This window comes from Qingrenia yutianensis (genome assembly GCF_014385105.1).
Lineage (GTDB): Bacteria > Bacillota > Clostridia > UMGS1810 > UMGS1810 > Qingrenia > Qingrenia yutianensis.
Genome location: NZ_JACRTE010000002.1, coordinates 115,343 through 173,013, shown reverse-complemented (window position 1 = coordinate 173,013; position 57,671 = coordinate 115,343). Strand labels below are relative to the sequence as shown.

At 44.1% G+C, this 57,671-nt stretch carries 52 protein-coding genes, 2 tRNA genes and 1 riboswitch (2 of these 55 running past the window's edge); of the genes, 35 read left to right on the top strand and 19 right to left on the bottom strand.

Translation table 11 applies throughout. The features are described from left to right. The 7 genes from H8706_RS02730 to H8706_RS02700 form a co-directional block, all read left to right on the top strand. Positions 1-540, top strand: the 3' portion of a protein-coding gene (locus H8706_RS02730; RefSeq protein WP_262431407.1) for a carbamoyl phosphate synthase small subunit. Its footprint begins 522 nt before the window's first position; 540 of the gene's 1,062 nt are visible here — the last part of the coding sequence; the start codon falls outside the window, past its left edge; its stop codon occupies positions 538-540. After that, positions 540-4,580 (top strand): carbamoyl-phosphate synthase large subunit, encoded by a 4,041-nt coding sequence (carB, locus tag H8706_RS02725; protein ID WP_262431406.1) that lies wholly within the window; start codon positions 540-542, stop codon positions 4,578-4,580. The genes H8706_RS02730 and carB overlap by 1 nt, the downstream gene beginning before the upstream one ends. Positions 4,581-4,595: 15 nt before the next feature. Continuing rightward, positions 4,596-5,777, top strand: coding sequence for an LL-diaminopimelate aminotransferase (locus H8706_RS02720; protein ID WP_262431405.1), 1,182 nt, complete (start codon positions 4,596-4,598; stop codon positions 5,775-5,777). Positions 5,778-5,793: 16 nt separating this feature from the next. Continuing rightward, positions 5,794-6,564 carry an NAD(P)-binding domain-containing protein gene (locus tag H8706_RS02715; protein ID WP_178348577.1) on the top strand — a complete coding sequence of 257 codons (771 nt, stop codon included), beginning with the start codon at positions 5,794-5,796 and terminating at the stop codon, positions 6,562-6,564. Positions 6,565-6,756: 192 nt separating this feature from the next. Further along, positions 6,757-7,275 carry a ribosome hibernation-promoting factor, HPF/YfiA family gene (gene hpf / locus H8706_RS02710; protein WP_262431404.1) on the top strand — a complete coding sequence of 173 codons (519 nt, stop codon included), beginning with the start codon at positions 6,757-6,759 and terminating at the stop codon, positions 7,273-7,275. A gap of 126 nt (positions 7,276-7,401) precedes the next feature. Next, entirely contained in the window at positions 7,402-8,403 is a 1,002-nt protein-coding gene (locus tag H8706_RS02705) for an SGNH/GDSL hydrolase family protein (RefSeq protein ID WP_262431403.1), read from the top strand. Positions 8,404-8,412: 9 nt separating this feature from the next. After that, positions 8,413-8,907: a GNAT family N-acetyltransferase gene (locus H8706_RS02700; protein WP_316636456.1), complete on the top strand. Its 495-nt coding sequence runs from the start codon at positions 8,413-8,415 to the stop codon at positions 8,905-8,907. Positions 8,908-8,952: 45 nt separating this feature from the next. Here the strand turns inward: H8706_RS02700 and rpsR are convergent, their stop codons facing one another. The 3 genes from rpsR to rpsF are packed head-to-tail and all read right to left on the bottom strand — an operon-like array spanning position 8,953 to position 9,967. Continuing rightward, the gene (rpsR, locus tag H8706_RS02695; RefSeq protein WP_178348581.1) at positions 8,953-9,189 is read right to left on the bottom strand and encodes a 30S ribosomal protein S18; all 237 of its coding nucleotides are present in this window, start codon (positions 9,187-9,189) and stop codon (positions 8,953-8,955) included. A gap of 33 nt (positions 9,190-9,222) precedes the next feature. Next, a complete protein-coding gene (locus H8706_RS02690) occupies positions 9,223-9,657 on the bottom strand; it encodes a single-stranded DNA-binding protein (RefSeq protein ID WP_178348582.1) in 435 nt (144 codons plus the stop codon). A 19-nt stretch (positions 9,658-9,676) separates the two neighbouring features. Next, complete coding sequence (gene rpsF, locus H8706_RS02685) at positions 9,677-9,967, bottom strand: 30S ribosomal protein S6 (RefSeq protein WP_178348583.1); 291 nt, start codon at positions 9,965-9,967, stop codon at positions 9,677-9,679. Positions 9,968-10,175: 208 nt separating this feature from the next. On the opposite strand from rpsF, the gene H8706_RS02680 reads away from it, so the two are divergent. Both H8706_RS02680 and H8706_RS02675 read left to right on the top strand, forming a co-directional pair. After that, positions 10,176-10,250: transfer RNA gene (locus tag H8706_RS02680), tRNA-Glu, on the top strand. 14 nt (positions 10,251-10,264) lie between these two features. Next, positions 10,265-10,666: a hypothetical protein gene (locus tag H8706_RS02675; RefSeq protein ID WP_262431402.1), complete on the top strand. Its 402-nt coding sequence runs from the start codon at positions 10,265-10,267 to the stop codon at positions 10,664-10,666. A gap of 58 nt (positions 10,667-10,724) precedes the next feature. Here the strand turns inward: H8706_RS02675 and H8706_RS02670 are convergent, their stop codons facing one another. Continuing rightward, complete coding sequence (locus H8706_RS02670) at positions 10,725-11,498, bottom strand: MerR family transcriptional regulator (protein ID WP_262431401.1); 774 nt, start codon at positions 11,496-11,498, stop codon at positions 10,725-10,727. 130 nt (positions 11,499-11,628) lie between these two features. On the opposite strand from H8706_RS02670, the gene H8706_RS02665 reads away from it, so the two are divergent. The 23 genes from H8706_RS02665 to H8706_RS02555 all read left to right on the top strand — a co-directional run bounded on the left by H8706_RS02665 (position 11,629) and on the right by H8706_RS02555 (position 32,427). Continuing rightward, complete coding sequence (locus tag H8706_RS02665) at positions 11,629-14,244, top strand: stalk domain-containing protein (RefSeq protein ID WP_262431400.1); 2,616 nt, start codon at positions 11,629-11,631, stop codon at positions 14,242-14,244. A 169-nt stretch (positions 14,245-14,413) separates the two neighbouring features. Beyond that, positions 14,414-14,707, top strand: a complete 294-nt coding sequence (locus H8706_RS02660) for a YerC/YecD family TrpR-related protein (protein WP_178348587.1) — start codon at positions 14,414-14,416, stop codon at positions 14,705-14,707. A 1-nt stretch (position 14,708) separates the two neighbouring features. Next, positions 14,709-15,815, top strand: coding sequence for an ATP phosphoribosyltransferase regulatory subunit (locus H8706_RS02655; protein WP_262431399.1), 1,107 nt, complete (start codon positions 14,709-14,711; stop codon positions 15,813-15,815). Then, positions 15,808-16,437 (top strand): ATP phosphoribosyltransferase, encoded by a 630-nt coding sequence (gene hisG, locus H8706_RS02650; protein WP_262431398.1) that lies wholly within the window; start codon positions 15,808-15,810, stop codon positions 16,435-16,437. The genes H8706_RS02655 and hisG overlap by 8 nt, the downstream gene beginning before the upstream one ends. Then, positions 16,430-17,704 (top strand): histidinol dehydrogenase, encoded by a 1,275-nt coding sequence (hisD, locus tag H8706_RS02645; RefSeq protein WP_262431397.1) that lies wholly within the window; start codon positions 16,430-16,432, stop codon positions 17,702-17,704. Before hisG ends, hisD begins: the two co-directional genes overlap by 8 nt. A 2-nt stretch (positions 17,705-17,706) precedes the next feature. Beyond that, positions 17,707-18,774 (top strand): histidinol-phosphate transaminase, encoded by a 1,068-nt coding sequence (hisC, locus tag H8706_RS02640; protein ID WP_262431396.1) that lies wholly within the window; start codon positions 17,707-17,709, stop codon positions 18,772-18,774. Next, complete coding sequence (hisB, locus tag H8706_RS02635; RefSeq protein ID WP_262431395.1) at positions 18,771-19,358, top strand: imidazoleglycerol-phosphate dehydratase HisB; 588 nt, start codon at positions 18,771-18,773, stop codon at positions 19,356-19,358. The genes hisC and hisB overlap by 4 nt, the downstream gene beginning before the upstream one ends. Continuing rightward, on the top strand, positions 19,358-19,975 hold the full coding sequence (gene hisH, locus H8706_RS02630) for an imidazole glycerol phosphate synthase subunit HisH (RefSeq protein WP_262431394.1): 618 nt from the start codon (positions 19,358-19,360) through the stop codon (positions 19,973-19,975). The genes hisB and hisH overlap by 1 nt, the downstream gene beginning before the upstream one ends. Before the next feature lie 3 nt (positions 19,976-19,978). Further along, the gene (gene hisA, locus H8706_RS02625; protein WP_262431393.1) at positions 19,979-20,692 is read left to right on the top strand and encodes a 1-(5-phosphoribosyl)-5-[(5-phosphoribosylamino)methylideneamino]imidazole-4-carboxamide isomerase; all 714 of its coding nucleotides are present in this window, start codon (positions 19,979-19,981) and stop codon (positions 20,690-20,692) included. Next, positions 20,689-21,447 carry an imidazole glycerol phosphate synthase subunit HisF gene (gene hisF / locus H8706_RS02620; RefSeq protein WP_178348595.1) on the top strand — a complete coding sequence of 253 codons (759 nt, stop codon included), beginning with the start codon at positions 20,689-20,691 and terminating at the stop codon, positions 21,445-21,447. The genes hisA and hisF overlap by 4 nt, the downstream gene beginning before the upstream one ends. Before the next feature lie 13 nt (positions 21,448-21,460). Beyond that, the gene (hisIE, locus tag H8706_RS02615) at positions 21,461-22,120 is read left to right on the top strand and encodes a bifunctional phosphoribosyl-AMP cyclohydrolase/phosphoribosyl-ATP diphosphatase HisIE (protein WP_262431392.1); all 660 of its coding nucleotides are present in this window, start codon (positions 21,461-21,463) and stop codon (positions 22,118-22,120) included. After that, the gene (locus H8706_RS02610) at positions 22,117-22,884 is read left to right on the top strand and encodes a histidinol-phosphatase (RefSeq protein WP_262431391.1); all 768 of its coding nucleotides are present in this window, start codon (positions 22,117-22,119) and stop codon (positions 22,882-22,884) included. Before hisIE ends, H8706_RS02610 begins: the two co-directional genes overlap by 4 nt. A gap of 134 nt (positions 22,885-23,018) precedes the next feature. Continuing rightward, on the top strand, positions 23,019-24,179 hold the full coding sequence (dgoD, locus tag H8706_RS02605; RefSeq protein WP_178348598.1) for a galactonate dehydratase: 1,161 nt from the start codon (positions 23,019-23,021) through the stop codon (positions 24,177-24,179). Between the two features lie 12 nt (positions 24,180-24,191). Beyond that, positions 24,192-24,992, top strand: a complete 801-nt coding sequence (locus H8706_RS02600) for an SDR family NAD(P)-dependent oxidoreductase (protein WP_262431390.1) — start codon at positions 24,192-24,194, stop codon at positions 24,990-24,992. A 117-nt stretch (positions 24,993-25,109) separates the two neighbouring features. Next, entirely contained in the window at positions 25,110-26,384 is a 1,275-nt protein-coding gene (locus H8706_RS02595; RefSeq protein WP_262431389.1) for a dihydroorotase, read from the top strand. Further along, positions 26,381-27,112: a dihydroorotate dehydrogenase electron transfer subunit gene (locus H8706_RS02590; protein WP_262431388.1), complete on the top strand. Its 732-nt coding sequence runs from the start codon at positions 26,381-26,383 to the stop codon at positions 27,110-27,112. Before H8706_RS02595 ends, H8706_RS02590 begins: the two co-directional genes overlap by 4 nt. After that, positions 27,106-28,023 (top strand): dihydroorotate dehydrogenase, encoded by a 918-nt coding sequence (locus H8706_RS02585; protein ID WP_262431387.1) that lies wholly within the window; start codon positions 27,106-27,108, stop codon positions 28,021-28,023. The genes H8706_RS02590 and H8706_RS02585 overlap by 7 nt, the downstream gene beginning before the upstream one ends. Continuing rightward, positions 28,016-28,717, top strand: a complete 702-nt coding sequence (gene pyrF / locus H8706_RS02580; RefSeq protein ID WP_262431386.1) for an orotidine-5'-phosphate decarboxylase — start codon at positions 28,016-28,018, stop codon at positions 28,715-28,717. The genes H8706_RS02585 and pyrF overlap by 8 nt, the downstream gene beginning before the upstream one ends. Positions 28,718-28,744: 27 nt before the next feature. Beyond that, on the top strand, positions 28,745-29,377 hold the full coding sequence (gene pyrE, locus H8706_RS02575) for an orotate phosphoribosyltransferase (RefSeq protein ID WP_178348604.1): 633 nt from the start codon (positions 28,745-28,747) through the stop codon (positions 29,375-29,377). A gap of 15 nt (positions 29,378-29,392) precedes the next feature. After that, the gene (gene pyrB, locus H8706_RS02570; protein ID WP_262431385.1) at positions 29,393-30,304 is read left to right on the top strand and encodes an aspartate carbamoyltransferase; all 912 of its coding nucleotides are present in this window, start codon (positions 29,393-29,395) and stop codon (positions 30,302-30,304) included. Positions 30,305-30,307: 3 nt separating this feature from the next. Beyond that, positions 30,308-30,727 (top strand): aspartate carbamoyltransferase regulatory subunit, encoded by a 420-nt coding sequence (locus tag H8706_RS02565; protein WP_178348606.1) that lies wholly within the window; start codon positions 30,308-30,310, stop codon positions 30,725-30,727. A 3-nt stretch (positions 30,728-30,730) separates the two neighbouring features. Next, positions 30,731-31,549, top strand: coding sequence for a PHP domain-containing protein (locus H8706_RS02560; RefSeq protein ID WP_262431384.1), 819 nt, complete (start codon positions 30,731-30,733; stop codon positions 31,547-31,549). Between the two features lie 341 nt (positions 31,550-31,890). Then, on the top strand, positions 31,891-32,427 hold the full coding sequence (locus H8706_RS02555) for an IS110 family transposase (RefSeq protein ID WP_262431383.1): 537 nt from the start codon (positions 31,891-31,893) through the stop codon (positions 32,425-32,427). Here the strand turns inward: H8706_RS02555 and H8706_RS02550 are convergent. The 5 genes from H8706_RS02550 to H8706_RS02530 form a co-directional block, all read right to left on the bottom strand. Then, positions 32,393-32,476: transfer RNA gene (locus tag H8706_RS02550), tRNA-Leu, on the bottom strand. The two genes, H8706_RS02555 and H8706_RS02550, sit on opposite strands and share 35 nt — an antisense overlap. Before the next feature lie 365 nt (positions 32,477-32,841). Then, entirely contained in the window at positions 32,842-36,417 is a 3,576-nt protein-coding gene (locus H8706_RS02545) for a GLUG motif-containing protein (protein ID WP_262431382.1), read from the bottom strand. Further along, a complete protein-coding gene (locus H8706_RS02540) occupies positions 36,374-38,836 on the bottom strand; it encodes an efflux RND transporter permease subunit (protein WP_262431381.1) in 2,463 nt (820 codons plus the stop codon). Before H8706_RS02540 ends, H8706_RS02545 begins: the two co-directional genes overlap by 44 nt. Positions 38,837-38,953: 117 nt before the next feature. Beyond that, positions 38,954-39,511, bottom strand: coding sequence for a TetR/AcrR family transcriptional regulator (locus tag H8706_RS02535; protein ID WP_262431380.1), 558 nt, complete (start codon positions 39,509-39,511; stop codon positions 38,954-38,956). 50 nt (positions 39,512-39,561) lie between these two features. After that, positions 39,562-41,100: a sodium:solute symporter family transporter gene (locus H8706_RS02530; protein WP_262431379.1), complete on the bottom strand. Its 1,539-nt coding sequence runs from the start codon at positions 41,098-41,100 to the stop codon at positions 39,562-39,564. Positions 41,101-41,322: 222 nt separating this feature from the next. On the opposite strand from H8706_RS02530, the gene uxaC reads away from it, so the two are divergent. Continuing rightward, positions 41,323-42,714, top strand: a complete 1,392-nt coding sequence (gene uxaC / locus H8706_RS02525; RefSeq protein WP_262431378.1) for a glucuronate isomerase — start codon at positions 41,323-41,325, stop codon at positions 42,712-42,714. Between the two features lie 349 nt (positions 42,715-43,063). Here uxaC and H8706_RS02520 read toward each other — a convergent pair whose 3' ends face one another. The 10 genes from H8706_RS02520 to glmU all read right to left on the bottom strand — a co-directional run bounded on the left by H8706_RS02520 (position 43,064) and on the right by glmU (position 56,452). Then, a complete protein-coding gene (locus tag H8706_RS02520) occupies positions 43,064-43,708 on the bottom strand; it encodes an S-layer homology domain-containing protein (protein WP_262431377.1) in 645 nt (214 codons plus the stop codon). Between the two features lie 80 nt (positions 43,709-43,788). Next, complete coding sequence (locus H8706_RS02515) at positions 43,789-44,727, bottom strand: AEC family transporter (RefSeq protein WP_262431376.1); 939 nt, start codon at positions 44,725-44,727, stop codon at positions 43,789-43,791. 10 nt (positions 44,728-44,737) lie between these two features. Beyond that, the gene (locus H8706_RS02510) at positions 44,738-47,146 is read right to left on the bottom strand and encodes a homocysteine S-methyltransferase family protein (RefSeq protein ID WP_262431375.1); all 2,409 of its coding nucleotides are present in this window, start codon (positions 47,144-47,146) and stop codon (positions 44,738-44,740) included. Continuing rightward, positions 47,147-47,830 carry a vitamin B12 dependent-methionine synthase activation domain-containing protein gene (locus H8706_RS02505; RefSeq protein ID WP_262431374.1) on the bottom strand — a complete coding sequence of 228 codons (684 nt, stop codon included), beginning with the start codon at positions 47,828-47,830 and terminating at the stop codon, positions 47,147-47,149. It abuts the gene before it with no gap. A gap of 4 nt (positions 47,831-47,834) precedes the next feature. Continuing rightward, positions 47,835-48,707, bottom strand: a complete 873-nt coding sequence (gene metF / locus H8706_RS02500) for a methylenetetrahydrofolate reductase [NAD(P)H] (RefSeq protein ID WP_262431373.1) — start codon at positions 48,705-48,707, stop codon at positions 47,835-47,837. Between the two features lie 112 nt (positions 48,708-48,819). Next, positions 48,820-49,848 (bottom strand): peptidylprolyl isomerase, encoded by a 1,029-nt coding sequence (locus tag H8706_RS02495; protein WP_262431372.1) that lies wholly within the window; start codon positions 49,846-49,848, stop codon positions 48,820-48,822. Positions 49,849-49,948: 100 nt separating this feature from the next. After that, positions 49,949-53,386: a transcription-repair coupling factor gene (mfd, locus tag H8706_RS02490; RefSeq protein WP_262431371.1), complete on the bottom strand. Its 3,438-nt coding sequence runs from the start codon at positions 53,384-53,386 to the stop codon at positions 49,949-49,951. A 34-nt stretch (positions 53,387-53,420) separates the two neighbouring features. Then, positions 53,421-53,993 (bottom strand): aminoacyl-tRNA hydrolase, encoded by a 573-nt coding sequence (pth, locus tag H8706_RS02485; RefSeq protein ID WP_178347836.1) that lies wholly within the window; start codon positions 53,991-53,993, stop codon positions 53,421-53,423. A gap of 110 nt (positions 53,994-54,103) precedes the next feature. Further along, positions 54,104-55,060, bottom strand: a complete 957-nt coding sequence (locus H8706_RS02480) for a ribose-phosphate diphosphokinase (protein ID WP_262431370.1) — start codon at positions 55,058-55,060, stop codon at positions 54,104-54,106. A 27-nt stretch (positions 55,061-55,087) separates the two neighbouring features. Next, positions 55,088-56,452 (bottom strand): bifunctional UDP-N-acetylglucosamine diphosphorylase/glucosamine-1-phosphate N-acetyltransferase GlmU, encoded by a 1,365-nt coding sequence (gene glmU, locus H8706_RS02475; RefSeq protein ID WP_178347838.1) that lies wholly within the window; start codon positions 56,450-56,452, stop codon positions 55,088-55,090. A 300-nt stretch (positions 56,453-56,752) separates the two neighbouring features. Continuing rightward, positions 56,753-56,850, top strand: a riboswitch (ZMP/ZTP riboswitch). 56 nt (positions 56,851-56,906) lie between these two features. Here glmU and purE point away from each other — a divergent pair. Together purE and purC are read left to right on the top strand one after the other, a co-directional pair. Then, positions 56,907-57,401 carry a 5-(carboxyamino)imidazole ribonucleotide mutase gene (gene purE / locus H8706_RS02470; protein WP_178347839.1) on the top strand — a complete coding sequence of 165 codons (495 nt, stop codon included), beginning with the start codon at positions 56,907-56,909 and terminating at the stop codon, positions 57,399-57,401. A gap of 45 nt (positions 57,402-57,446) precedes the next feature. Next, positions 57,447-57,671: the 5' end (the start) of a phosphoribosylaminoimidazolesuccinocarboxamide synthase gene (gene purC, locus H8706_RS02465; RefSeq protein WP_262431369.1), read on the top strand. 486 nt of this gene lie beyond the right edge of the window; the window shows 225 of its 711 coding nt (coding positions 1-225); its start codon is at positions 57,447-57,449; its stop codon lies beyond the right edge, outside the window.

Here is a 57,671-nt window from a genome sequence, read left to right as displayed (position 1 = left end):
TTCGGCGCAAAGAAAAACATAGCGCGCTCGCTTAACAAAAGAGGGTGCAATGTTATAACCGTTCCGTCGTACACAACGGCGGACGAAATAATGAAGCTCAATCCCGACGGCGTTATGCTGTCCAACGGACCGGGCGACCCGAAAGAAAACGTTGAAATTATTGAGGAAATAAAAAAGCTTTGTGCGAAAAAAATTCCGCTTTTCGGCATTTGCCTCGGTCATCAGCTACTCGCGCTGTCGCAGGGGGCGGACACGGTTAAGCTTAAATACGGTCACAGGGGAGCAAATCAGCCGGTTGTTTATAAGGACGGCAGAGTGTTTATATCAAGCCAAAACCACGGTTATGCGGTGTGCGGAGAAACACTTCCCGGCGGTGCGGAGGAAAGCTTTAAAAATGCTAACGACAACACCAACGAGGGCATTGAATACAGCTATATGCCTGCGTTTTCGGTGCAGTTTCACCCCGAGGCGGCAGCAGGTCCGCTTGACACCTCGTTTTTGTTCGATAAGTTTATTCAAATGATGGGAGGTAACAAATAATGCCGCTTAACAAAGAATTGAAAAAAGTTTTGGTAATAGGTTCGGGTCCTATTGTGATAGGTCAGGCAGCGGAATTTGACTACGCCGGAACACAGGCGTGCCGTGCGCTCAAAGAGGAGGGGCTGGAGGTTGTTCTGGTAAACTCCAATCCTGCAACCATTATGACGGACAAGGCTATGGCGGACAAAATTTATATCGAACCGCTCACCATTACAACTCTTGAAAGAATTATTGAAAAAGAAAAACCCGACAGTCTTTTGTCCACCCTCGGCGGTCAGACGGGACTTACGCTCTCTATGCAGCTTGCAAAATCGGGATTTTTGGAGAAAAACAACGTTAAACTTTTGGGCGCAAATCCCGAAACGATAGATAAATCGGAGGACAGGAAGTTATTTAAAGACACGATGGAAAAAATCGGTCAGCCGTGTATTCCGTCGGTTGTTGCAAACGATTTGGACGGCGCGCTGAAATTTGCGGACGAAACAGGCTATCCGCTCATAATCCGTCCCGCGTTCACTCTCGGCGGTACGGGAGGCGGTATTGTAAACAACGAGGACGAGCTTATCGACATTGCGAAGAACGGACTTCGTTTGTCGCCCATTCATCAGATTTTGGTGGAAAAATGTATATCGGGCTGGAAAGAAATCGAATTTGAGGTTATGCGCGATATAAAGGGCAACGTTATAACGGTGTGCAGTATGGAAAACCTCGACCCGGTCGGCGTTCACACGGGTGACAGCATTGTTATTGCACCGGCGGTTACGCTTTCGGATAAAGAATATCAAATGCTCCGTTCGGCGGCGCTGGATATTATCTCCGAACTTAAAGTTGAGGGCGGCTGCAACTGCCAGTTTGCATTAAATCCCGACAGTTTTGAATATGCGGTAATTGAGGTTAACCCCAGGGTTTCGCGTTCGTCCGCGCTTGCGTCCAAGGCGACGGGATACCCCATTGCAAAGGTTGCCGCGAAAATTGCGATAGGATATAACCTTAACGAAATCAAAAACGCGGTTACGGGAACAACGTCGGCGTGCTTTGAGCCTGCGCTCGACTATGTTGTTGTAAAATTCCCGAAATGGCCGTTTGATAAATTTGTGTATGCTAAAAGAAATCTCGGCACGCAGATGAAAGCGACGGGAGAGGTTATGGCAATCGGCACAAGCTTTGAACAGGCTATGATGAAAGCGGTGCGCGGTGCGGAAATTTCACAGGACACATTAAACTACAAAAAGTTTATGAAAATGCCGGATAAAGAGGTTGAAGAAAACCTCAAAAACATCACCGACGAGAGAATTTTCTGCGTGTATGAGGCGTTAAAACGCGGTATCGCACCCGAGAAAATCCATGAAATAACCAAAATCGACAACTGGTTTTTATATAAGCTTTTAAACCTTGTCAATATGGACAATACGCTTAAAAAAGGAAACATCACGGACGAGCTTTACCTAAAAGCCAAGAAAATGGGCTATCTCGACCGCACGGTTGAAAGTTTTTCGGGCGAAAAGGTGAAAAATCCACTTTATGCGTCGTATAAAATGGTTGACACCTGCGCTGCGGAATTCGGTGCGGAAACGCCGTATTTCTATTCGACATTTGATGACGAAAACGAGGCGGCGGAGTTTATTGAGCAGAAAAACAGCGGCAAAAAGAAAATTATCGTTTTCGGCTCGGGTCCTATCAGAATAGGACAGGGAATTGAGTTCGACTATGCGTCGGTTCACTGCGTGTGGGCGCTCAAAGAAAAAGGTTATGAGGTTATAATTGTAAACAACAATCCCGAAACCGTTTCGACCGACTTTGACACCGCGGACAGACTTTATTTTGAACCGCTCTCCACCGAGGACGTTATGAGTATTATAAATACCGAAAAACCGTTCGGGGTGGTGGTTGCGTTCGGCGGTCAGACGGCGATTAAGCTTACAAATTATTTGAGCGAACACGGCGTTAACATCATCGGCACAAGCGCGGACAGCATTGATATGGCGGAGGACAGGGAACGTTTTGACGAGCTTTTGGAAAAGCTTAACATAAAACGTCCGACGGGACACACGGTTATGACAAAAGAGGAAGCGTTAAAATCGGCTGAACAAATCGGCTATCCCGTTCTTCTGCGTCCGTCATACGTGCTCGGCGGTCAGAATATGATTATCGCGCACAATGACGAAGACGTAAAAGAATATATGGATATAATTTTAAGCCAGAACATCGAAAACCCCGTGCTTATAGATAAATACCTTATGGGCACGGAGGTTGAAATCGACGCGATATGCGACGGCGAAGAAATTTTAATTCCCGGAATTATGGAGCATATCGAAAGGGCAGGTATCCACTCGGGCGACTCTATCGCGGTTTATCCCGCGTGGAGTTTGAGCGACGAAATCACAAAAAAAATTGTGGACTGCTCGCGCGCTTTGGCTGTGGGACTTAAAACGAAAGGTCTTGTAAATATTCAGTATCTTGTGTACGACGAGGAGCTTTATGTTATTGAAGTAAATCCGCGTTCGTCGCGAACAATACCGTATATCACAAAAGTTACGGGCGTTCCTATGGTTGATTTGGCAGTGAAAACAATGCTCGGCGAAAAGCTCAAAGACCTCGGTTACGGCACGGGATTATACAAAGAATCGGCATATTTTGCGGTTAAAGTGCCGGTGTTCTCGTTTGAAAAGCTTATAGACGTTGACACCCACCTCGGACCCGAAATGAAATCGACGGGCGAGGTTCTCGGTATTGCAAGCACGCTTGAAGAGGCGCTTTACAAAGGACTTGTCGCGGCAGGGTATAACCTCAACAAAAAAGGCGGTGTGTTTATCACCGTGCGCGACTCCGACAAGGGCGAGCTTATCGACATTTCAAAAGGTTTTAACGACCTCGGATATGAAATTTACGCAACAAAAGGAACTGCGAAGATTATCGAAAATATCGGCATAGACGTTAAAGTTGTGGACAAAATCCACGAGTCGGAAAACAACGCGATAAGCCTTATTGAAAGCGGAAAAGCGGCATATGTAATTTCCACGTCGTCAAAGGGCAGAATACCCTCGCGCGACAGTGTTAAAATAAGGCGCAAGGCGGTGGAAAGAAGCGTTCCGTGCCTCACCTCAATCGACACGGCAACGGCATTTTTAAACAGTATAAAAAGCCGTTTTTCGCAAGGTTCTACCGAACTTGTTGACATCAACAATATGAGGAGTGAGAGAATGAAACTCAAATTTACAAAAATGCACGGCTGCGGAAATGATTATATTTATTTCAACTGCTTTAATCAGACAATCACAAATCCCGAGGGCTTGAGCGTCAGCCTTTCGGACAGACACTTCGGCATTGGCGGTGACGGCGTTGTGCTCATCTGCCCGTCGGACGTTGCGGACGCAAAAATGCGTATGTTCAACCTTGACGGCAGTGAGGGCAAAATGTGCGGAAACGCGATAAGATGCGTCGGAAAGTATCTCTACGACAACAAAATCGTTGAAAAAAATCATCTTACAATAGAAACGCTGAGCGGAATTAAAAAGCTGGAGCTTAAAAAACAAAACGGCGAAGTGCAGTTTGTTACTGTTGATATGGGAAAAGCAGAGCTTGACCCGAAAAAAATCCCCGTAAGTCTTGACGGCGATAAGGTTGTGGACGTAAAAGTCGAAATCGGCGGACGAAAAGAAAACATCACCTGTGTGTCTATGGGAAATCCGCACTGCGTGGTGTTTTACGAAAACATCGACACGTTAAACCTTGAAGAAATCGGTCCGAAATTTGAAAATAACAAAATTTTCCCCGACAGGGTTAACACCGAATTTATAAAGGTTATCGACAGTCACACGCTTAAAATGCGCGTTTGGGAGCGCGGAAGCGGCGAAACGTGGGCGTGCGGAACGGGCGCCTGCGCAGCGGCGGTTGCGGCAGTTGAAAACGGATACTGCAAAAAGGGCGACGACATCACAATAAAGCTTATCGGCGGCGACCTCGTGATAAAATATACCGACGGCGGCGTTTTTATGACGGGCGGTGCAAGCAAGGTGTTTGACGGAGAAATTGAGATATAAGGAGCGCGCATATATATGAAAATCAACAAAAATTATGCAAACGTTGCGGAAAGCTACCTTTTTTCCGACATTGCAAAAAGAGTTGAAAATTTTACAAAAAACAATCCCGATAAAAAGGTTATAAAAATGGGTATCGGCGACGTTACGCTTCCGCTTTGCGATGCTGTTATCAAAAAAATGCACTCGGCGGTTGACGAAATGAGCAAAAAGGAAACGTTCAAAGGCTACGGCCCCGAACAGGGCTATGCCTTTTTGCGCAATTCCATAAAGGACTATTACAAATCGCACAATGTTGAACTGGATGAAAACGAAATTTTCGTAAGCGACGGCGCAAAAAGTGACCTCGGAAACATTCTCGATTTGTTTGACAAGGACAATGTTTGCCTTGTGCCCGACCCGGTTTATCCCGTTTATGTTGACACAAACGTTATGACAGGGAGAAAAATCGTGTTTATGAACGCGAACGAGGACAACGGATTTTTGCCTTTGCCCGACAAAAACGTGAAATGCGATATTATTTATATCTGTTCGCCGAACAATCCCACCGGCGCGGTTTACAACTATGAACAGCTCAAAATGTGGGTTGACTATGCGCTCGAAGTCGGCGCGGTTATCCTGTTTGACAGCGCTTATGAGGCATTTGTGGAGGACGATTTGCCGAGAAGTATTTTCGAGATAGACGGTGCCAAAAAATGCGCGGTTGAATTTTGTTCGTTCTCGAAAACTGCGGGATTTACCGGCACAAGATGCGGATATACCGTCGTTCCGAAAACGCTTGAATTTGACGGAATGAACCTCAACAAAATGTGGCTCCGCCGTCAGACGACCAAATTCAACGGCGTGCCGTATATCGTTCAGGCAGGTGCAAGTGCGGTGTTTACCAAAGAAGGTCAGGCGCAGATTAAAGAGGCGCTTTCGTATTACAAAGAAAACGCGCGCGTTATGGCAAAAACGCTTGAAGATATGGGAATTTGGTTTACCGGCGGTAAAAACTCACCGTATATCTGGCTTAAATGCCCCAACAATATGAAGTCGTGGGATTTCTTTGACCTGCTTTTGGAAAAGGCGAACGTTGTCGGCACTCCCGGTGCGGGATTCGGCAAAAACGGCGAGGGTTTCTTCCGTCTTACCGCTTTCGGCGATAAGGAAAACACCAAAACAGCAATGGAAAGAATTAAAAGTATTTCGTTTTCGTAAAGGAGATTTTTTAACGTTGAAAGTATCGGTTGTCGGAGATATAAAAATGGGCGTGTGCTTTGCGCGTCTTTTGAAAAGGAAAGGTTTCGACGTTGTTGCATTTTACAGTGACAGTATCGAAACAAGCGTAAAATACGCCGTTGCGGTTTCATGCAAGGCATATCTTGATTTGGAACGCGCTGTGTCCGAAAGCGAGCTTATTATCCTCGCGGTAAACGACCGTGTGCTCAAACGGACTATGCGTAAAATCGCGGCATACAAGCCGTCGGGCAAAATTTTCTGCGCGCTCACCGCTGCGGAAACGTCCGACACCGTGAGCATCGGCGGAAATAACACGTATTTTACCGCATTTATTCCGAAATATGCCGATGATAACGGCGATTATTCCGACATTTCCGAGGCGCCTTTATTCTTTGAGGGCTTCGGCGAGCTGTATCACGATTTTTACGACGAGCTTTATATGCGCGGAGTCAATGCTAAATTTATCGACAAAACGCAAAAATACGGCTGTGCTCTCGCGGCGGCGCTTACCTCCGATTTTGTCGGTATGCTTTGTTCTATTGCGTGCGATGTATCGCAAAAGGTGAACACGGGCGACGGCTGGGTTAAGGATTTTGCCGCGGAATCGGCATACAAAGCGCTTGTGAGCGGAACAAGGAGCGAAGTGTTTAATGTGAATATGAAAAAGGCGCTTTCCGAGATTTCGTGCCTTGATGCCGACACGGTTCACAAGCTGAAAAGCACGATAAAAGTGCTTGAAGTGATGAGTGTTAGCTATTTTAACTAAAAATTGTGTGAAAATTTATGTTTATTCTTGACAATTTGACGGAAAAGTTGTATCATTAAATCAAGAAAAGGTTTTTATGAAAACCGAGCACATTTGGTGCAATCCGTCAAACCTAAACGGGTTTTCCGCGTGAGAAATTTTTGTGAAAACGGTTTTTGCACCGAAAGTTTTACACACAAAGGAGATGTTTTTATGAAAATTAAAATTGTTGCAAGAAAAATGGAACTCACACCGGCTATTGAAAGCTATGTTGAGAAAAAAATAAGCAAGCTCGGAAAGTTTTTTGCCGAGGACGTTGACGCAACGGTTACTTTGTCGGCGCAGAAAGGCAACCACATTGCCGAGCTTACCATATATTACGGCGGAATGGTTTTCCGATGCGAGGAACGCTGTGACGATTTGTACCGCTCGATTGATATTATCGAAGATTTGATGGAGCGCCAGATAAGAAAGCACAAAACGAAACTCGAAAAGAGGCTCAAAAAGGCGGTTGTTGTGCCTGAGGACGCGAAGGGTGCCGATGAGGAAAAAGAATTTAAGATTGTTAAAACAAAAAAATATTCCAAAAAGCCTATGAGCGCCGAAGAAGCTATTTTGCAGATGAATATGCTCGGACATAATTTTTACATTTTTGATAATTCCGAGGAGGGCGCAGTTGCAGTGGTTTACAAACGAAACGACGGCAACTACGGTTTGATTGAACTTGAATAGTGCTTTTTAAATTTAAAAAGTGTTTACGGGGGCGGATTTTCCGTCCCTTTTTTATGCCTTTTTGTTGACAAAATCGGCGGTGCGGTGGTATAGTATATGTATATATTAAAAGGAGAGATTTTTTAAGTGATTTATAAAAATACAGAAATTCACAATGCTGCGCATATATACGACGGCACCGAGGGCATAAGAATGCTCCGTGCGCCGAAAAACGTTTACGATAAGCTTGAACGCGGTCAGAATGCAGACGAAGACTGCACCGGTGTGGAATTGAGATTTGTTATGAAAAGCGACAAGGTCACCTTAAAAATGCGTTCGTACAAAGAAGGCATAACAAGCACTTTTCACGTTTTTTACGGCGGTATTCAGGGCGGTTGGAGCGACCACGAGGTAAACAGGGTTTTGGGCACCGAAATGTGTGAATTTATTATAGAAAAAAACAGTGAGCAAAAGCTTTTGGAGGATATGACCAAAGAGGGAAATTTTCCTTTTTCTCCGTCGGTTGTGCGCATTGTGTTTGACAGAGGGTACATAGAGCTTGGCGATATTATAGGCGACGTTGAACCGCCGACGGTTGAAATGCTTCCGAAAAAGACGCTTCTTTGCTATGGCTCGTCCATCACACATGGCTCAAATGCAATTTGCTATTCAAATTCGTGGGTGTCATATCTTGCAAAAAAACTCGGAGTTGACTGCCGAAACCTTGGACATTCGGGCTCCTGTCTTATGGAAAAGGAAATGGTTAACTATATCGCAAATGAAAAATGGGATATTGCAGTGCTGGAACTTGGCATAAACGCGCTGGACTGGGACGACAACGAAAAAATCAGGAGCAGGGTGGATTATACCGTTTCAGCGGTTGCCGAAAAGAACCCTGATAAGCCGATTTTTGTTATTTCGCCGTTTTATACGCGCGAGGATTTTGAGGGCAAGACAACCGCGCAGAACTGGCGCGATATAATAAGCGATGTTGTGAAAAAGCGAAATTATAAAAATGTTAAATACATAAGCGGAGCGGAGCTTATTGACAATATGTCCCTTATCAGCGCGGATTTTGTGCACCCGAGCATTTACGGAGTTGAAAAAATCTGCAACCGTTTGTATGAACATATGAAAAAATGTTTATAAAATTACATCTTGAAAGGGTTGATAAAAATAAGCGAGGTAAAAATAAGACGAGCAGAAATGCGCGATGTTGACACAATCGAAAAGCTTTTGTATCAGGTGCATAAGGTGCACAGCGACGCGCGCCCCGATTTGTTTAAGCGCGGTTCAAAAAAGTACACGACCGATGAACTTAAAGAAATTATCGCCGACGACAAACGCCCGATTTTCGTTGCTGAAAAGGACGGCGCGGTTGCCGGATATGCCTTTTGCGTTTATATCAAGGTTAAGAACGATAATTCGCTCTGCGACATAAAAACGCTTTACATTGACGATTTGTGCGTTGATGAAAACGTTCGAGGCGGTCATATCGGCACGCGTCTTTACGAATATGTGCTTGACTTTGCAAAAAAGAACGGCTTTTACAACGTTACGCTAAACGTTTGGGCAGGAAACGACTCGGCGCTGAAATTTTACGAGCATATAGGTCTTAAGGTTCAGAAAATAGGAATGGAAAAGATTTTATAAATAACAAAAAAACTGCTTGTCTTATGACGAGCAGTTTTAAATTTCTTATTCAGATGTGTAGGGAAGAAGTGCAATATGCCTTGCTCTTTTGATAGCCTGTGTAAGCTGTCTCTGATGTTTTGCACAGTTTCCGTTTATTCTTCTGGGAAGAATTTTAGCTCTCTCGGAAATATATTTTCGGAGTTTAGCAACATCTTTGTAATCGATTTCTTCCACTTTATCTGCACAGAAAGCACAAACTTTCTTTTTGGGTTTTTTGCGGTAAGCTCTTTCTTCAGCCATTTTTTAAACCTCCTTTATTAGTTAACACATTTTTTAAAACGGCAAATCGTCGTCGGCAGGAGTGGGCATAAAATCGTCGTTAATACCGAACGATGCGGTATTATTGCCCGAATTTACGGCATTTCCCGATACGTTTTCATTTGAGCCCGAAGCCGAATTTTTGCTGTCTGCAAAATAAGCCTCGTCAACGGTGACATCAGTGGTATAATGCGTCTGACCGTCTTTTTCGTATCTGCCTGTTGTAAGCGAACCTACAACGCCAATCATTCTGCCTTTTGTAAAATATTTTGAAATAAATTCTGCCGTTTGACGCCAGGCAACGCAGTTAATGAAATCTGCCGTTTGCTGACCCTCTCTGGCAAAGCGTCTGTTGACCGCCACGGAAAACGAGCATACACTCACACCCGACGGCGTCGTTCGAAGCTCCGGATCTCTTGTAAGTCTGCCGAGCAAAATTACTTTGTTCATTTTCTGTCACCAACTTTACTTATTTTTTAATGGTAATGGTTCTCAAAATACCGTCAGTGATGTTGTAAATTCTATCCAACTCTTTAATGAACTCGGGTTCGGCTGTGAAATTGATAAGAGTGTAATAACCCTCTGTTCTGTCCTCGATGGGATATGCAAGTCTTCTCTTGCCCCAGTCCTCAACAGTGATTTCGCTGCCTGCCTTTTCAATCATAGCTTTGAACTTTTCAACTACTGCTGTAACGTTCTCTTCGCCGATGCTTGTGTCAACAACAAAGATAGTTTCGTACTTGTTTACGATTTTTTCCATCTAAAAGTCACCTCCCTTTGGTCTTTGGCCCTCAAAAAAATTGAGAGCAAGGATATGTCAAATTCGACATTAACTCAATTATTTTACACTATTTTGGTTTGTTTGTCAATACTTTTTTATATAAAAGTTTATTTTGACGAAATTTAACGCTAAAAACTATTGACAAGCAAGGTTTTATATGCTATAATAACCGAGCGTTTTAAATTTCGGCCCGTTGGTCAAGCGGTTAAGACACCGCCCTTTCACGGCGATAACAGGGGTTCGATTCCCCTACGGGTCACCACGTCGGAGCAAGCTTTGCTTGTTCCGATTTTTTTATTTCATAAAAAAATCAGTCACCCGCGCCGCTGCTCCTCCTCTTCCGCAAAAGGTCACGTTCACGTCGGCTATTCGCTTGCAAGCGCGCTCATAACGCCTTTGGCTCACTACCAACCTTTTGCGGCTGTGCATCTGACGGCGTTGGCTTTTTTCTGCTCCTCCTCTTCCGCAAAAGGTCACGTTCACGTCGGCTATTCGCTTGCAAGCGCGCTCATAACGCCTTTGGCTCACTACCAACCTTTTGCGACTGTGCGCCTGACGGCGTTGGCTTTTTTCTGCTCCTCCTTTTCCGCAAAAGGTCACGTTCACGTCGGCTATTCGCTTGCAAGCGCGCTTATAACTCCTTTGGTTCACTACCAACCTTTTGCGGTATGCGCCTGACGGCGCGGTTGCGTTATTTACACCATTTTCTTCTCCGAAAAAATTTTTACTGTTTTTGTCAAATTTCCTTAATCGGGATAATAACCTGTGTTATAAATTTATCTTTTTTCCTATGCTGGGGAGGGCCTTCGAGAAAGGCAAAACGGCATTTGTCCAAAATTTGTATTCTGTTTTTTTCGGCATATTTAACAAGTTTTTCAACTGCCTCGGGAAGTTTTTCGTACGCACCGTGATGATACATACATATTGCGGAAAACGTCGGTATTTCAACGATATTTTCACCCTCGCTCCGATACGGCACAGAGGCACAGAACGCGAGCGTGCCGGACTGTGAAAACGTATGCTCTATAAAATACATTCGCCTTGTTGTGTCCGCACCGTAAATACGCGTCGCCTCAAGCGCTGTTTTGCGTAAAAGGTCGGTTTTTTCGGCGACGGTTTCTGCGGTATACGTACGGCAATACACCTTTTGTTTATAAATTGAAACTTTTTTCACATCATCTGTCGGACCGCCTGCGCGCTCATAAAGTTTTTCAATATTGAGATTAAGCGTGTCGCGTATAGCCTCCAGACGGTGAATCATCATCATTAAATCCGCCGTGCCGTCGAGATAGCCGTGTATTTCGTCAAGCGACAGACCGAGCTTTTGCAAATTTCGGACTGTATGGATTTTTGCAAACGTATCCATTGTATAATATCGATTGCCGTTTTCGCCGTTTTTAACGTCGTAGGTTATCAGCCCTTTTTCCTCGTAATTTAATACAATTCTTCGGGTAATTCCTATTGTTTTTGCAATTTCACCTATTGAAAATAAATTTTTTTCGTTATTCATAAAATTTTCTCCGTAAAACACTTGCATCGTACATTGATGTACGGTGTATAATATCTATGATACTACAAATTGTATGTAAATACAAGGGAAGTTTTAAAATTTTAAATTACATTTTTGGGAGGAAACGCAAATGAAAATTAACAGAGTGTTAACAATTCTTTTGACGCTTGCAATGATGTTTACGTTGCTGCCGAGCGGTTTTTCGGTGTATGCAGACGTTGAAACTGCGGACATCACGTCAAACGAAGATTGGAATGACGGCGAAACAAAAGGAAACGTTACAATTTCGGGAAACGTGACAATTACCGTTAACGGCGTTGTAAACATAGACGGCCCGATAACAATTAACGGCACTGTTACAATAAATAACGGGACAAACGGCGCAGGCACACTTAAAAGAACAAGCAATACAGGAAATATTTTAATAGTTGAAAACGGTGCAAAGCTTACGCTTAACAGTGTTGTAATCGACGGTGATAATATTGTTGTTTCGGACCGCGATGGAGAAGAACGCAAGTGTTCTGCTATATATGTTAAAGGCGGAGAAGTGGAATCGAATGCCGCATCGCTTGTAAAACATAAGAAAACAGGTGAAATATACCGAGGCGGAGTTCGGGGCGCCGCCGTATATATGGCAGGCGGAAAATTCACAATGAACGGCGGAACTATCGCAGACTGTGAGGCAAGAAGTTACGGCGGAGCGGTATTTCTTGACGAATATGCCGAGTTTATTATGAACGGCGGAACGGTTGAGAGCAACAAAACTTTGGACCAAACGGCGAGTTTCGGGGGCGGTGCTTTTTATGTAAGAGAGGGAACGCTTAAAATAAACTACGGAACAATCCGAAATAATTCGTCAACAAAAGGCGGTGCGATTTACAATTCGTCGTACGGCAAAACCATAATAACAGGCGGAAAAATAACAAACAACACAACAGCCGGCGATGAGCAAAGGGGCAAGGCAATTTTTCACAGCTGTGAATACGGAAAAAATGCAGTTTTGAAAATCGGCGGGTCAGCAAATATAGATACCAACAATGATATTCATATGATGAGTGACACTGCTGTTGACAAATTTATAGAACTTACTTCAGATGTTAAAAACGAAATCCTGCTCACCGTAGAAAATACATCGGAGGACAGAGTTATTGCAACCGCGTCGGACGGTGTTGTTCTCACCAAAAACGATATGGCAAAAATTAAATTAAGCAACGAGGGATTTTATCTTAAACTTGAAGATAATAAGATAAAACTTACGAAAATAAAAGGCGAAGAGGACGAAACAAAAACCGTTTATTTCGGCTACGACGTTAACGGCGGAGATGAAAACAGTGCACTTGCAGGCGACAGCAAAGATGTTATTGTAGGCGAAAAAGCGACGTTTACAATCAGCAGTGTTGTACCCACGCGCGATAATTACAACTTTTTAGGCTGGGCAGCCGCAAAAGACGCAACCGAGGCACAGTATCAGCCAAATGATGAAATAGAACTTTCCGACAGTGCTGTTCTTTATGCGGTTTGGGAAGAAAATACGGTACCGCGCAAGGATAATAAGTTTACAAAAGCGCTTGCGATAGAAAACCGGACATACGGCGGAGATGCCAAAGCTCCGACCGCGGAGGCGGAATACGGCAAGGTTGAATTTACATATTCAAATGCAGAAAACGGCACATACACCGACGATGTACCGACAGACGCAGGCACATATTATGTTAAAGCGACAGTTGCACAGTCTGCGGAATATAACAAACTTGTGAGTGACCCTGTTGAATTTAAAATTTTTCCCAAGACAATAAGCAAATCAATTCCGCTTGACGCGCCGGTTAAAAATGCCGTACCGCAGAAGGATATTGAAACAGAAGAATACACCGCAACGGTTGTATGGACGCCCGAAATTGTCGGAAAATTTGAATACGACACCGTTTACAGTGCAGAAATAACAATTACACCGAAAAAGAATTATACTCTTGACGGCATTGCGGAAAACAGCTATGAATTAAGCGGTGCGGAAAAGGTTGAAAATGCGGAAAATTCAGGCATTGCGAAGGCTGAATATCCCGCAACGGGAAGTAAGGAGAGCACAAACAGAGGCGGTGACAGCGTAAGCCGTTACACCGTAAACTTTGATACAAACGGCGGAAGCAAAGTTGCAACACAGACCGTTACGAGAAATTCCACGGCAAAAGAGCCGAGCGACCCGACAAAAGACGGTTTTGAATTTACAGGCTGGTATTCCGACAAAGACCTTACAACAAAATACGATTTTTCCAAAAATGTTATAACAAGTATCACTCTTTATGCCGGCTGGACGGAAATCGGAACGGATAAACCGTCGGTTTCGTCAAACGAGATTATTCTCACAATAGATGATAAATCCGCTACGGTATTCGGAGCGGAAAAAACAAACGACGTAGCTCCCAAAATTGTTAACGGCAGAACAATGCTTCCTGCAAGATTTGTTGCCGAGAACTTGGGCGCAAAGGTTGAATGGGACGGCGAAAATCAGCTTGTGACAATTACGGGCAAAAATGAAAAGGGTGAGGATGTTGTTATCCTCATCACAATCGGTGCGGAACTTGCACAGGTAAACAGAGAGAATGTCAGCGAGAGCGTTAAACTCGACAGTCCTGCGTTTATCGAGAACGACCGCACATATACGCCTATAAGATTTATTTCGGAAAAACTCGGCGCAAGCGTTGAATGGATTGAAAAAGAACAGAAAGTAGTTATCACAAAAGTGAAATAAGCTGCAATAATTTGAAAACAAGGTTTGAAAACATAGGTTTTTGAGCCTTGTTTTTTTAATGTACGATATATTTTTGTAAAATTTTTGTTATATCACTTGACTTTAGCAATTTAGTGTGGTAAAATGCTAAAGTATAAGATATACTTTCTTAAAAAGGAACGTGAAATAAATGGAAAAAAAATATTCGGAGTTTACAGACAAGCTTTTTGAGGCGATTTTGACCTTGAAAAACGTGGAGGAATGTTACAAGTTTTTTGAAGATATATGCACAATAAAAGAAATTCAGTCGCTTTCACAGCGTCTTGAAGTTGCACAGCTTTTACAGCAGAACAAAAGCTATATTGAAATTTCAAAGGAAACAGGTGCAAGCACCGCTACAATAAGCCGTGTAAACAAATGCTTCACATACGGCACAGGCGGATATAAAGCGGCGCTCGAAAGGCTTGAAAAGGGAGAAAAATAAAATGGAGTACATCTTACGGAACGAAGAAAAGGCAATTTTTAAACTGCGCAGTTTATACGAAAGCTACGGCTACCGCCAGTTTAAAATGAGCAAATTTGAAGAATACGATTTATACACGCGCAACAAAGATTTTCTCGTGTCGGACAGTATCATTACTTTTACAGACACAAACGGTGCGCTTATGGCGTTAAAACCCGACGTTACGCTTTCTATAATAAAGGACAGCGCCGACATTGACGGCTCGGTTAAAAAGGTTTACTATAACGAAAACGTTTACCGTGTTTCAAAAGGCACACAGTCGTTCAAAGAAATTATGCAGGCAGGTCTTGAGTGTATCGGCGACGTTGACGGGTATATCATCTGCGAAACGCTCTATCTTGCGGCAAAAAGTCTTGAAAGCATTTCGGAGGATTTTATTCTCGATATTTCGCATATGGAGATTATTTCGGAGGAAATAAAGGCGCTTTCGATTTCGGCTGACGGTGAAAAAGAAATTTTAAAATGCCTCGGCGAAAAAAATATCCAGGGCATAAAAAGAGTTTGCGCGTCGGAAAATGCGGACGCAAAAGCGACGGAAATTCTCGTTAAAACGGCGTCGCTCTACGGCGGTATGAAAAAGGTGGTTCGCGGTCTTAAAGAAATTGATTTTGACAAAATTTCGCCGTATGTTTCCGAACTTGAAAAAATCGCCGATTATTTTGACGGAAGCGGACTTGAAGAACGGATACATTTCGATTTTTCGGTTATTCACGATATAAACTATTACAGCGCAGTTGTGTTCAAAGGCTTTATAAACACCATTCCCACGGGCATTTTGTCGGGCGGTCAGTATGACGGACTTATGCGCAAAATGAAGAAAAATTCAAGTGCGGTTGGCTTTGCGGTGTATCTCGATTTGCTTGAACGTCTGCCGGGTGACGAGGAAAAATTCGACGTCGGCGCGCTTGTTTTGTATGACGAAACGGCAGACGCAAAAACGGTAAAAAATGCCGTAGACACATTGACCGCAAAAAACATAACTGTTTCGGCGCAAAAGAAAATGCCCGAAAATCTGCGCTATGTGTCGCTTTACAAGCTCGGAAAAGGAGGATTGGAAAAAATTGAGTGATTTTTTAAATATTGCACTTCCCAAAGGAAGACTCGGCGAAAAGGTTTACAAAATGTTTGAAAAAGCAGGATTTGAGTGTCCGTCGGTTTTGGATGATACAAGAAAACTCATTTTTGAAAATCCCGAAAAAAAGCTCCGCTATTTTTGGGTTAAGCCGTCGGACGTTTCGATTTACGTTGAGCGCGGTGCGGCGGCAATAGGCATTGCCGGGAAGGATATTTTGCTTGAATACGAGCCTGATGTTTACGAGCTTTTAGACCTTAATATCGGCAAATGCGATATGTGCGTCGCGGCGAAAAAAGGCTTTTTTGACGAAAACCGAAAAACGCTCCGCGTCGCAACGAAATTTTCAAACTGTGCAAAGCGTTATTACAGCGCAAAGGGCAGGGATATTGACATAATTCATCTCAACGGCTCTATCGAGATTGCACCGATTTTGGGGCTTTCGGACGTTATTGTGGACATTGTGGAAACGGGCACGACCTTAAAGGAAAACAATCTTGAGGTTATAGAAAAGATTTTCCCCGTCAGCGCACGGCTTATCGCAAACAAGTCGAGCTTTAAATTCAAAACCGATATGATTGAAAATATCGCAGGTCATCTGGAGGTTAAAAATGATTAAAATTTTAAAATACGGCGAGGTTGAAAACAAAGATATTTTCGCGCGCGGAAGTGTTAAAACAAACGTTGAGGGCATTGTTTCCGAAATTATAGAAAATGTTAAAACAAACGGCGACAAGGCGCTTTTTGAATACTGCGAAAAGTTTGACAAGGCAAAGCTTTCGTCGTTTGCCGTGAGCGCCGATGAAATTGAAAACGCGGTAAAATCGGCGGACGAAAAATTTATAAACATACTTAAAAAAGCGGCGGCGAACATAAGAAAATTTCACGAAAAGCAAGTCCGCACAAGTTTTATCATAAACGACGAAAACGGCATTGTGACAGGTCAGAAAATCATTCCCGTAGACTGCGCCGGTCTTTATGTTCCGGGCGGTACGGCGGCATATCCGTCAACAGTTTTGATGGACGCAATTCCCGCAAAAATCGCGGGCGTGAAAAACCTTGTTATGGTCACACCTCCGCGCCCCGACGGCAGTGTAAATCCCGTAATTCTTGCGGCGGCGCACATTGCCGGCATTGACAAAATATTCAAAGTCGGCGGTGCACAGGCGATTGCAGCGCTTGCATACGGCACCGAGAGCATACCAAAAGCGGACAAAATCGTCGGCCCCGGAAACGCGTTTGTAGCCGAGGCGAAAAAACAGGTTTTCGGCTTGGTTTCCATTGATATGGTGGCAGGCCCGAGCGAAATTTTAATTGTTGCCGACGAAACGGTAAATCCGAAATACGCGGCGGCGGACCTTCTCTCGCAAGCCGAGCACGACAAAATGGCGAGCGCGGTTTTGGTTACAACATCAAAAAAGGTTGCCGAGGCGGTTCAAAAGGAAATTGAACTTCAAATTCCTATGCTTAAACGGGCGGAAATCGCGCGCGCGTCTGTTGACAATAACGGCAAAATTATTGTTGCGGACGATATAAAAACCGCGATTGACATTGCAAATGAAATCGCGCCCGAGCATTTGGAACTTTGCGTGGACAACCCGTTCGATTATCTTGACGAAATACGTCACGCAGGCTCGGTATTTATGGGCAAAAACTGCCCCGAGGCGCTTGGTGACTATCTTGCAGGCGCAAATCACACACTTCCCACGAGCGGTACGGCGAAGTTTTCGAGTCCGCTTTCGGTGGACGATTTCGTCAAAAAGACGCAGTATACATATTACACCGCGGACGCACTCAAAAAAGTTGCGTACGACGTTGCGTATTTTGCCGAGCAAGAGGGACTTACGGCGCACGCGAAAAGCGCGGTTATAAGGCTGGAGGAATAAAAATGAGCAGATTTATCTCGCAGAAATTTGAAAAACTTGTTCCGTATACACCCGGCGAACAGCCTCAAGACAAAAAATATATAAAGTTAAACACAAACGAGTCGCCTTTTCCGCCGTCGGACAAAGCGGTGTCAGGAGTAAGTGACATTTTTAAACGTCTTATGCTTTATCCCGACCCCGAATGTACGGGTTTAAACGAAAAATTCGCAAAACTTATCGGCGTTGAAAAAGACGAGGTTATGGCGGTCAACGGCTCGGACGAAATTTTGAACTTCGCCTTTTCCGCGTTTTGCGACAAGGAAAAAACGGCGGTTTTTCCCGATATAACATACGGTTTTTATGAGGTTTTCGCCGATTATAACGGCGTTCCGTACAAAAAAATTCCGCTCGGCGACGATTTTAAAATAAATATTTCGGACTATTTTAACGCAAACGCAACGGTGTTTATTGCAAATCCCAACGCGCCGACGGGCATTGCGCTGACGCTTGACGAGGTTGAAGAAATTGTGAAAAACAATCCCGATAACGTCGTTGTCATCGACGAGGCATATGTTGATTTCGGCGGTGAAAGCGCGGTTCCGCTTATACACAAATACGACAATCTTTTGGTTACGCAAACCTTTTCAAAATCGCGCTCGGCGGCAGGCGCACGGCTCGGGTTCGGCATCGCCTGCAAAAGCCTTATCGCCGACCTTAACACGGTGAGATTTTCCACAAATCCGTATAACATAAACGCTATGACAATGGCGCTCGGCGAGGGGATTTTGGACGACGAGGATTACACGCGGAAAAACTGCAAAAAAATAATCGAGGCGCGTTTGTTTGCCGAAAACGAGCTTAAAAAACTCGGCTTTGAAATGACAAATTCTTCGGCGAATTTTATATTTGCAAGGCACAAAAACATAAGCGGTGAAAAAATTTATAAAAAACTTAAAGAAAAAGGAATTTTGGTGCGCCATTTTAACGGCGAAAGGATAAAAGATTTTAACCGAATTACCGTCGGCACAAAGGACGAAATGACGGTGCTTATTGGAAAATTAAAGGAAATAATAAAGGAGGAATTTAAGTGAGAACAGCGGAAATTAAGCGCAAAACAAACGAAACGGACATAAAACTTTCGCTTAATCTTGACGGGAGCGGAAAGTCGGAAATAGAGTGCGGCTGCGGATTTTTGGAGCATATGTTAACGCTTTTTGCAAAGCACGCGCATTTTGATTTGACGCTGACCTGCACAGGTGATACCTACGTTGACGACCACCACACTGTTGAGGATATAGGAATTGCACTCGGCGAGGCTTTTTATAATGCGCTCGGCGACAAAAAAGGCATTGTGCGCTATGCCGACACAATTCTTCCTATGGACGAGTCGCTTATTTTAACGGCGGTAGATTTGTCGGGCAGGGCACACCTTTCGTATTCGCTCGATATTCCGACCGAAAAGGTCGGAACGTTTGACACCGAGCTTTGCGAGGAATTTTTCACGGCATTTGTGCGCACTGCACAGTGCACGCTCCACATAAGGAAGATTTCGGGAACAAATTCGCATCACATAATCGAGGGCGCGTTCAAGTCGTTTGCGCGCACAATGTCGGGCGCGGTCAGGATAGACAGCGCATTTAAGGACGAAATTCCGTCAACAAAGGGAGTGCTCTGATGATTGCAATTATTGATTACGGCGTTGGAAATCTTTTTTCGCTCAAAAGCTCGCTTGCATACGTCGGCGCGGACGCTTGCGTGACGGGCGACAGCGAGAAAATCAAAACCGCGGATAAAATTATTCTCCCCGGTGTGGGTGCGTTCGGCGACGCGGTGAAAAAGCTTAAAGACGCGCGCCTTGACGAGGTTATCGTTTCGGAGGCGAAAAAAGGTAAGCCGATTATGGGAATTTGCCTCGGTATGCAGATTTTGTTCGACAAAAGCTTTGAATACGGCGAATATTCGGGTTTGGGGCTTATAAAAGGCGAAATCCGTCCAATATCCGACGTTATCGGCGAAAACTTAAAAGTTCCGCATATCGGCTGGAATTCGCTGAAATTCACCGATAAGAAAAGCAAAATTTTCAAGTATATAAACGACGGCGATTTTGTGTATTTTGTTCATTCTTATTACGCGTCAAACTGTGTTGAAAGCGTTATTGCAAATGCGGAATACGGCGCAAATCTCACCGCCGCGGTGCAGTGCGGTAACGTGTACGGGTGCCAGTTCCACCCCGAAAAAAGCGGGAATACCGGACTTAACATTTTGCGCGCATTTTGCGAAAAGGGGGAATAAGAGATGAACATTTTTCCTGCAATAGATTTGTTTGACGGCAAGGCGGTCCGCCTTTTAAAGGGCGACTATCAGAAAATGACGGTTTACAGCGAAAACCCTCTTGAAATTGCAAAGGATTTTGAAAATTCGGGCGCGGAGTTTTTGCACATTGTAGACCTTGAGGGCGCGAAAACGGGCAATACGCCGAACATCGGCACGATAGAAAAAATTGTGAAAAACACTTCTCTTTTCACCGAGGTTGGCGGAGGAATACGCACGCTTGAAACGGTGGAAAAATACATAAATATCGGTGTTAAGTGCGTTATTCTCGGCACGGCGGCGGTGAATGATGAAAAGTTTTTGATAAGCGCGGTAAAAAAATACGGCGAAAAAATCGCGGTCGGAATTGATATAAAAGACGGGTTTGTTGCCATAAAAGGCTGGACGGATTTGAGCAAATTCACACCGTTTGAATTTTGTGAAAAAATGCAGAATATCGGCGTTAAAACCGTAATTTGCACCGACGTTTCAAAGGACGGCGCAATGCAGGGTACAAACGTCGGCTTATATAAGGAAATGTCGGAAAAATTCAACATAAATATCATAGCGTCGGGCGGTGTGAGCAGTATTGACGATATAAAAAGGCTCAAAAATCTTGAAATTTACGGCGCGATAATCGGCAAGGCATACTACACAAAGGCAATTTCGCTTGCCGAAGCAATCGAGGTGGCAAAATGATTACAAAACGAATTATCCCGTGCCTTGACGTGAGGGACGGCAGAGTGGTTAAAGGCGTTAATTTCGAGGGTTTGTCGGACGTTTCGTCACCCGTTGAGCTTGCGAAATTTTACAGCGACAACGGCGCGGACGAGCTTGTTTTTTACGACATAACCGCGTCGGTTGAGGGAAGGGCGCTTTTTACCGATATTTTAAAAAAGGTTGCGGAAACGATTTTCATTCCGCTCACCGTCGGCGGAGGAATAAACACCGTTGACGATTTCGACAGGGTGTTAAAATGCGGTGCGGACAAGGTGAGCGTAAACTCGGGCGCACTGAAAAATCCGAACTTAATTTACGAGGCGGCGAAAAAATACGGCAATCAGTGCGTTGTCATTTCGGCGGACGTAAAGCGCGAGGACGGAAAATTTACCGTGTATGCAAAGGGCGGACGTGAGAAAACCGACCTTGAGGCGGTTTCGTGGATTAAAAAATGCGTTGATATGGGTGCCGGCGAGGTTGTTTTAAACTCAATCGATACCGACGGCGTGAAAGGCGGTTTTGACCTTGAAATGCTGGACGCGGTGTGCAATGCGGTGAATGTTCCCGTTATAGCGTCGGGCGGTGCGGGCAAAAAAGAGGATTTTGTTGAACTTTTTACAAAAATCCCGAAAGCGGACGCAGGCCTTGCCGCGTCGATTTTCCACTTCAAAGAGGTGGAAATTCCCGATTTAAAGCGCACGCTTAAAGAAAACGGAATTTTGGTGAGAATTTAAAGGAGCGATAAAAATGAAGTGTGATTTTGACATAAACAAATTAAAATTCGACGAAAAAGGTCTTATTCCGGCGATAGTTACCGACAACATTACAAAAGAGGTGCTGACGCTTGCGTATATGAACAGAGAAAGTCTTGAAAAGTCGATAGAAAAGGGGCTTACCTGTTTTTGGAGCCGTTCGAGAAACGAGCTTTGGACAAAGGGCGAAACAAGCGGAAATTATCAGCACGTTGTGTCGATTACCGCCGACTGCGATTACGACGCGTTAAACGTTATTGTCGAAAAGGACGGTCCTGCTTGCCATACGGGCAGTGAAAGCTGTTTCACAAACACGGTTTGCCACGATGAGAATATGACCGAATTTTCGCTCTCTGTGCTGATGAACCTTCTTCTCGACCGCAAAAAAGAGATGAAAGAGGGTTCGTACACAACTTATCTTTTTGAAAAAGGACTTGACAAAATCCTAAAAAAAGTGGGAGAGGAAAGTACCGAAGTTATAATTGCGGCTAAGGCGGAGGACAAAAAGGAAACGATTTACGAAATTGCCGACCTTTGCTACCACGTTTTGGTGCTTATGGCGCACACGGGAATAAGCCTTAAAGATATTCAGTACGAGCTTGCGTCGCGAAACGTTATCGACCACAAGGTTAAGCAGGAGAAAATGACAAAATGAATGATTTTCACGTTCATACATCATTTTGCGACGGCAAAAATCCGCCCGAAGAAATGGTGATTTCGGCGATAAAACTCAATATGAAAAAAATCGGCTTGGTCTATCATTCGTATGTTCCGTTTGACGAGGAATTTTGCATAAAAAAAGGCAATGAAAAAGCTTTTTCCGACGAAATTGACCGTCTGCGCGAAAAATACCGCGGAAAAATCGAAATTTTAAAAGGCGTTGAAAAAGACTATTTTTCCGATACGTCGGACGATTGTTGTGACTATGCAATCGGTTCGGTGCATTATATCAAAATCGGCGGTGAATATTTTTCGGTTGACGAGAGCGCGGAAAAGTTTGAGTCGCTTGCAAAAGATAAGTTCGGCGGTGATTATTATGCGTTTGCAGAGGAGTATTTCCGTCTTGTTTCGGACGTTGTAAACAAGACAAACGCCGATATAATCGGGCATTTCGACCTTATATCAAAGTTTAACGAGGGCGGACGGTTTTTTGACGAAAACAATAAGCGGTATAAAAAATGCGCGTATAATGCGATTGAAAAGCTTGTGAAATACGGTGTTCCGTTTGAGATAAACACAGGCGCAATATCGCGCGGATACCGAAAAACACCGTATCCCAATGCCGATTTTATAGAGAAAATCGAAAGTCTCGGAGGAAAGTTTATTTTGTCGAGCGACGCGCACAGTGCGGAAAATTTGTGTTTCGGTTTTAGAGGCATAAAAATAAATAATATAAATGAAAATTTCAAAGCGTTTTAACAAACGCTTTTTATTTTTGCAAAAAGTTGAGATAATTATATGATTTGTCGGTTTTGTTATAGTATTTTCCATTGACTTGGTTTGAAAATTATATTATTATAACAAAAGAAAATAAAAATAAGGGGTGCGGAAAAATGAAAGTTACCGACGTAAAAACCTTTGCGGTGGACTGTTTCAGAACCAACTGGGTTTTTGTTAAGGTTTACACCGACGAGGGCATAGACGGCGTGGGCGAGGCAACGCTGGAATACAAAGAAAAAGCGCTTATCGGGGCAGTTGAGCATATCAAAGAGTATTTGGTGGGCAAAAATCCGCTCAATATTGAAAAACACTGGCACGAAATTTACCGCGACGCATACTGGCGCGGAGGCGCGGTGCTTATGTCCGCTTTGTCGGCAGTTGAAACCGCGTTGTGGGATATTTTGGGCAAAAGCCTTAACGTTCCCGTATATCAGCTTATGGGCGGTAAGGTTAACGACAAGGTGCGCATTTATGTAAACGGCTGGTTTGCAGGCGCGAAAACACCGAAAGAATTCGGAGAAAAAGCGAAAATTGCCGTTCAGCGCGGTGTTACCGCTATGAAGTGGGACCCGTTCGGCAAAAGCTATCTCGATATTTCAAACAAAGACTTAAACACTGCGCTTGAGTGTGTTGACGAGGTGCGCAAAGCTGTCGGAAACGAGGTTGACCTGCTTATCGAGGGTCACGGCAGATTTAATATTCCCACGGGTATAAAAATTGCAAAAGAGCTTGAACAGTTCAAGCCTATGTTCTTTGAAGAACCCGTTCCGCCCGACAATCTCGACGCGTTAAAGGCGGTAAGAGATAAATCTCCCGTTGCGATTTCGGCAGGCGAAAGATTATACACACGCTGGGATTACAAGCCTATGTTCGACAAAATGGCGGCAGATTACATACAGCCCGATATTTCGCACGCGGGCGGAATTATGGAGCTTAAGAAAATCGCGGCAGAAGCAGAATGCAGATACATTCCGTTTGCACCGCACAATCCGTCGGGTCCTGTTGCAAATGCGGCGACACTTCAGCTTGCGGCAAGCTGTCCCAACTTCTGCATACTTGAAATTATGTATTCCGATGTTGATTACAGAAAAGATGTCACAACCGAAGATTTGCATTATGAAAACGGTTACATTGATATTCCCGACAAGCCGGGTCTCGGCATCGAAATAAACGAAGAAGAGTGCGCAAAACACCCGTATCAGGTGCACACGCTTCGTCATTATACCGGTGCGCTTACAAATATCAGACCGGCTAAAACAGAATTTTATTTTTAGGAGTGAAAAAATATGGAGAGAGCAGTATTTGTAACAGGCGGAACCGTCGGAAGCGGTCTTGCGATTGCGGAGAGATTTGCAAAAGAGGGTTACAACGTTGTTATTACAAGCAGAAGCGGTGAGAGAGCAAGTGAGGCGGCAGAAAAAGTTGCCGAAAAGTATGGAGTTAAAGGTTACGGCTATGCGCTTGATATTCGCGACGAACAGAGAGTTAAAGACATTTTTTCGGACATTGACAAAAACGGACTTTTTGTTGAAACGGTTTGCTTAAACTCGGCCGATATGGGTTTCGGCAACGACCCGGCAAAGGGTATGCCGATGTTTGAGTGCTCTATCGAAGAATTTCAGCGCGTTTTTGAAACAAATCTGGTTTGGAATTTTATGATAATCCGTCAGGCGGCTTTGCGAATGAAAGAGCATCACAAAGGCGCGATAGTGTTTATCAGCTCAAACACCGCATACCGCGCTATACCGAACAGAGTTGCATACAGCACGTCGAAAGGCGGTATAAATGCAATGTCGAGAGCGCTTGCGGTTGATTTGGGTCAGTACGGCATACGAAGCAACGTTGTTTTGCCGGGCACAATAAAAACCGACCGCTGGGTTGGAATGGGCGACAAGAGAATTGTGGACGGAACGCTTACACCTATCGGCGATATTTCGGATTTTGAGGATATTGCAAACGCGGCGTGGTATCTCGGCAGTGACGAGGCTAAAAACGTTACGGGAACCGAAATCACGGTTGACGGCGGTATGACCTGCCAGCTTTATCCGCAGATTTTGAACGAACTTAAAAGGAAAAATATGGACTGATAACGAAAAAATGCTTTGGGTGAAAACTCAAAGCATTTTTTATGCGTTTATTGTTGACAAAAATATAAAAATTTTGTATAATATATTTACTACGATGTTTCGGAGGTTATACAGCTTATGATACTTAAGAGGGCAAATATCTTTAAAAACGGCGGTTTTGAAAAGTGTGATTTTGAAATCAGAAATTCTGTTTTTGATAATGTTGCCGGTCTTGACGGAATAGGTGTTTTTTTAAATGATTTGTCAAAAATGAATAATTTATATATTTTTCCCGGTTTCATTGATGTTCACGTGCATCTTCGAGAACCGGGTTTTTTTTATAAAGAAAGCATAAAAACGGGTACCTCCGCCTCGGCGAGGGGCGGATACACAACGGTTTGCGCTATGCCTAATCTAAATCCCGTGCCCGACACGCTCGAAAATCTTAACATTGAGCGCAAAATTATAAAAAAAGACGCTGTGATTAACGTCATTCCCTACGGCGCGGTGACAATGGGCGAAAACGGCGAAGTTTTGAGCGAAATGGAAAAAATGAAAGATTATGTAATCGGCTTTTCGGACGACGGCAAGGGCGTGCAGAGTGCCGAAATTATGGAGCAGGCAATGCTTACCGCGAAAAAGTGCGGAAAAATCATATCCGCGCACTGCGAGGATAATTCGCTTTTAAACGGCGGATATATTCATAAAGGAAAATATGCCGAAATTAACGGTCACAGGGGCATTTCGTCCGAGAGCGAATATTTGCCGATAAAGCGCGATTTGGAGCTGGTGAGAAAGACGGGGTGCAAATATCACGTCTGCCATATTTCGTGCAAAGAGAGCGTAGAACTTTTGCGAAACGCGAAAAAAGAGGGGCTTGACGTGTCGTGCGAAACCGCACCGCATTATCTTCTTTTGGACGATATGTGTTTAAAGGACGAAGGACGGTTTAAAATGAATCCGCCTATCCGTGATATTTCGGACAAAGAGGCGCTTATTGAGGGGATTTTGGACGGCACGGTAGATATGATTGCCACCGACCACGCACCGCACGGTTTTGACGAAAAAAACCGCGGTCTTGAAAAATCGCTTATGGGAATTTCGGGCATTGAAACCGCTTTTCCGCTTATGTATACAAACTTTGTGAAAACGGGAATTTTTCCGCTTGATTTTTTGATAAAGCTTATGTATGAAAATCCGAAAAAGAGGTTTAACATCGCGCAGTCGGACGATTGTTTCACGGTGTTTGACCTTGATAAAGAATACAAAATAAATTCGGAAAATTTCCTGTCAAAAGGAAAAGCAACGCCGTTTGACGGCGATAATGTTTTCGGCGAGTGCGTTCTTACCGCTGCAAACGGAAAGACGGCTTGGATAAAGGGAGCAGATAGACTAAGGGGAGCAGATAAATGAAACGCGAAATTTTTATGATTGAAAGCAACAGAAAAATTGCAAAAAACGTCTACGAAATGACGCTTTTCGGCGACGCGTCGGAGATTTCAAAACCCGGGCAGTTTGTAAACATCAAGCTTGACGGATTGTATTTGCGCCGTCCGATTTCGGTTTGCGATACCGACGGAAAAAGCCTTACGCTGGTTTACAAGGTTGTGGGCGAGGGAACGGAAAAAATGTCGGAATTATCGCACGGAAATTCGCTCGATATTCTTCTTCCGCTCGGCAACGGCTACGATATATCAAAGGGCGAAAACAGCGTTATAATCGGCGGAGGTGTCGGCGTTCCGCCTATGTATATGCTGTGCAAAAAACTTTTGGAAATCGGCAGAAATCCCGTTGTAATTCTTGGATTTAACACAAAAGACGAGGTGTTTTATGCCGATAAATTTGAAAAACTGGGTGTAAAAACAATTGTCACCACAGCGGACGGAAGCTTCGGTAAAAAAGGCTTTGTCACCGACGCGCTGAAAGAGATTAAAACATATTCCTATTTTTTTGCGTGCGGACCCGAGCCTATGCTCAAGGCGGTCTGCAATGAGTCGAAAACGAGCGGTCAGCTGAGCTTTGAGGAAAGAATGGGCTGCGGTTTCGGCGCGTGTATGGGGTGCTCGTGCAAAACAAAATACGGCGCAAAACGAATTTGCAAGGACGGTCCCGTGCTTGAAAAGGAGGAAATAATATGGTAGACACACGTGTTTCTCTGTCGGGCTTGACGCTCGATAACCCGATTATACCGGCGAGCGGTACGTTCGGCTACGGATATGAATTTGCTAATCTTTACGATATAAACATTTTGGGTTCGTTCTCGTTTAAGGGTACAACGCGCGAAGAACGTTTCGGAAATCCGACACCGCGCATTGCGGAATGTACGGGAGGTATGATAAACTCCGTAGGACTTCAGAACCCCGGCATTGACAAGGTTATTTCGGAGGAAATGCCAAAAATCAAGAAGTGCTTTAAAAAGAAAGTCATAGCAAACATCAGCGGTTTTTCGCTCGACGAATACAAATATCTTGCCGAGCGCATGAACGGCGAAAAACAGGTCGGCATAATTGAGGTCAATATAAGCTGTCCAAACGTTCACAACGGCGGTATGAGCTTCGGAACAGACGAAAAAAGCGCGTACGAGGTGACAAAAGCGGTAAAGAGCGTCACGGACAAGCCTGTTTATATGAAGCTTTCGCCCAACGTCACCGATATAAAGAAAATCGCAAAAGCGTGCGAGGACGCAGGTGCGGACGGCATAAGCCTTATAAATACGCTTATGGGTATGAGAATTGACGTAAAAACGCGCAAATGCGTTGTTGCAAACAAAATGGGCGGATTTTCGGGAAGTGCAATTTTCCCCGTCGCGGTGAGAATGGTGTACGAGGTGTTTGACACAGTGAAAATCCCGATTATCGGAATGGGCGGAATATCAAGCGCGAAAGACGTTGCCGAAATGATGCTCGCAGGCGCAAGCGCGGTTCAAATCGGCGCGGCAAACCTTGTAAATCCGTATGCCTGCCGTGACATTATAAACGATTTGCCTAAAATAATGAAAAAATATAATATAGAAAAATTAAGCGATATTATCGGAGGTGCACACAATGGCTAAAGACGTTATAATTGCGTGCGATTTTGGCACGAAAGACGAGCTTTTTGAATTTTTGGACAAATTCAAGGACGAAAAACCGTATTTAAAAGTGGGAATGGAGCTTTTTTATGCGGAGGGACCCGAAATTGTGAGGGAAATAAAAGAGCGCGGACACAAAATTTTTCTCGATTTAAAGCTTTGCGATATTCCGAACACTGTGGAAAAGGCAATGCGTGTTTTGTCGCATCTTGACGTCGATATGACAAATCTTCACGCGTTCGGCACGGTTGCTATGATGGAGGCGGCAATAAAGGGTCTTACGCGCCCCGACGGAACACGTCCGTATCTTATTGCGGTAACACAGCTTACCTCCACAAGCGAGGAACGAATGAAAAGCGACCTTCTTATAAACGAGCCTATTGACAAGGTTGTTATGCACTATGCAAAGTGCGCCGTCGACGCAAAACTGGACGGCGTTGTGTGCTCGCCCCTTGAGGCAGGAAAGGTTAAGGATACTTGCGGTAAAGATTTTATCACCGTAACACCCGGAGTGCGCTTTGCGGACGGCGAAAAGGGCGACCAGGTGCGCGTCACCACACCGTCCGATGCGGCAAAACTCGGCTCGGATTTCATTGTTGTGGGACGTCCCGTAACACAGGCTGACGACCCTGTCAAAGCTTACAGAAGATGCAAAAAAGAATTTTTGGGAGAATAAATTTTTAAAAGAACAAGGAGAGTTACAATGGAAAAAATCATTGCAAAAAATCTGCTTAAAATCGGCGCGGTTTTCTTTCGTCCCGACGAGCCTTTCACTTGGGCGAGCGGTATAAAAAGCCCGATTTACTGCGACAACAGACTTATTTTGTCATATCCCGACGTGAGAAAAACGGTTGAAAACGCAATCGCGGAAACGGTTAAGAAAAACTATCCCGACTGCGAGGTTCTTATGGGCACAAGCACGGCAGGCATAGCGCACGCCGCGATAAGCGCTGAAATTCTGGGTCTTCCTATGGGATATGTCCGTTCGGGCGCAAAAGATCACGGACGAAACAATCAGATTGAGGGAAAACTCGAAAAGGGCGCAAAGGTTGTTGTCATTGAAGATTTAATCTCTACGGGCGGAAGTGTTTTGGAGGTTGTAGACGTTTTGAGAAATGCCGGCGCGGACGTTCTCGGCATTGTGAGCATATTCACATACGGTATGGAAAAGGGAATAAAACGTCTTGCCGATGCGGATGTTAAAAATGTCAGCCTTACAAATCTCGACGCAATCGCGTCTGTTGCCGCCGACGAGGGATACATCAAGGAAAGCGATATAAAAAGAATTATAGATTTTCGCAACAATCCGAGCGACGAAAGCTGGATAAACCGATAAAGGGGGCAATGTAAAATGAACAATCTTATAGATATTCTGGATTTAACCGAAAGTGAAATTGACGCTCTTATCGACACGGCAAACGATATTATTAAAAACCCCGACAATTACGCGGAAAAATGCAAACGCAAAAAGCTTGCGACTCTGTTTTTCGAGCCGTCAACGCGTACGCGTTTGAGTTTTGAGGCGGCAATGCTGGAGCTCGGCGGTTCGGTTCTCGGTTTTTCCGAGTCGTCGTCTTCGTCGGCGTCAAAGGGCGAAAGTGTGGGGGACACTGTTAAAGTTGTAAGCTGTTATGCTGATATAATCGCAATGCGCCACCCGAAAGAGGGCGCGCCTATGGTTGCGTCGTTTAAAAGCGATGTTCCCATTATAAACGCAGGCGACGGCGGACACAACCACCCGACGCAGACGCTTACCGACCTTCTCACAATCAAGCGCGAAAAGGGCAGACTTGACAATCTCACGGTCGGTTTCTGCGGTGACTTAAAATTCGGCAGAACGGTTCATTCGCTGATAAATGCAATGTCGCGTTATAAAAACATCAAATTTGTGCTAATTTCTCCGCCCGAGCTGACACTTCCTGACTATATCAAACAGGGTGTGCTTGCGGAAAAGAACATTGAATACATTGAAACGGGCGACTTGGAGAGCGCAATGCCGAGTCTTGACATTCTCTATATGACGAGGGTTCAGCGCGAAAGGTTTTTCAACGAGGCAGATTATATACGTCTTAAAGACAGCTATATTCTCAATCTTGACAAGCTTAAAAACGCGAAAAACGACTTGTGCATACTTCACCCTTTGCCGAGGGTAAACGAGATTTCAACCGACGTTGACAGCGATGCGCGCGCGTGCTATTTTAAGCAGGCGCTCAACGGAAAATACATTCGTATGGCGCTTATTTTAAAGCTTTTGGGGGTGTAATAGATGAATATTGATTCGATAAAAAACGGCATTGTGCTCGACCACATCAAGGCGGGCAAAAGTATGGAAATTTACAAATTTTTAAATCTCGGCGAGCTTGACTGTTCGGTTGCGATTATAAAAAATGTAAACAGCCGTCTTATGGGAAAGAAAGATATTATAAAAATAGACGACGATATTGACGTTAATCTTGACGTTTTGGGATATATCGACCCGGGGATTACTGTTAATATCATCAAGGACGAAAAGCTTGTGAAAAAATGCCACCTCACACTGCCCGAAACGGTGAAAAATGTTATAAAGTGCAAAAACCCAAGGTGCATAACAACCACCGAGCAGGAAATTGAGCATATTTTCAAGCTTACCGACAGAGAAAACAAGGTTTACAGATGTATTTATTGTGAAAGTAAGGCGAAACGTTAATTTATGGAATACAGAACAAATCTTCATACTCATACCAATTTTTGCGGCGGTAATTTCAACGTGCGCGAGCTTGCCGCAAGCGCGCTTTTGAAAGGTTTTGACTCGCTCGGATTTTCCGAACAGTTATATATTGATTTCGACAAGGGAAATTCTCTTGCGCGCGAGGATGAGAAAAGCTATATCGAAAGTGTGCTGTCGCTTAAAAATGAAATGAAAGGGTATATGGATATTTACCTCGGCTGTGAGTATGATTATTTTTCGGCGGAAACCGACCTTTCGCCGTATGAATATATAATCGGTTCGGTCGGATATGTTGAAAAGGACGGCGCGCGTATTTGTGCCGACGAGGAGGAGTATTCGGTAGTACGCTTTGTCAAAGAGCATTTCGGCGGTAATTTTTATAAATACTGCAAGGCATATTACGAGAATGTTATAAAAATGTGCGGCAAGTGCGATTTCGATATTATTGCAAATTTTGACTTGGCGGCAAAGTATAACGAGGGCGATAAGTATTTCGACGAGGACGACTCGAGGTATCTTATACCAGCCATTGAGGCAATGGAAACGCTTATTAAAAAAGGTGTGATTTTTGAAATCAGTCCGCATTTTGCGTATGAAAAAGTCCGAAGGGAAATTACACCGAATAAAAATCTTATTATGGCGGTAAAAAACTACGGCGGAAGTGTGATAATCGGCAGCGGCGGAGATGATATATCGTCGCTCGGATATAAATTTGCCGATTCGGTGAAAATTGCCGAGGATTGCGGATTTACAAGTGTAAAATATTTCTCGGACGGCGAATTTTTGGATTTTCCGATATGATTTTCGCATAAGATTTCATTGTGCGGTAAAAACCGAACCTTATTTGTAAGGTTCGGTTTTTTGTATAAAGAAAACCACGCGATAGTCGCGTGGTTCAAAAAAGGTTAACCGATGAACAAAAATCCTTCTATGTGTTATAATAAGATTGACCTGTCAGTCAATAATAAAAACACATAGGAGCATTCCTGTTAAGTAACAAAAATGAGGTTTGACAAAAAGGAGCTCATCCCCTTAGAATGTAACACAGGGTCAAAGCCTTAATAAAAAGAAATCTACTACGGGAGGAACCCTAAGATGAGTATAACACAGAGTGAGAAAATAAGTCAAGTAAAAATACAACTTTGGTTATAGGAATTGATTTTTCGAGCGAAACGCACTATGCCCGTGCATTTGATTGGCGTGGTTTGGAGCTTTCAAAAGTATTCAAATTTGAAAGTACAAGTTATGGATTTGAAAACTTTTCAGAATGGCTGACTGAAATTTGTAAGACCAATCAAAAGGATAACATTATCATAGGCGCTGAGCCTACGGGACATTATTGGTTCACGCTTGCTGAATACTTGAAAGAACACGATATCAAATTTGTGTTTGTCAATCCCATGCATGTCAAACGCACAAAGGAGCTTGATGACAATCATCCGAGCAAGAACGACAGAAAAGATCCAAAAGTGATTGCCAAGCTGGTAATAGAGGGCAGATATTTAATACCGTACATTCCGGAAGATATATATGCTGAACTTCGTATTATGAACGAAAACAGAATGCGTATAAACAGGGATAGTCTCAATAAATCAAAAATCCGAACCCATTACCAACCGGTACAAGGTTCGGATTTGTACTGTTTGGTGCGGATGAAGGGACTTGAACCCCCACGATAAAATCACTAGATCCTAAGTCTAGCGCGTCTGCCAATTCCGCCACATCCGCATATTAAATTTTACCTCTTGATTTTTACACGGCAGAGGTATACCGAGGAGGAGCAGAAAAGCTTAATCCTCATATATGAAAACGGGAAACCCGTAATCAACAATAAATTCACCGAGGTGGCGGAAACAAAGTCTGTCGCGTCTGCCAATTCCGCCGCGGGCGCAAAAAACATTTTGAGTACCGGCGTTTGTACGCCAACGCTCAACTATTGTATTTTACCACACAATAACTGTTGTTGTCAAGAATTTTTACCTAAAACTTTCCGCCTTAACAAACAAAAACAACCGCCGTTTGAGGACAGCGGCGGTTGCTTCTATATCTTTAAATTTTAACGTCCGATTACCTGATATAAACTAAAAATTACATCAGCCTTTCAGAAGTTTTTTAATATCCGCTTTCGGAAGTTTCGGCAATTTCGGGAGTTTGATTTTTTTGAAAATCATTTTAAATTTTCTGCGGTTTTTGATTATAAAAGCTATAATGAGCGCTATAATGACCGCAAGCAGTGATTTTAACACAATTCCCAAAATATAGTTTTTCTGTGTTTCGTAAATTGTGAAATCGCCCGATGAAATCTCAAATTCAAGGTAACTGCCGAATTTTTTCGCTTTAAGTTTTTTTATTTTGCCGTCATATTCGGCGTACAGCTTAACCTTTTTGATGTTTTCGGACGGCAGGTAGCGGACAGTATGCTTATCGTTGTAGTCGCCGTCGATTTTTACCGTGTATGAGTCAAGAACCTTTTTCATTTTGGTGTGATTTTGACTGTTTTTTGCAATTCTTATCGACGCGGAGTCGTCAAACGCACCGCAAAGAAGCATAATTGCCTTGCCGTCTCGCGTGAGCGACGATTCTACAATGTCAATATCCCGATAGTATTCCGCTTCGATTTCCGTTTCATATTCCGGCGAGGTGAAGTCATAACTGCTCCATTTGCCGTAATAACCCTTTTTCTCGGGCACTGACGGAATTTTATCCGCGGTGATTTCTTCGCGGTATTTAAAAGGTACGGTTGCGATGAGCTTTCCGTCTGCCGTAAATTTCAAATTAAACTCGGTATCGGTATTAAAGCTCGATTTAACAAAGCTTACATAGTCGGAAATTTCGCCCTCCTGTGCCTTGCCGGTGTAGTTTATGTCGTCAAGACCGCCAAGCTCTCCGCCGACAAAAACATTGCCCGAAATCTTTGATTTATCGTCGGCATCACCTGCGATTGCGCCTGCATATTCTCCGTGTTCTTCGGCGGTTACAACAGTGTAGCAGTGCGAAACCGTATCTGCCTTTCCGGCAACACCGCCGACGTAATCATTGCCCGAAACAGTGCATTTTGCCGCAGAATTTCGTATAACCGTTTCGGACGCGCCTGCGATACCGCCGACATAGTCGCCGTCGTTCGCTTTAACCGCGCCGTAGCCCTCACAGGAGAGGACACTGCCCAAATCCATTCTGCCTACAATACCGCCGGCGTAGTTTTTAGCCGAATTAACCTTGCCTTCGTTGACGCATCGGCGTAATACGCACTTGGTCTTGTATGTGAATTTAAGCGATTTTGTGCCTCTGTCCTTAACGTCGTCCTCGGGATCAAAGTCGTATTCAACCGCCATTGAGCCGACAACACCGCCTACCGAAATATCGCCGTACACCTCGCCTCGGTTGCGCGAACCTTCAATTCGTCCCTGTGTTGTGCTTAAAATGTCAATATCGGAAACATCTTCAACAAATCCGTCGTCATCCGCCTTAATGTTGTCGTCATACGATTTTGTAAGCACACTGCGGAGCTGGCGGATTTCGTCGTTCAAGGCGTCGATTTTATCCGAAAGAATGTCTTTTTTGCCCGACAAAACATTTTTTATATTTGTAAAATCATTTTGCATATTTTTCATTTCGTCCAGAAGATTGTCAAAATCATTGCCGAAAATCTCGGACGCAACGGGCATTTTAACCGCGCCTTTTTTTGTGAAATCGTCCGCTATATCGGCAAGCTTTTTAACGCTTGACGAAAGATAATCCGTCGAGTCCGCTATGTGCGAAAGTCCCTCTTTGAGTGTGTCTGCCGCGATTTTTGCACTGTCCGAAACGTCGTCCAGCTTGTCTATCGCGTCGTCAAAATCGTCCCGCGCAAGACGAAAATAGTGGATCGCCTCGGTGAGATTGTCGAACGCCTCGGCAAATGTTTTGAATGCAGACGCAACGGTATACATATCAAAATCCTCCGCCATCATCAAAACACCGTCGCGGACGTCGCCGAGAGCGATTGCAATATTTTTGTATGCCTTTGCGAGCGCCAGAAGATTTTTGTTAAGCTCGGTAGTGTCCGCCTTGATGTATCCTTTGTCAACAAGGTCTTTTAAAATTTTTGCAATTTCGGTAATCGACGCACTGCCTTCCGAAATTCCCGTTTGAATATCGCCGATTGCGTCCCACATATCCTTTAAATTTTTAATTGCCTGGTCGCGCTGCTGAAATGCAAGACGGAGCGATTTTGACGCCGTTTGCAGTTTCTTTGAACCGCGTTCGAGTTTTTTGAGCGCGTCGGATAAATCTTCAATCGCCATAGATGTGCGGATTGACGTGCGTTCAAGGTAATACATCGCGTCGTCAAGGTGACCGTCCGACTTGTTTGCAAGATGGTATGCATCGCGCAAATCGTCCACAATATTTTTAAGCTGTTCGGCGCTTTTCTCCATAGATTTCATACCGAGCGAAAGAGCGTCACAGCCCTTTCCGGCATCGTCCAGCGCGCCTTTTGCGTCCTCAACTGCAGTGTTTAAGCGGTCGGAAATTTCATTTGCGCTGTCTGAAATTTTGTCGGCATATGTTGACATATCGTCCGACAAAACACCGGCAGACGAATTTATGCGCGAAAGGGTATCGTTTAAAGAGTCAAAGCTGTCGCCGAGAGCAGTGCCGGACAAAAGCGAGTTGTCATCGGCAATGTCCTGAATACGTCCGAAAACGTCATTGGCTTGTTCGAGCACGTCGCGCGCGTATTCAAGAATGATATACGGTTCAGCCTGACCGACAATTCCGCCGATGTCTTTTCTGCCGTTTATTGTGCCGTAGTTTGTGCAGTTGTTAAGATATCCTGCCTGACGTCCGCAGATACCGCCCGTGTTGTAGCCGACAGACTTGTATCCAACGTTTCCGCGGTTTGTGCAGTCGGAAATTTTTCCCTTTGAATAGCCGGCAATACCGCCTGTATCGGTTGCCGCCTCAAAATTTTCGGTGGAGCGCAGATTTGTAATGTCAATATCAACGTCCTGAATGGTTTTCGATTCCTCGGTGTTTTTGGTGTTTATGCCTCCTTTGTTTTCACAGTTTGATATTGTGCCGAAATTCTGACCGGCAATACCGCCTGTGTAGCTTGTTGCGATAACACTTCCGGAAAATGTGCATCCGTCAATAACACCCGAGTCGGTGACATATCCTGCAATACCGCCGACGTTTGTTTTTGCCTTTATGCTGCCTGTGAATGTGCAGTTTTTAAGCGTACCGCTCAAACTTCCGACGATACCGCCGATGTTTTTCTGCGTTCCGTCGGGGGTGATATCTCCCGAAACGTTTAAGTTTTCCACCGTTGCACCCGATTGAATATACCTGAAAAGTCCTGTTGCAGAGCCTTTTTTGTTTATTTTTATTCCCGATATTGTGTAGCCCTTGCCGTCAAAATGACCGCCGAAGATGGGAATGGGGGAGAAGTCTGTTTTCGACAGGTCTATGTCGTTTGCAAGCGTTACGGTTTTGCCTTTAGACCACGTGTCGGTTTTGCATTTTTTTACAAGGTTAAGATAGTCTTTTTCGTTTTTGATGACAATATCGGAGCTGTCTGCAAAAGATGACATAAGCGGTGCAAAAACAGAAAGGAGCATTATTACAGCGAGAACGAGCGAGATGTGTTTATTGATCGTCATTATTTTCGTCATATTTTTCATTGTTTTCATCTGCCGTATCCTCCTTTTCAATATTGTCGATGTTGACCATAGCCTCCATATCTCCGCGGACAAAACCGTGAATGTCGGCGTCAACAAAGGCGTTCACATAACCGCGTACACGGCCGTTAACCAAAAATCTGCCCGTTTCCTTGCGCACAATGTCGGGTTTTTTAATGTTAACGCCCGATTTTTCCAGAATTGTGTCGCCGAGAAGAAGAATTTCGGGAAGTACGCACATAACAAGGAACATTGATATAAGTGTTCCTCTGCAGAGCGTCTGACCGATTGAAACTATGGCAGGTTCGCTTGATAACATACTTATCAAAAATCCTGCCGCCGCAAGAATACTGCCCGAGGTAAGCACTGTCGGAAAAGCAAAGTTGAGCGACTTTTTCATAGCTTTTTTGATGTCCATATCTCCGCGAAGCTCCATATAACGGCTGGAAATTACAATCGCGTAGTCGATATTTGCGCCCATCTGAATTGAGCTTACAATTAGGTAGCTCAAGAAGAAGATGTTCGCCTTTGAAACTGTTGACCACGAGAAGTTGAGCCAAACACTGCCCTGAATTACCATAATCAAAAGCACGGGAAGTCCTGCGTTTTTGAAGGTGAAGAACAGTATTATTATTACGAACAAAAGCGACAGCACCGAAACGACGATATTATCGGTAGCAAACGACGACGCAAGGTCGTAACAGCTTGTGGAGTCGCCCACAAAGTAATATTTGTCGTAATATTTTGCGGTGATATTATGAACCGTGTCGATAAACGCAAAGGTTTCTTCGCTTTCGACGGGCAGATCAAGATATACCAGCATACGTGTGTAATTATCGCCCAAAAGCTGTTTTTTCGCCGTTTCAAGCTGAATGTGCAAATCGTCCAAATCGTCGTTTAATTCGTCGTCAAAATGCACATATCCGTCTGTTTTAAGGTCGTAAACAAATGTGAACATATCAATTATCGGCACGCCGAAATCGTTCATATTTGATAAAAGCTTGCTGTATTCCTCCTTGTCGGCGGCATACATTGTGTATAAAAGCTTAACGGTGTCAATGTCCATATCCATAAGCTCGGCAAACTGCCTTGGTGTGAGCGAGTCGGTGAGAACATATCCGTCTTTTGCCTCAATGCTGGAAAGCGACTTTATCGAGTCAACCTCGGGGTGGGTTTCAAGTTCCGCGATAAGCTGTTTTTCTTTCGCATAGTCGCCTGCCGGAATGACAAGCGCCGCCAGATTTTTTGCACCGAAATAGTCTTCTATCGTTTCTTTTGCAATCTGCGTTTCGTTTTTGCGTATCGTTTTGGACGAATTTTCATTATATGTATACGAGCAGTTTGACGATACGAAATATCCGGCTATGATTATGCCGATAAAAATCGGCGGAATGATAATTCTTAATTTGTATACCACACTGCCGAGCCAGGAAATATCGGGCAAAAGGCTTTTGTGGTGCGTTTTGTCGATGTATTTGCCCAGAAGCATAAGCAGGCACGGCATAAGCGTGAACACGCAGACAAGGCTGTAAATAATGGATTTTATAAGGCACATACCCATATCAAAGCCGATTTTAAATTGCATAAACATAAGCGCCGCAAGTCCCGATACGGTGGTGAGCGAGCTTGACGCTATTTCGGGAATTGATTTTGCAAGCGAGCGCACAACCGCGTCGTGCTGATCGCATCTTTCGCGCTCCTCGCTGTAATGGTGAATAAGAATAATCGCGTAGTCGAGCGAAAGCGCAAGCTGAAGTACGGCGGTAACCGAATTTGATACAAACGAGATTTCGCCGAAAATAAAGTTTGTGCCTTTGTTTAGTATAATTCCCACAATGAAAGTAATCAAAAGCACGGGAATTTCCATATAAGTCTGCGACGTGAGAAGAAGTACAGCGACAACGATAACCGCGACAATCGCGATAACGACCGACATTTCGTCGTTGAGCGATTTTGAGTTGTCAAAGTCGCTTTCGGAAATAAACGTGTCGTAGCCGTCAAGAACTTTTCTTATTTCCGCATAACCTTTTTTTGTGTCCTCGCTTCCGTCCTCGCTGCCGAGCGTGATGTCAAAAAGCGCACAGCCGTCCTTGTAGTGGTCTTCGGTGTCGTCAAAATCCACCATATCCACATATTTTATGTCTTTAATTTTCTCACAGAGGGCGTCCGCTTTGTCGTATGTAATGTTTGCAACCATAACACGCGAGGTTGAAAACGTTACGAATTCATCCTCCATAAGCGAGAGTCCCTGCCGTGTTTCGGTGTCGGACGGGAGGTATTCGGTAATGTCGTTGCACACCTTTACCCAGTTTTTGGAGAAAAGTGAGAAAACAACCGCGATTGCATATATAAGCATCACAATGTTGCGTTTGTCAACAATCAGCGACGCTGCCTTTTCCATAAAAGTTTTTTCGCCGGTTCCTTTTTTCATATCTTCAATGCCTTTCATAAAAATACTAAAAATGATATAATATTATATTACATTTTTTCAAAAAAATCAACAGACAAAAAAGGCTTTATGCACAAAAAAGCACATAAAGCCATAAAACTATTTTTCCGCAAGCGTTTTGAGCGCGTCGGCAATGCTGTTGTCAAACAAAATTCCCGTCTTTTCGATGATGGGTTCAAAATCGCCTTTCATATCGTTGTCAAGCCATTCCGACAAAAGGCCCATAAGCGCGCAGGTGTAAAATCCCGCAATAAAATTTTTGTCGTTTTCCGAAATGTTCAAATCTTCTGCCTGCAAGTTCACAAATTCAATTACAACATTGTAAATAATTTTTTTAAAGTATTTTACAAGATAAAACGACTTTGACGATTTGTGCAGATTTAGTATCGCGCGCCTGTTTTCTTTTGCAAACTTCGACGCGTCCGAAAGGCCTTCGTTCCAGGTTCGGTGCGTTTTGTGCGCAGTCACGATTTTCTCTGTTTCCTCTTGCAGAATTTCCTCGGTGAGCGCATAAATATCCTCAAAATTATAATAAAACGTGTTGCGGTTTATTCCGCATTCGTCGGCAATGTCCTTAACCGTTATGTTGTCAAAAAGGGTAGTGCCGAGCAAATTTAAAAAAGCCTTTTTGATTTCCGTTTTTGTATCTCTCGGCATTTTGCGCCTCCGTTTAAGAATTTTATTTATGTCAGAATTTTATGCCAAAACTATTTTTTAATGCACGAAAATACGCCGTCAATGTAGCTTGCGTCGATTTTTTTCGTAAACACGCTCACAAGCGGTGTCACAACAAACGAAATCGCCATTGCAATAACGCCCAGGTCCTGGCTGATTGCCGCCGCGGCTGCAAATCCTTCTTTAATTCCGAGCGACGACATTTTGAAAATGCTCACGCCGGCAACCGTCAAAAGACCGGATAAAAGTCCTGCCCACGCACCGCATTTTGTAATTTTTTTGCTGTAAAGTCCCCAGATGTAAGGCCCGATAAAACAGCCTGCAACAAGTCCCCACGAGAACGACATAAGCTGCATAATAAACGCGATTTTCATTGACGCGATTACAAACGAAACCGCTATAAACACAAAGCAGATGCTTCGCATTAAAATCATCTGATGTTTTTGGTTAACGTTTCGTTTTACCGCCGGCAAAAGGTCTACAACTATCGCCGAGCTTGACGTAAGCACCACTGACGAAAGGGTGGACATTGACGCTGAAAGCACCAAAAGAAGAATGAGTCCGAGAACTATGTTTGTGAAAATATTTCCCGAAAGCGCCGTGACAAGCATTGTCGGCACAACCGCGTCGTAATTTCCTCCGTCGGGGAGGGTGTTGTTTAAATAAAGACGTCCGAATGTTCCCGTAAGGTACGCGCCGATGCCGATTACAAGCGCGAAAACGGTAGAAACCACTGCCGCTTTGGGAATATCTTTTTCGTCGTTTATAGCGTAATATTTATGTATCATTTGAGGAAGTCCCCAGGTTCCCACACTTGTGAGAATTACGTTCATAGAAAGAAACGAAAGCATATTTCCGCCCGTGAGCGAAACAAGACTTTTGCCCTCGGGAACGATTTCCGAAAGCCTTCTCATACCTTCGCTAAATCCGCCGACAATCGGGTTTTTGATGACGATTGCCAACATAACAACCACGCCGACAAGCATTATAATTCCCTGAACAAAGTCGGTTACAACCGCCGCAACGTATCCTCCCAAAACAAGGTAAACCGCCGTCAAAACCGCGATTATAAGCATACATACGGTGTTTCCGTTTTCACCGAAAATCGGGAAAATCTGCGAAAACATATATCCCAAGCCTTTGTAAACCGACGCACTGTACGGCACGAGAAAAACAAATATAATTATCGCCGCGTAAATTTTCATAGCTTTTGAATTATAGCGTCCCGCAAAAAATTCGGGCATTGTGGACGCTTTCAAATGGTGCGACATAAGACGCGTTCTTTTTGCGAGCAAAAACCACGCCAAAAGGCAGCCCACAAGCGCGTTGAAAATGCCTATCCAAATTCCTGCAATGCCTACCGTCCAGCCTGTTTTGCCTGCGTAGCCGATAAAAATTACCGCCGAAAAATACGACGTTCCGTACGCAAATGCACTGATCCACGGACCGATATTTCTGCCTCCGAGCAAAAATCCCTCCATAGTGCGCGAGCGTTTGGACGTGTAAATGCCTATCGCCGCCATAAAAACCACGAAAATTGCCAATAAAACTGCCGCTACCGTTTGTGTCATAATAAACCTCCGTATCACCATACTGCCTTAAAATTTCTTTTGTGCAATGTCAAATTTTTGCACAAATCTACATTTTATATTCTACAATAAAGTTCACGATTTGTCAAACAAATTTCGAGCAATATATCAATATTTGCAATGTTTTCTGTCAATATTTTAAATGAATTTTAAAAATTATTGTGTTATATTTATAACATAGGCAACCGAAAGGAGAAGTTAACTATGAAAAAATTTATGGGAGAAGATTTTCTTCTTGAAAACGAAACCGCAAAACACCTGTACGAAGATTACGCAAAAAATATGCCGATTTACGACTATCACTGTCATCTTTCGCCCAAGGAAATTGCGGAGGATAAAAAATATGAAAACATAACCGAAATATGGCTTTACGGCGACCATTACAAATGGCGTTTTATGCGCAGTATGGGCGTTGATGAAAAATACTGCACGGGTGACGCGTCGGACTACGAGAAGTTTTTGGCATATGCAAAATGCGTGGCATATGCGGTAGGAAATCCGCTTTATCACTGGACACACCTTGAACTTCAGAGATTTTTCGGTATTTACGAACCGTTGAACGAAAAAACCGCGCCCGAAATTTGGAAAAAGGCGAATGAAATTATAAAAAGCGGTGATTTTTCCGCACAGAAACTTATCGAAAAATCGAATGTTTATCTTATCGGCACGACCGACGACCCCGTTGACAGCCTTGAATATCACGAAAAACTCAAAGATTTTTCGGTAAAGGTTGTTCCGGCGTTCCGTCCCGACAAGGCGGCGAACGTTGAAAAAAGCGACTTTGCCGATTACATAAAGCTTTTGGAAAAGGCGAGCGGTGTTAAAATTGAAAAATTTGCCGATCTTGAAAAGGCAATTTCAAGCCGTATGGATCATTTTGCAAAAATGGGAAGCAAAATTTCCGACCACGCGGTAAGCTTTGTTCCGTTTAAAAAAGCGAGTGAAGGCGAGCTTGACGAAATTCTTGCAAAAGCGCTTAACGGCGGTGAAATTTCATCGGACGACGAAGAAAAATACAAAACCGCATTTTTGACTTTCTGTGCGCGCGAATATGCAAAACGAGGCTGGGTTCTTCAGCTCCACATTGCGGCGCTTAGAAACAACAATTCGAGAATGTTTGCAAAACTCGGTGCGGACGCGGGCTTTGACTCGATAGACGACAACAAAATCGCGCAAAAACTGTCGCAGTTTATGAACGAACTTGACAAAGACGATTTGCTGCCGAAAACAGTTTTGTATTCGCTCAATCCCACCGACAACTACACAGTCGGAACAATGCTCGGAAACTTCCAGGGAGGCGGTGTGAAGGGCAAAATTCAGATGGGCTCTGCTTGGTGGTTTAACGACAACATCGACGGTATGGTATCGCAGATGAAAGCTCTCGGCAATCTCGGCGCGCTCTCGTCGTTCATCGGTATGCTCACCGACTCGCGAAGCTTTTTGTCGTATCCCAGACACGAATATTTCCGCAGAATTTTGTGCAATATCATAGGCACGTGGGTTGAAAACGGCGAATTTGCAAACGACGAAGATGTTTTGAAAGAAATAATCGAGGGCATTTCGTTTAACAACGCAAAAGAATATTTCGGAATTTAACAAAATAAACAAAATTACAAAAATTCACAAAAAAACGGTATATCAGAAAGCCCCAACCCGGTAAGGAAGCATTGCCCTGTTAAACATCTTTTTTGCGAATTTCTGCGTTAAAAAAGCTCGAAATCCGACAGGATTACTCACTTTTTTGCCTTGAACTTCGTCAAAAAATTTTGTTTTCAGGGTGCAAAGCAGTTTTGAAAATTGTAGTTTAAGCTTTAGACAAGAAAAAAAGACAACGTAATACTGACGTATACGGTGTCTTTTTGACGACGTATAAACTTAAAATACGGATTTCAAAACCAATGTTTCCTTATCGGGGTGGGACTAAAGATGTACCGTTTTTAAATTTCTAATTTTCAAAGTAGATTGACGCAATAATTTTTGTTGCTTCAATTTCGTCCCGGTCGGTAAAAACTCCGAGCGTTTTAAGCTTTTCTGCAAGCGTTGTGTCGGAATTTTTAAGCTTTGCGCCCAGAATGTCATACAAAATTGAAACCGTGTCGCGCCGTTTAAAATCCTTTTCGTCAACCTTTGCGGAAATGATTTTTTTATCATATGCAAATTTTAAAGCGCTGTCAACGTCGAAATCGCCGTTTGCGTCGTCGTAGCCGAGCGCACGGAGCGCGAATGCTGCAAATTGGTCGGCGGTAAGCGGTTCGTCGGTGCCGAATTCGTTTTCGGATACTCCGCTCGTGATTGACGAGGCATAGGCATATCCTGCATATGCGCCTGCCCAGTCGGGAACGTCGGAAAACGGGTGATGAAGATTTTTCTCAAGCGCCGTCTGCTCACTGCCCGTAAGACGGAGCATAATTATAACCGCCTCAATTCGGGTGGGGTAGCTGTCGAGCCTGAAACCGTCTTCGTCGCCCTTTAAAATGTTAAGCTGTGACAAAACTTCTGCCTTTTTAGCGTCGTACGATATGCCGTCCGCACCGAGCGCAGATGTGAAAATCAGCGCGGTAAAAAGCAGTGCCGATATAATTTTTTTCATAATTTTTAATCCTTTCAAAATAAAACTTACAAAATATTGTATCACAAATTTTCAAAAATTGCAAACATACAAAAAAGGACTTATATAAGCATAAGTCCTTTTAATATCAAAATCCATATAAAAACCGTAAAAACCGACAAAACCGAGCCGAGCACGATAAGCTGACCGGCAAGTGCGCCGTCGCCATCCATCTGTTCTGCCATTATAAACGACGAAACCGCCGCGGGCGAGGCGAAAAGCACCATAAGCGCAACCATATCACCGCCTCGGAAGCCGAGTGCCGACGCAAGCGGTAAAAATATTGCAGGCACGATTACAAGACGTCCTAAAAGACCGGCAATGAGCTCTTTTGTATAGCCTTTCACCGAGCCGAACGTAAACGACGCACCGAGAAGAATGAGCGCGAGCGGATTTGTGATTTTTGTTATATCCGAAATGCACTTGTTTAAAAGTGGCGGAATTTGAATGTTAAGTCCCGCAAAAATCAGTCCCAATGCCGACGCGATTATGAGCGGATTTGTTATAACTCCCTTTATAATCTGCAAAACGTTGATTTTTGAACCGCGGAAAATTTCCATTGTTATAACCGCCAGAACGTTGAACGTCGGCGCGATTACCGCGATAAGGAGCGACACCGAGCCGATATCCTCGGGATTGCACAGCGACATTGCAACGGGCATACCGAAAATTATAAAATTACTGCGGAAAATGCCCTGAATAAGCGCACCGCGCCTTTTGTTGTCCTTTTCAAACCGCGGAACAATAATGAGCAAAATGAGAAAGCACGCTGCAATGCTTAACACCGAGTAGCTTATAAGTTTCGCATCAAAAGCGGTTTTCACGTCGGTTGTGCAGACGTTGTAAAAAAGCAGTAATGGCAGAAAAACCTTAAAAACGCTTGCATTCATTTTTTTGACGGTTGTATCGTCAAATATGCCTGCACGTTTCATTGTGTAGCCCAGCGCGAGATTTACAACTATCGGAAATATCACCTCTAAAGCAAGTAAAAAATTCTCCATTATCAACACCTTATTTCAAAATCTGTATATCAACGTCCGACGCATAGCGAACAGTTTCCATAGCGTCTTTCGCGTATTTGTCGGCGCCCAGCATATTTGCGTATTCTTCGGTCAAAACCGCACCGCCGACCACAATTTTGCAGTCGGGCTTAACCTTTCGGACAAGCTTTATCGTTTCCTCCATTGCAGGCACGGTGGTGGTCATTAGCGCGCTCAATCCCACGATAGGCGCGTTTTCGCTCACGGCGGTTTCGGCTATGATTTCGGGCGCAACGTCCTTGCCGAGGTCGATAACGTCGAAATCGTAGTTTTCAAGAAGTACCTTCACAATATTTTTGCCTATGTCGTGAATGTCGCCTTTCACCGTTGCAAGAACGAATTTACACCGTTTTTCGCGCTTTTCTCCGCTCGATAAAATGCTTGTTTTTATAACGTCGAATGCCGACCGCGCCGCCTCCGCGCTCATCAAAAGCTGGGGCAGAAACGCCTCTTTTTTCTCGAATTTAACACCCATTTCGTCAAGCGCGGGAATTATGCTTTCGTCAATTATTTTAAGTGCGTCCTGCGATTTTAAGAGATTTTGCGCACATAGCGACGCGTCGTCTTTAAGACCTTTCAAAACCGCGGTTTTAAGCGTGATTTCACTGTTCTGCGCCGTTTTTTGGGGCGCACTGTTCTCTGCCTCAGCCGTTTTTGACGCATACGAAATGTATTTTTCAAAATTTTCGTCCATAGCCGAGAGCGCACGGAACGCAAAATATGCGTTCATCATATCGGCGGAGTGGGGATTTATAATCGCCGCGTCAAGACCGTTTTGCATTGCCATTGTGAAAAACGACGCGTTGATAATCGGACGTTTCGGCAGTCCGAACGAAACGTTTGAAACACCGAGGCTTGATTTAAGTCCCGATTTGCGCAGGGTTTTTATACATTCGAGCGTGACGAGCGCGCCGTTTTTTTCAGAACTTACCGTCATTGCAAGAGGGTCGAAAATGATGTCTTTTTCGCTGATGTTATATTTTTTCGCCTCGCCGATTATCTTTCTTGCGATTTTCATTCTTCCGTCGGTGTCCTGCGGTATTCCGCCCTCATCGAGCGTCAGCGCGATAATCACACCGCCGTATTTTGCCGCGAGAGGGAAGATTTTATCCATAACCTCCTGTTTGCCGTTGACCGAGTTTATAAGCGCTTTTCCGTTGTATATGCGAAGCGCCTTTTCCATTGCCTCGGGGTCGGAGGTGTCTATCTGGAGCGGTAAATCGGACACCGTCTGTATCAGCGATACTGCGTTTAAAAGTGTTTTAACCTCGTCGATTTCGGGCAGTCCCGTGTTTACGTCAAGCACGTTTGCGCCGTCCTCCTGCTGTGAAACCGCCTCTTTCAAAAGGTAGTCAAAATTTTTTGATTTTAACGCCTCTTTCATTGCTTTTTTGCCGGTGGGATTTATCCTTTCGCCGATTAAAACAGGAATTTTTCCAAATTCAACCGTGCGTGTGTAAGACGAAATAACAGTGTAATTTTTCTTTTGCACGGGCGAAAATTCAATTTTTTCCGTCAATGCTTTCATTTCTTTTATATATTCGGGAGTAGTTCCGCAGCAGCCGCCGAGGATTGACGCGCCCATTTTTGCGATTTTTTCCATAGACCGCGCAAAATCCGCGCTTGAAACGTCGTATTCCGTTTTTCCGTTACGCACAACGGGCAGTCCTGCGTTCGGGTTTACAATCACGGGCGTTGACGAATATTTCAAAATTTCTTGGATAATGGGCATCATTTTTTCGGGACCCAAACTGCAGTTTATTCCCAATGCGTCAACGCGCAAGCCTTCGAGCAGTGCGACCATTGCGGACGGCGATGCTCCCGTCATAAGCTTTCCGCTTTCGTCGTATGCGTTTGTCGCAAAAACGGGCAGTGACGAATTTTCTTTCGCCGCCAAAACCGCCGCTTTTGTTTCGTACGCGTCGTTCATTGTTTCCGTCAAAATCAAATCCGCACCGTATTTTACGCCGAGTTTCACAGTTTCTGCAAAGATTTTTACCGCGTCCTCAAAGTCAAGGTCGCCGAGCGGTTTTAGAAGCCTTCCCGTCGGACCTATGTCGAGGGCAACGTATTTTTCCTGTACGCCGAACGTTTTTATCGCGTCTTTTGCGTTTTTGAGCGCCGACGATATGATTTCTTCAAGCGAATATCTGCCGTTTTTACCGTCAAATTTAAGGATATTTGCGCCGAATGTGTTTGCGGTAATGATGTCACTGCCCGACTTTAAATAGTCGAGGTGCATTTGTTTTACCGTTTCCGCATTGGTGATGTTCCATATTTCGGGCATTTCGCCCGGTTTTAAACCGCGCGCCTGAAAATACGTTCCGCTTCCGCCGTCAAAATATAATCGCTGATTTTTGATTTTTTCGGTTAAGTTCATTTAATTCTCCTGTTCAAAACAAGTTTTCTTCTTTCTGAAAGCACAGTTTTTCAAATCGCACGCCGTACAGCCGACGCCGGTGCAGTTTTCCCTGTTTTCGCCAAGCCCGACAAATGCCGTGACCGATTTTGTGGGGGTGAGCATAAGCGAGTCGGTGAGGGTAAGTCCGATTTTTCGGTTGCAGTCAAGAACCGATATTATGTCTTTTTGGATTGACAGCGAAAGGCCGCCGTAACCCGGACTGAACCGCGGACGAAGATACATCGGCGCTTTTTCCGACGCTAAAATTTCGCAGATGTTGTTGCACCATTCCTCAATCGCCGCCGCGCCAGTGCTTTGCGCGATAAGCGCGCTTGCAGGCGATATAAGCGAGCATTTCTGCAAATAGCGGTCGGTTTCGATACCGAGCGTCGCGGCAAAAATCACAACGCGTCTGCAGCCTGCGAGATTTTTTGCAAGCTTTTGAGATTTCACCTTTGCAAAGCCGAAATCAAGCGTTTCACCGTCCGATTTTACATCAAATTCGTCATAACACGCTTTGCACGATATTTTCGGCAAAAGCTCGGTTAAGCATTTTTCAACCGCAAAATTGAGTGTTTCACCGTCCGCACCGCCAGCGTAGCGAATGATTTCACTTTTTGGAATATTCAGTTTTTCGCCGCCGCAGTGCAGTATTTTAAGCATTGTTTCAATCCTTTTTCAATATAATTTCCGATAAGTTTTGCTGAATTTTTTCCGCTACGTCGGGCTTGTTCATAGAATAAACGTGCACCGCATTGACGCCGTTTGCAAAAAGGTCGATAATCTGCTCAGTCGCGTATGCAATTCCCGCCTGTTTCATAGCGGACGGCTTGTCGCCGAAACGGTCTACAATGCTTTTAAACCTCTGGGGAAGATACGTTCCCGAAAGAGAGCAAATTCTCTTTATCTGCTTGCCGTTTGTGACAGGCATAATGCCGGCAACAATCGGCACGGTAATGCCTACTTCGCGGATTTTATACAAAAACGAATATAAAATATTGTTGTCAAAAAACATCTGCGTCGTGAGAAATTCGCATCCGGCATCCACCTTTTCTTTAAGATGCTTAATTCCGTCCGCAACGCTTAAATCCTCGGGGTGACCCTCGGGATAGCACGCACCGCCGACGCAGAAATCGCCGTATTTTTTGATGTCCGATACAAGCTGCGACGCATATTTGTATTCGCGGTTTTCGTTTTCAAAACCGCTCGGAATGTCACCGCGGAGCGCGAGAATGTTTTCAATTTTTTTATCTTTAAGGGAGAAAAGCGTGTTTTCAACCGTCTTTTTGTCCGAGCTTACGCAGGTTAAATGCGCAAGCGGAGTTACGTCGTGTTTTGTGAGAATATCCTCTGCAATATCGGCGGTATATTTGCTCGTTCCTCCGCCCGCACCGTAGGTTACGCTCATAAAATCGGGTTTAAGACTTGCAATTTTTTCCGCGGCGAATTTCACACTGTCGTATGTGTCGCTCGTTTTGGGCGGAAACACTTCAAACGAAAGTGTAGGTCTTTTCTCTGCAAAAATTTGTGAAAGCTTCATCTCTTGTCCCTCCTGATGATTAAACCTATCTTAAATTATAGTATTTTTTTGCCGAAATGTCAACAAAAAAGGCCGTTTCATTCCGTGAGGAGAAACGACCTTGTTTCATATATCAGTTTTCTTTAATTTTTGATAGTGCTTTTTCGTCAATGGATACTTCCATATCGGCTTTCCATTTGTCGATTTGTTCTTCAAAAACCTTGTTCTGCATTTCTTTAACTTTGCTGTCAATATCCGACTGCGAGATGGTGAGCGGAACTCTTTTTATAATGTGATAGCCGAAATTCGATTCCACAATACCGCTTACTTCGCCCTCTTTAAGCGCAAATGCCGCCTCCTCAAACGGAGCAACCATTTCGCCTTTGCCGAATGTGTAGCCGTCGGGATTTTGTGCAAGACCGGGGTCTTCAGAAAGCTCCTGCATAAGCGCATCAAAGTCTGCGCCCGACTTGATTTTTTCAAGCGTGCCCTCTGCATTTTTCTTTACTTCCGCTTTTTTAGCGTCGTCGTATGACTGACCTGTCTGCGAATCAACGGTGGAGAACAAAATGTGTTTTGCGGTGATTTTCTCACCGTTTTTGAGTTCTTCCTCCGCTTTCTTTTCGTCAATTTTATATTCGTCGCCTTTTGAAACCTCGCTGTAAAGCTTTGACGAAATGAGCGATGCGGTAAGCGCTTTGTCATATGCCGTTTCGGTTGTGTTCATCTCTTTAAGATGATTTATAAAGTTCGACTTTGAACCGTAGCTTTGCTGAATTGTAGAGGTTTTGTAGTCGCTGATTTGCTTTTTGTCGTCCTCGGTTAAGGTGATGCCCATTTTCTCGGCGGTTTTGGTCTGCACAACCGCGTTAACAGCTTCGTTAAGCGCTCTTTCCTTTGCAACGGTCAGTGCGTTTTTGCCTTCAATTTCAGTAGATTTCCAAAAATTCGCAACCGCGTCGCTGTCGCTCGTGTTAATTCCTGCCTCGGAGAGCATACTTGACTGAACTGACGGGAAATACTGGTAAAAATCGTCTGCCGTAACCGTTTCGCCGTCTACGGTTGCAAGCGAGGTTGTTTTTGTAACCGCACACCCTGCAAGGCTTGCCGAAAGCACGAACACCGCAAGCGCGGACGCGGCAAATCTTTTAAAATTTTTCATAATACTCAATCCTTTCGTATGTACGGCGCAAGATCAGGAGCTCTGATGCCTGCACGCCAAAAATTATACAAAAAATTTCACAAGCATAGTATAACTTATATCATACACAAGATGTGAGTTTTGCAAGCTTTTGTAATATAATTTTAATATTTGAAAGTATATCCTCACTGCATTTGCTCGAAAGATACGACTTCTCGCCCGACGAAAACATAAGCTTTAACGACTTGTCGGCGAGAATATCGACGATAACTTTCGGGTTGACGTTATCTTCAATGGTGAAGTTGATAAATCCGTCCTTTTGCGTAACGTCCGAAATTCTTAAAGTTTGGCAAAGCGATTTTATATATGCAATGTCAATAAGATTTTCAACGTTTTTGTCAAACGTGCCGAAACGGTCGATAAGCTCGTCGGTGATGAGCGACATATCTTCTTCGTCGGATATTGAGGCAATTTTTTTGTAAATGTCCATTCTGAGGTTTTCGTCCTCAATATATGTTTTGGGAATGTACGCGCTTAACTTAAGGTCGATGTTAACGTCAAACGCAATCTGCGCTTTTTCGCCTTTTAACTCCGCAACCGCGCTTTCCAAAAGCGAGCAGTACATATCGTAGCCGACAAGGTTCATATTTCCGTGCTGTTGTTTTCCCAAAAGATTGCCCGCACCGCGAATTTCAAGGTCGCGCATTGCAATTTTAAATCCCGAGCCGAACTCGGTAAATTCCTTTATTGCCTGAAGCCTTTTCTGCGCGGTTTGGTCGAGAACCTTGTTTTTTTCGTAGGTGAGGTACGCATATGCAAGACGATTTGAACGTCCCACGCGTCCTTTGAGCTGATAAAGCTGTGAAAGTCCCATTTTATCGGCATTTTCAATAATTATCGTATTAACGTTTGCAACGTCAAGACCTGTTTCTATAATGGTTGTGCAAACGAGAATGTCAATGTCGCCGTTTAGAAAATCTATCATAATTTCTTCAAGCTGTGTTTCGCTCATTTTGCCGTGCGCCGAAACAACACGCTTGCCGGGAAACATTTTTTGTATTTCGCTTGTTTTAAGGTCGATATTTTCCACGCGGTTGAAAAGATAGTACACCTGACCTCCGCGCGCCATTTCGCGCTCTATTGCGTTTTGTATAACCGCGTCGCTGCGCTCCAAAACGAATGTCTGCACAGGATAGCGGTTTTGCGGCGGTTCGGTTATTACGCTCAAATCGCGTATGCCGATAAGCGCCATATTAAGCGTCCGCGGAATGGGCGTAGCGCTCAATGTAAGAACGTTTACGTTGCTTTTAAGTTTTTTAATTGTTTCCTTGTGTCCGACGCCGAAGCGCTGTTCCTCGTCGATTATAAGGAGTCCGAGATTTTTAAATCCGACGTCCTTTTGCAAAAGCCTGTGCGTGCCGATAACAACGTCAACTTCACCGCTTTTGAGTTTTTTTATGATTTCCGCCTGCTGTTTTTTTGTGCGGAAACGCGACAGCATTTCAACACGTATGGGGTAGTTTTCCATACGAGACTTAAACGTGTTGTAATGTTGCTGTGCAAGCAGGGTTGTAGGGACAAGATACGCAGCCTGAAAGCTTTCTTCAACGCATTTGAACGCCGCGCGGAGTGCAACCTCGGTTTTGCCGTAGCCGACGTCACCACACAAAAGACGGTCCATACATTTGCCGTCCTCCATATCCTTTTTAACCTCGGCAATGCACCGCAGTTGGTCGGCAGTTTCCTCATACGGAAAATTGTCCTCAAATTCTTTTTGCCAAGCCGAGTCTGGCGCAAAAACGTGACCTTTGATTTTACTGCGTTCCGCATACAGCTTAATAAGGTCGTCGGCAAGCTCCGCCACGCTTTCTTTAACGCGCGCGGTGGTTTTCTGCCAGTCCGTTCCGCCAAGCTTGTTGAGTTTTACGTTTTTCGCCTCCGCGCCGACGTATTTGTGCAAAAGGTCAAGCTGGTTTGTGGGAACGTACAGATAATCGCCCGAACGGTATTTTATTTTGATGTAGTCGCGCACAATGCCCTCAACGTCAAGCTCCTTTATGCCGACAAACTGACCTATTCCGTGCGTGTTGTGCACCACATAGTCGCCGTTTTTGAGTTCGTCGAAGCTTTTTATCGCATTGCGCTTGTTTTTCGCCTTAACCTTGCGCTTTTTCTGCACGGTATATGATGAATTGTCACTTAAAAATACGCATCTTACGGACGGATATTCAAAGCTTTTTTCAAGCGCGCCGACGCATATGAAAATCTCGCCTTCTTCGGGAAGATTGTCAGAGCTGTCGCACAAAACCGCTTCAATTCCGTATTCAAAAAGCGAATTTTTCACGGTTTTTGCCTTGTCCTCACTTGACAAAAACAGCATAATGCGGTAATTCCTGCTTTTCCAGTATTTTAAATCGTCCACCAGAAATTCGCTTTTTCCGCTGTATGACGGCAATGTTTTTGCCGCAACGTTGACAAGCTCTTTTGTCGGAATGTCAAGCTGAAAATGTGACACCGCGTTTAGAAGCACAAATGCGTGATTTGTTGAATTTAAAATAACACTGTCGGCATCAAGCGTGTATTCGCCCCTGATTTTCGGGAAAAGTCCTTTTTCCAGCATAGACGAAATAATTTCGTGCTGTTCTTTTTCGCAGGTGCGCGCTCTGTCCAGCACGCGCGCGGGTTCGTCTGCAAATATTATAAAATCCGCGCCGATGTAGTCGAAAAGGGTGGGGAGTTTATCGTAAAAATACGGAATATATTTGTCAAGCGACGGGAAATATCCCTCGTTTTCAAGCTTTTGCGCGTCGGACAAAAGATTTTCGTTCTTTTGCGCCTTGATTTTTTTCAGCACGTTTTTCTTGGTTTCTTCGTCAAAAATCAGCTCGCGCGCAGGGTAAATTTCAAATTTGTCAATGCTCTCGAGCGACATCTGCGTTAACGGGTCAAAGCTTCGCATTGTATCTATTTCGTCATCGAAAAGTTCAATTCGCGTGCCGTAAATATCACCCGGCAAAAATATGTCGATTATCGAACCGCGGATTGAAAACTGACCGTGGCTTTCAACCTGCGAAACGCGTTTATAGCCTGTTTCGGCGAGCGTTTTCACAAGTGCGGAAACGTCGATAATATCGCCGGCGGAATAGGTTTTGCTGTAGAAATCGAAAATTTCTTTTTTGACGGTGTACTGCATAATTGCCGCCGCGCTTGTGACGATATATTTTGCGTTTTTTATGTTTTTTATAACGTTAATTCTCTCTGCCTCGATTTCTCTCGTGGATACGTCAACGTCGTAGAAAACATATTCTTTTGCGCGGAAAAACAAAACGTTTTCACCGCTCATAGATGAAATATCGGCGTAAATTTCCTTTGCCGAGAGTTCGTCCGAAGCGATTACAAGCGCCTTTTTGCCGGTGTTTTCGGCAAACGAATATATAAGCTGATTTTTTTCCGAGCCCGTCGCGCCCGAAACCGAAATCGGAGTTTTGCCCGATTTTAAGGCATTTTCCGCGGCGCAAAGTTCGGGATAAAGCTTGTTTAATTTTGCGAGTGCTTTCATTTGTAACCGCTCCTTTCTTTATACAATATAAAAATTAAAATTCTTTGCCGTTGTATTTGTTCATAGCGTTTGCCATTCCGTCTTTAATGATACATTCGGAAATTTTGAAACATTCTTTCAGAACGGGAACGATTTTTTTCAAATCGTCCTTTGTAAATTTGCCGAGAACATAGTCCGCAAGGTCGTAATTTTTGTTTTCGGGCGCGCCGACGCCGATTTTCACGCGCAGAAATTCGTCGCTCACAAGCTGATAAATGATAGATTTCAGCCCGTTGTGACCGCCGTCGCTGCCTTTCGGACGAAGCCTTATTCTGCCCGTAGGAAGGCTTATGTCGTCGTGAAAAATTATGATGTTTTTCGGCTCAATTTTGTAAAACGCCGAAATATCGCGGATTGCCTCACCGCTGTTGTTCATATACGTCTGCGGTTTTGCCAAAATCACCTTTTCTCCTGCAATTTTGCCCTCGCCGAGAAGTGATTTGAATTTTAATTTTTTAACGTCGCAGTTAATCTCCCTTGCTATCATATCTATCGCGTCAAAGCCGATATTATGACGTGTGCAGCTGTATTTTTTGTCGGGGTTTCCCAAACCTGCAATAAGATACATTTATTTTCACCTCTTTTTATGCACCGCAAAACGGCAAAATAAAATATTTTGCCGTTTTGCGTTTTTATAAGAAAAATAAACGGCGGAAAAACCGCCGTTATGTATACTTTTTAGATAAACAATGTGCTGATTGAAGTTTCCTCGTAAACCTTGTCGATAGCCTGGCCGAAAATGGGAGCAACCGAAAGAGTTTTGATTTTGTCGATTTTCTTTTCGTCCGAAAGAGTGATTGTGTCGAGCATAACAAGCTGTTCGATGCACGAATTTTTAATTCTCTCGATAGCCGGACCGGAAAGAACGCCGTGCGTACAGCAAGCGTAAACCTTGCTTGCACCGCGGTCGATAAGTGCCTGTGCGCCGTTTGTGATTGTGCCGGCGGTGTCAATCATATCGTCTACCAGAATAGCGGTTTTGCCTTTGATGTCGCCGATTATGTTCATAACCTCCGAAACGTTTGCTTTCGGACGTCTTTTGTCGATAATCGCGATGGGAGCGTCAAGACGCTGTGCAAAGTTTCTCGCTCTTGTAACACTGCCGAGGTCGGGCGATACAACAACGATATTATCCAAAACGTCTTTCATTTCCTCTCTGAAGAATTTTGCCAAAACGGGCACACCGAGAAGGTGGTCAACGGGAACATTGAAAAATCCCTGAATTTGAGGAGCGTGCAAATCCATCGTAAGAACTCTGTCTGCGCCTGCGGTTGCGATAAGGTCTGCAACAAGCTTTGCCGAAATCGGATCGCGCGCCTTTGCTTTTCTGTCCTGTCTTGCATAGCCGAAATAGGGCATAACAGCGGTAATTCTGCCTGCGGACGCACGTCGGAAAGCGTCAATCATAATAAGAAGCTCCATAAGGTTGTCGTTTACGGGGTCGCAGGTGGACTGAACCACGAAAACGTCCGAACCGCGGACAGTTTCGTTAATGTTAACGTAAATTTCACCGTCCGAGAATTTGCCTACTTGAGCGTCACCGAGCGAAACGCCGAGATGCTCTGCAATTTTTTTTGCCAGATCACTGCTTGCATTGGCAGTAAAGATTTTGATGTTCTTACCGTGTGATATCATTGTTTTACTCCTTCGTATATTATAATTTTACTTCTCTTTTTTGTGCCAGTTTTTCTTGATAGTCTGACGGCTTCTTGCGATTGCAAGAGCGTTTTCGTCAACGTCGTCGGTAATGGTCGAACCTGCCGCGACAAACGCGTTTTTCTTAACCTTTACGGGCGCAACAAGGTTTGTGTTACAGCCGATAAAAGCGTTGTCTTCAATAACCGTGCGGAATTTGTTTTTGCCGTCGTAGTTAACGGTGATTGTTCCGCAGCCGAAGTTTATGTTTTTGCCCACGTCGCTGTCGCCGATATATGTTAAGTGCGACACTTTTGTGCCCTCGTCGATGTTTGAATTTTTAACTTCAACAAAATCGCCGATTTTAACGTGTTTTCCCACGTTTGCCTTGGGTCTTAAATACGCGAACGGACCTACACTGCATTCGTCGCCGACCGACGCTTCGTTTGCAACCGAGCTTAAAAATGTTACATTATCACCGATTTTTGTGTTCGTGATAACACTGTTCGGGCCGATTTCGCAAAAATGTCCAATATGAGAATTTCCTTTAATATTTGTGTTGGGATAAATCACCGTGTCGCTTTCGATAACCGTCTCATCGTCAATGTAAGTTGTTGACGGGTCGATTATCGTAACGCCGTTTATAAGGTGTTTTTCTATAATTTCGCCGTGTTTTATCTTCTGCGCATTTGCAAGGTCAACTCTGTTGTTTACGCCGAGTATTTCGCTTGAATTTTCAGCCGAAAATGCGAAAACCTTTTTGCCCTCGCCCTTTAAAACCGAAATTGTGTCGGTGAGATAGTATTCGCCCTGCGCGTTGTCGTTTGTAATTTTGGAGAGCGCGCCGAAAAGGTCTTTCGACTCAAAGCAGTACATACCCGAGTTTACCTCGTTAACCTTTTTCTCGTCCTCTGTTGCGTCCTTTTGCTCAACAATCTTCAAAAGCGCGCCGTTATCATCGGTTATAACCCTGCCGTAGCCGAAAGGATTATCAATTTTCGCCGAAACGACCGTTGCGCTTGCACCGCTTTTTTTGTGGAAATCCACCACACTGCGGATAAGCTTTTCGCTGATAAGAGGAGCGTCGCCGCAAAGAACCATAACGGTTGTGTTTTCGCCTTCAAAATGCGGTTTTGTCATCATAACCGCGTGCCCCGTGCCGAGCATTTCTTTCTGTTCGGAATAAAGAACACTGTCGCCGAAAAACTCTTTTACCTGTTCTTTTTTATGGCCGATAACCATAACTTCTTTTTCACAGCCTGCGTCATCAAGCTTGTCTTTAACCCATTTTGCAAGCGGTTTTCCGCTTATTTTGTGCATAACCTTGCAGATTTCGGAATTCATTCTTTTGCCCTGTCCCGCGGCAAGGATAACTGCTGAAAATTTATTCAAACAATCACGTCCTTAATCGTTTTTACACATACAATAACATTATATGATTTTTTTACATATTTTTCAAGACTTTTTTACAATTTCTTTCGGTAATACTACAAAATACTGCAAAAACATACAGTAGTTTTGTGCAACATTTATATAATAATCCGCACTATGGTGAAATTGACCAATAAAACACATTTTTTGAGCATTATTTTGTCCTAAAATTTTAAAAATTATGTTGTTTTTATAACTTGACTTTTTTCGGCAATTAATTTATAATACTGTATGTAGATAGAGAAGGAAAAATTACAAGCAAAGGGTTTTTGCGACTGACGGAGTGTTCGTGCAAACGCGGACGGTGGAATACCACAATGGAGCAGAAACTTATAATGCCGACCGTCTGGGCAGTCCTATAAATATTTTTTATGTTTACGGGACTGCCCTTATATTTTTTAGGAGGATTTTTGACGTGAAAAAAATAGGTATAATTATGGGAAGCGATTCCGATTTGGGCGTTGTTGAGGGCGCAATAGACACGCTTAAAAAATTCGGCGCGGAATATGAGGTACACATATATTCGGCGCACAGAACACCTGTTGAGGCGAGCGAATTTTCAAAAAACGCGCGCAAAAACGGCTTCGGCGCAATAATCTGCGCGGCGGGAAAAGCGGCGCATCTTGCAGGCGCAATCGCGGCGAATACAACCGTTCCCGTTATCGGAATACCGATAAAATCGTCAACGCTTGACGGACTGGACGCGCTTTTGTCAACAGTTCAGATGCCGGGCGGAATACCCGTTGCAACGGTTGCTATAGACGGCGCGAAAAACGCGGCGCTTTTGGCGCTTGAAATTCTTGCGGTATCAGATGAAAAAATCGCGCAGAAGCTTGATGACGACCGCGCTGAAAATTCAAAAGCCGTGCTTGAAAAAAACAGGGCGGTTGAGGAAAAATACAACAAATAAACATAAATTGCGGTAAAATTAAAATTTAAGGAGATGTCGGTAACAATGGAAAAAACTGTTCAGCTTTACGAAGGAAAGGCAAAAAAAGTATTTGCAACAAATGATGAAAATTTGTGCATAGTGTCTTACAAAGACGACGCAACCGCTTTTAACGGGCTTAAAAAAGGCACAATTATGGGAAAAGGCGCAATCAATAACCGCGTTACAAACCACCTTATGAAGCTTTTGGAGAAAAACGGTATTCCCACTCATTTTGTCGAGGAATTGTCC

What these genes read in the sequence shown, in the direction of transcription:
- carB (WP_262431406.1), top strand. Translation starts at nt 540, where the DNA reads ATGCCGCTTAACAAAGAATTGAAAAAAGTTTTGGTAATAGGTTCGGGT.
- H8706_RS02720 (WP_262431405.1), top strand. Translation starts at nt 4,596, where the DNA reads ATGAAAATCAACAAAAATTATGCAAACGTTGCGGAAAGCTACCTTTTT.
- hpf (WP_262431404.1), top strand. Translation starts at nt 6,757, where the DNA reads ATGAAAATTAAAATTGTTGCAAGAAAAATGGAACTCACACCGGCTATT.
- rpsR (WP_178348581.1), bottom strand. Translation starts at nt 9,189, where the DNA reads ATGGCTGAAGAAAGAGCTTACCGCAAAAAACCCAAAAAGAAAGTTTGT.
- H8706_RS02690 (WP_178348582.1), bottom strand. Translation starts at nt 9,657, where the DNA reads ATGAACAAAGTAATTTTGCTCGGCAGACTTACAAGAGATCCGGAGCTT.
- rpsF (WP_178348583.1), bottom strand. Translation starts at nt 9,967, where the DNA reads ATGGAAAAAATCGTAAACAAGTACGAAACTATCTTTGTTGTTGACACA.
- H8706_RS02670 (WP_262431401.1), bottom strand. Translation starts at nt 11,498, where the DNA reads ATGAATAACGAAAAAAATTTATTTTCAATAGGTGAAATTGCAAAAACA.
- H8706_RS02665 (WP_262431400.1), top strand. Translation starts at nt 11,629, where the DNA reads ATGAAAATTAACAGAGTGTTAACAATTCTTTTGACGCTTGCAATGATG.
- H8706_RS02660 (WP_178348587.1), top strand. Translation starts at nt 14,414, where the DNA reads ATGGAAAAAAAATATTCGGAGTTTACAGACAAGCTTTTTGAGGCGATT.
- H8706_RS02655 (WP_262431399.1), top strand. Translation starts at nt 14,709, where the DNA reads ATGGAGTACATCTTACGGAACGAAGAAAAGGCAATTTTTAAACTGCGC.
- hisD (WP_262431397.1), top strand. Translation starts at nt 16,430, where the DNA reads ATGATTAAAATTTTAAAATACGGCGAGGTTGAAAACAAAGATATTTTC.
- hisC (WP_262431396.1), top strand. Translation starts at nt 17,707, where the DNA reads ATGAGCAGATTTATCTCGCAGAAATTTGAAAAACTTGTTCCGTATACA.
- hisH (WP_262431394.1), top strand. Translation starts at nt 19,358, where the DNA reads ATGATTGCAATTATTGATTACGGCGTTGGAAATCTTTTTTCGCTCAAA.
- hisA (WP_262431393.1), top strand. Translation starts at nt 19,979, where the DNA reads ATGAACATTTTTCCTGCAATAGATTTGTTTGACGGCAAGGCGGTCCGC.
- hisF (WP_178348595.1), top strand. Translation starts at nt 20,689, where the DNA reads ATGATTACAAAACGAATTATCCCGTGCCTTGACGTGAGGGACGGCAGA.
- hisIE (WP_262431392.1), top strand. Translation starts at nt 21,461, where the DNA reads ATGAAGTGTGATTTTGACATAAACAAATTAAAATTCGACGAAAAAGGT.
- H8706_RS02610 (WP_262431391.1), top strand. Translation starts at nt 22,117, where the DNA reads ATGAATGATTTTCACGTTCATACATCATTTTGCGACGGCAAAAATCCG.
- dgoD (WP_178348598.1), top strand. Translation starts at nt 23,019, where the DNA reads ATGAAAGTTACCGACGTAAAAACCTTTGCGGTGGACTGTTTCAGAACC.
- H8706_RS02600 (WP_262431390.1), top strand. Translation starts at nt 24,192, where the DNA reads ATGGAGAGAGCAGTATTTGTAACAGGCGGAACCGTCGGAAGCGGTCTT.
- H8706_RS02595 (WP_262431389.1), top strand. Translation starts at nt 25,110, where the DNA reads ATGATACTTAAGAGGGCAAATATCTTTAAAAACGGCGGTTTTGAAAAG.
- H8706_RS02590 (WP_262431388.1), top strand. Translation starts at nt 26,381, where the DNA reads ATGAAACGCGAAATTTTTATGATTGAAAGCAACAGAAAAATTGCAAAA.
- H8706_RS02585 (WP_262431387.1), top strand. Translation starts at nt 27,106, where the DNA reads ATGGTAGACACACGTGTTTCTCTGTCGGGCTTGACGCTCGATAACCCG.
- pyrF (WP_262431386.1), top strand. Translation starts at nt 28,016, where the DNA reads ATGGCTAAAGACGTTATAATTGCGTGCGATTTTGGCACGAAAGACGAG.
- pyrE (WP_178348604.1), top strand. Translation starts at nt 28,745, where the DNA reads ATGGAAAAAATCATTGCAAAAAATCTGCTTAAAATCGGCGCGGTTTTC.
- pyrB (WP_262431385.1), top strand. Translation starts at nt 29,393, where the DNA reads ATGAACAATCTTATAGATATTCTGGATTTAACCGAAAGTGAAATTGAC.
- H8706_RS02565 (WP_178348606.1), top strand. Translation starts at nt 30,308, where the DNA reads ATGAATATTGATTCGATAAAAAACGGCATTGTGCTCGACCACATCAAG.
- H8706_RS02560 (WP_262431384.1), top strand. Translation starts at nt 30,731, where the DNA reads ATGGAATACAGAACAAATCTTCATACTCATACCAATTTTTGCGGCGGT.
- H8706_RS02545 (WP_262431382.1), bottom strand. Translation starts at nt 36,417, where the DNA reads ATGAAAACAATGAAAAATATGACGAAAATAATGACGATCAATAAACAC.
- H8706_RS02540 (WP_262431381.1), bottom strand. Translation starts at nt 38,836, where the DNA reads ATGAAAAAAGGAACCGGCGAAAAAACTTTTATGGAAAAGGCAGCGTCG.
- H8706_RS02535 (WP_262431380.1), bottom strand. Translation starts at nt 39,511, where the DNA reads ATGCCGAGAGATACAAAAACGGAAATCAAAAAGGCTTTTTTAAATTTG.
- H8706_RS02530 (WP_262431379.1), bottom strand. Translation starts at nt 41,100, where the DNA reads ATGACACAAACGGTAGCGGCAGTTTTATTGGCAATTTTCGTGGTTTTT.
- uxaC (WP_262431378.1), top strand. Translation starts at nt 41,323, where the DNA reads ATGAAAAAATTTATGGGAGAAGATTTTCTTCTTGAAAACGAAACCGCA.
- H8706_RS02520 (WP_262431377.1), bottom strand. Translation starts at nt 43,708, where the DNA reads ATGAAAAAAATTATATCGGCACTGCTTTTTACCGCGCTGATTTTCACA.
- H8706_RS02515 (WP_262431376.1), bottom strand. Translation starts at nt 44,727, where the DNA reads ATGGAGAATTTTTTACTTGCTTTAGAGGTGATATTTCCGATAGTTGTA.
- H8706_RS02510 (WP_262431375.1), bottom strand. Translation starts at nt 47,146, where the DNA reads ATGAACTTAACCGAAAAAATCAAAAATCAGCGATTATATTTTGACGGC.
- H8706_RS02505 (WP_262431374.1), bottom strand. Translation starts at nt 47,830, where the DNA reads ATGCTTAAAATACTGCACTGCGGCGGCGAAAAACTGAATATTCCAAAA.
- metF (WP_262431373.1), bottom strand. Translation starts at nt 48,707, where the DNA reads ATGAAGCTTTCACAAATTTTTGCAGAGAAAAGACCTACACTTTCGTTT.
- H8706_RS02495 (WP_262431372.1), bottom strand. Translation starts at nt 49,848, where the DNA reads ATGAAAAATTTTAAAAGATTTGCCGCGTCCGCGCTTGCGGTGTTCGTG.
- mfd (WP_262431371.1), bottom strand. Translation starts at nt 53,386, where the DNA reads ATGAAAGCACTCGCAAAATTAAACAAGCTTTATCCCGAACTTTGCGCC.
- pth (WP_178347836.1), bottom strand. Translation starts at nt 53,993, where the DNA reads ATGTATCTTATTGCAGGTTTGGGAAACCCCGACAAAAAATACAGCTGC.
- H8706_RS02480 (WP_262431370.1), bottom strand. Translation starts at nt 55,060, where the DNA reads ATGATATCACACGGTAAGAACATCAAAATCTTTACTGCCAATGCAAGC.